This is a genomic window from Chryseobacterium tagetis, assembly GCF_016735585.2.
GTDB classification, from domain to species: domain Bacteria; phylum Bacteroidota; class Bacteroidia; order Flavobacteriales; family Weeksellaceae; genus Chryseobacterium; species Chryseobacterium tagetis.
Map to the genome: position 1 here is coordinate 576,715 of NZ_JAERSE020000004.1, position 42,505 is coordinate 619,219.

The window sequence follows — 42,505 nt, forward strand, 5'->3', positions numbered from 1 at the left end:
GTAATGCTTTGTAACCAAACAGCCGCTTTTTCCATATTTTGTTTTCTCAATTGCCAGAAAGCCAACAAAATATATTCGTTTTTAAAGAAAAGTAAAACAGGCGCAGCAGCAATAACAACCAAAACAATTCCCCACCCGATGTTTCTGTTCATCATCAGATAAACTGCTACTGCAAGAATAATTGCAGAGATTACAAACTTTATGTATTTATTCATTATTAAATTTTAGAAGTGCAAAGATAAAACATTTAAATATTAGATGCTAGAAGTAAGAAGCCAGAATTCTCACAACTATTCACTCTTAATTTTTTCGTAGGTCTGAAAACAAAAATCATATTGATTTTTTTCATCCTTCTCATGGCAAACCTCCCCTACTTTTTTCCAGACTTTTGGATCAATTTTCGGGAAATAGGTATCTGCTTTTAAATCTGCTTTTACTAAAGTTACTTCCAGCTTATCAACAACATCCATGGTCTGCTCATAAATATTTCCGCCACCGATAATGAAAACCTCTTCATCAATCTTTTTGGCAAATTTCACAGCTTCTTTAATACTTCCTACAATTAAAATTCCTTCCTCAAACCAGTCTTTTTTTCTGGATACAACAATATTCGTACGGTTAGGAAGAGGTTTTCCAATACTTTCGTATGTTTTTCTTCCCATGATAATCGGATGTCCCGAAGTCAGGTCTTTAAAATGTTTTAAATCTTTCGGAAGATGCCAAAGTAACTGGTTTTCAAAACCAATCTCGTTCTTCTCTCCCATTGCCACCACTATTGTTGTCATTCAAATTAATTTTCCACAAAATTAGCACATAATTTGTATATTTGGTTAGAACAAGAATTTAAAAAAATTAAACATGAAAAACAAGGGCTGTCTGAGCGCCGGAACTATCGGTATTGCTCTTCTAGTAATCGTTGCTATTCTTTTTTTCTGGGGTAAAAACGGATATAATAATTTCGTAGCTCAGGAGCAGGAAGTCATCACCAAATGGGCGAATGTAGAAACCGTTTATCAGAAAAGAGCGAATCTTATCCCGAATTTGGAAAGAACGGTAAAATCATATTCAAAATTTGAACAGGAAACCCTTACAAAAGTAGTTGAAGCCCGTTCAAAAGCGACATCTATTAATATCGATCCAAGCAATATGACAGAACAGGATCTGGCAAGATTCCAGGCTGCACAAGGAGAATTATCCGGATCTTTAAGCCGTTTAATGGCCGTTGTAGAACAATACCCGAATCTAAAAGCCGATCAGCAATACATTAACTTCCAGAGAGAATATACTGCTATAGAAAATAGTATCAGAACTGAAACGGTTTATTACAACCAGGCAGTACAGAAATACAATACTTCTATTAAGCAGTTCCCTAACAATATTCTGGCAAACTTTACCAATTTCAAAGAAAAGCCAGCATTCAAGGCTGAAGCAGGAGCAGAAAAAGCACCTGAAGCATTCTCAGAATAATGAAAAGTTTCCTTACAGATCAGCAAATAGCTTCCCTAGTGGAAGCTATTCAATCAGCAGAAGAACACTCTACGGGTGAGATCAGAGTGCATGTCGATTCGAATACTGAAAATGACAATGCTAAAACAGCGTTTAAGATTTTCGAAAAACTATGCCTCAATAAAACCACTGAGAAAAATGCTGTGCTTTTCCATGTAAATTTCGAACAAAAATACCTTACCATTATTGGTGACACGGGAATTCACGAGAAAGTACAGCAATCCTATTGGGATCGTCTGCATGATTATATTACCACTGAATTTGCCAAAGGAAATTATTATAAAGCATTAAAAAGTGCAATTCTGGAAACAGGGCTTGAACTTAAAAAACATTTTCCGGTAACAGGAGAAAACCCCAACCAATTACCCAATGAAATTACGTTCTCTTAAAATAGTATTTTCATTTTTATTGCTATGCTTTTACAATTTTGTATCAGCACAATACACGATTCCTGAAAAACCAGCGATCCTTTATCCTGTCTATGACAAAGCCAATTTATTAAGCCAACAGGAAAAAGACAAACTGAACGATAAACTCATCAAATTTGCAGATTCTACCTCAACAGAAATTGAAGTGATCATTATTCCCTCTACAAAAGGGGAAGATGTAAACTTCTTAGCCACCATGTTCGGTGAAAAATGGGGAATCGGAAAAAAAGACGTTGACAACGGAATTGTTTTTCTGATTGCAACAGAAGATCACACCATGGCGATTCAGCAAGGACGGGCTGTTGAACAATACTTAACCGCATCAGTGGCGGGGCAAATCTTAGATTATATTGTTACTCCTCATTTCAAAAAAGGGGAATGGTACGAAGGAATCAATAGAGGAACTTCAGCATTGATGGAAGCGGTTCAGGGAAAATTCAAACCTATCGCCAATCAGGAAAGCGGTGACGGAAGTGTTTTAAAAATACTGCTTATAGCTTTTGTTATCTTTATTGTTCTTGCCATCCTTTTCGGAAACAGAGGCGGCGGCGGAAATGGCGGAAATTCCGACGATGACGACGTACTTATTACAAGAAGAGGAAGAAGAAATTATCCTGGCGGATTTTTCCCTTTCCCAGGCAGCTTCGGCGGCGGTGGATTTGGTGGTGGCTCCGGTGGGGGTGGATTTGGAGGTTTTGGTGGCGGCGGAAGCTTTGGCGGCGGTGGTGCATCAGGAGGATGGTAATCTATTTGTAAACGAATCTCTTTTCCTGTGAAATTTTCTATATTCTCTATACTATTAAGCATATTCGTCTTGTTTTTTTCTATCAGAATTAATATGTTCATCTTGAATGATTATTTAAATGCTGATGGAAAAACACAAGCCTTTCATGCCTTTTTAGAATTAAAATATGTATATAAATACTATCTTATATTAATTCCACTTCTATCAGCATTCTTTTTATTTCTCGCCCACAAAAGAAATGAATCAAGATATTTTAAAATCATAGCATTACTTCTTTTATTATTAGGAATAACATCTGTATTTTTAGAAATATGGAAGTGGTTTATTTAATAATATCTAAAATAATCTTAAGCTCAAATTTTCAATCTTCAGAAATATAAGACAGAAAATTACTAATGTAGTATATCATAATTTTGATTTAAAACTCAAAATAGTTCTGTTTTTTTTACTTTTTTTAACATAAAATTCAATTTTTAATATTAAAAAATTAATAAAACCACCTAAAACCTGCCTTTAATTTATTTTTTTTTCATTAAATTTACTGAAAACAGGTTTATGAAGAAGACGTTGGTAGTATTTGCACATCCTTATCTGGAGCACTCAAACTCGAATGTAGAGCTCATTAATTTCTATGTGCGTCATCAGCATTTCACGCTCAGAGACCTTTACGAAGAATATCCTGATTTTCATATTGCCGCTTTTAGGGAAAGAAAAAGATTAAAGAATTATGACCGTTTTGTTTTTCAGTTTCCTTTGATCTGGTTCGGAATCCCTCCTTTGCTAAGACTTTGGATTGATGAAGTTTTTGACCGGGACTGGTTAAAAGAGGGAGAATACAATCCTTTAGAGAACAAAGAAGTTTATATTCTGGTAACAACCGGCGGGAAAGAGAGATCTTTCAGCAGACACGGCACTTATAAATATACTGTAGAAGAACTTATCAGCAGCCTTATTGTTTCACTGAATGTTTTTAAAGCCAATCTGAAAAATATAAAGATCGTTTACGAAGCTAATAAATTATCCAAAAAAGATATCATTTTACATAAACAGAAATTCACAGAACTTTTGAATCAATAATATATGGAATCCAGCTTAGCAATGAACACCCTTATTTTTTTAGGCGTTGCCATCATTATGGTTCCGCTGGTAAGAAAGTTTGGGTTAAGTTCTGTCATCGGATATCTTGGAGGAGGTATCATTATTGGTCCTTATGTTTTGAAACTCACAGGTAAAGATGTGAACGACATTATGCATGCCAGTGAATTCGGAGTGATTATGCTTTTGTTCCTGGTGGGATTAGAACTGGAACCCAGAAAGTTCTGGGAAATGCGGAAGAAAATCATCGGACTGGGTCTCACCCAAATGCTTTTGACCACTTCACTACTCTTTCTGGTATTTATTTGGGCTGACTGGAAAATCGACAAAGCTTTCGCCATTGCGATGTGTTTCGCCCTATCCTCTACTGCTATAGTTTTGCAGACTTTACAGGAAAAAAATAATTTAAAAACATTAGCCGGAGAAGCTTCATTCTCTACGCTTTTGTTTCAGGATATTGCAGTAATTCCTATTCTGGCGATTCTTCCGATTATTGCCAATTATAAAGCAAGACATAATGATAACGAAATTCAGGTGCTCATTCAGACTCTTCCGGAATGGATGCAGTTTGCCACGGTAATCTTAGGGGTTGTCATCTTAATTTTATTGGGAAGATATGTTTTTGTTCCTTTTTTAAGATATGTTTCAAAGTCGGGAATGACGGAACTTCTTACAGCCTCTTCCTTATTTCTTGTGATCGGTGTTTCGGAACTGATGGTTGCGATCGGACTGTCTCCTGCTTTAGGCGCTTTCCTTGCAGGTGTTATGCTCGCCAACAGTGAATTCCGTCATGAACTGGAAGCACAGATTGATCCTTTCAAAGGATTATTACTTGCCGTTTTTTTTGTAAGCGTAGGTTCTACGATGAATTTTGAGATTATTCAAAAAGATCCCGTTTTTATCTTCAGTACTGTTTTTGCTGTTTTAAGTATAAAGTTTATTGTTTTATTTAGCATCGGGAAATTTTTCAAAATAGACAATCCACAAAGCTTGTTCTATGCTTTTGCCCTTTCTCAGGTAGGAGAATTCGCTTTTGTATTGATCAATTATGCATCAAGTCTTTATTTAATAAGTCCGGAACTCAATGCACAAATGATGGCGGTAACAGCAATTACCATGTGCATTACCCCATTCCTTTTAATTATTAATGATAAGATCATCACTCCTAAATTCATCAAAGAAATCCCTGAGCAGGACAATGATTTTAATATTCTGGATAATACCGTTTCTCAGAAAAAAATTATAATTGTCGGGTTTGGACATTTTGGAAGCACAGTAGGACGATTACTTAAAGCCAATAAAATAACGGCAACCGTTTTGGACAGGGATTCGGATCGTGTCAAATTATTAAGAAGCTATGGCTTTAAAGTCTATTACGGAGATGCTACAAGAATCCCTATTCTGAGAGCAGCAGGAATTGAAGATGCAGAAATTTTAATCCTTTGTCTTGATGATCCTGATGACAACAAATTCATTGCAGAGCTTGTACGGGAACATTATCCCAACGTGAAAATCTTCGTCAGAGCAAAAAACAGAATTGATGCGTACAGTTATCTTAACAACGGAATTGAAAATATCTACCGTGAAACGCTGGGAACTGCCGTTGATATGGCTGTAGATGTTCTACACGAAACCGGAATGAGAAAATATGCAGCCAGAAGACTTGGGCAGAGATTCATGGCCATAGATAAAGCTTCGGTAAGAAAACTGGCTAAAATAAAAGAAGAAGGAGATGATCTTAATCTTTTTACCACCAAAGAAATCCTCCAGCGGGAAGAAGAATTATTAGCCTACGACAATCTTAGTTTTGATACACTGAATTGGGAAGATTCTTCATCAAACGAAGACGATGAAGATTAAATTTTCTTTTCTATAAGCTCTTATTAAGAGATCTAAAAGCAACCATTAAAAAAATTCATACCTTTGAAAAACAGTTACAGTTTTCAAAAATGAGTGTAAACAAAGGAGTTTTAGAGAAAAAATCAGATCAGGAATTAGTACAGTATATTCTACCCCAAAGCAAATTTGTAGACGATGCAAAAATGTATGCTTTTGATATACTGAAATCAAGAGGCTACGAATTTAGCCCCGAAGAAATTGAAAGAAATCAGAAACTGATAAATGCTAAGACAGAAAACAAAAATGTAATTGTTCATCCCAATTATAAAAGATCAGCAGAGCTTATTTACTTGTCTGCAGCATTAGGAATTGGAAATATAATTTGGAAGTACGAAACACTGGACAGCGTAATGAAAATATTCATTGTCTTTGTTTCTCTAGCTGTTATATTTGGTATTGGATATTTAGTCAGTAAAGGAAATGAGTGGATTAAGTATGTACTTTTGGTATTATTCGCTCTGGGACTTATCAGCATTATTTTTGTCATTGCTAATCTGGCAAAAGATCCTTTCACCGGCATTATAAATATTGTACAAACAATATTACAGATCTGGGCTTTGGTCTTATTATTTAAAGTTCCTAATAAAAAAGAGAGTCTATAGATTACATAATATAAAAATCCTTCGCTGAAATTAATAGCGAAGGATTTGTTTATCATAAAGAATAATTGTTCTTACTCAATAGTAACACTTCCACCACTGCTCTCATCTTTCGTTACAGAAGTTACATTTCCTTTCTTATACACATTCACACTTCCTCCTGAAGAAGCTTCAGCTTTAATAGATGAAGAAGCACTGATCTGTACGTTTGCCCCGCTTGATGCATCTGCTTTTACATGATCAGCGATAAGTTCCTTAGCAGAAACACTACTTCCAGAAGAAGAACTCACCTCAGCGTTTTTAGCTTTTCCCGAAATATCAAGACTTGCTCCTGAAGAAGCTTCAATATCCAGATCTACCGCCCATATTTTTCCGCTGAAATTACTGCTGCTGCCTACAGAAAGATTAAAATCATTTGCTTCAAGATTTCCGGAAATACTTCCTGCACTGGAAGTTTCCACATGCACCTTTTCCTGAACAAACTTATCTTTTACAGCAATACTCGCTGCCGAATTTGCATTAAGCTTTGAAAAATCCTTAGCATAAATTTTTGCAGAAACATTGTGAGAGTTCATCACTCTGATTCCTTTTTTATAATGAATATGCAGACTGCCGCCGTCGTTGTCTACCAAAACCTCATCAATAATACTTTGAGGCGCAGAAATCACCACTTTTTCTACATCAGATTTTATAATTTCAGCATCAATGGCCTGAGAAACTTCAATTTCGTCAAAATCGCCGGTGATTTCCCTTTGTTTCATTGGTCCGTTATCGGTGGTAACAACCTTTTCCACCCAGCTGCTTTTTTCGTTGTCTCCATTTCTTCGTTCATGCTTGTCGCAAGAAGCTAATAACAGGAAGGCCGAAAAAATAAAAATAGTTTGTGATTTCATGTTTGGTTCTTTTATAAATTTTAGTTTTAATATCTTTATACTTTTAATAACAACTAATTTATGAAAAATATTACATCGGTATTATTAATTTCTGCATTAGCATTTAACTACTCTTGTACTACAATGAAAAAAGCCGATACTCAACAGGAAATTCTTATTCCTGCCGCACTCGCATCAAACCCCTTCATGAAGAAAAGCAAACTTCAGTATGAAGCTCCTGAGTTTGATAAAATTAAGAATGAACATTTTAAACCCGCTTTTGATTTCGGACTCAAGCAACATGATTCTCAGATCTTAGGCATCGCCGATAATCCTGATGCTCCTACTTTTGAAAACACGATCGTGGCTTTAGAAAAAAGCGGCGAAATTTTAAAAAGAGCGGTCATTGTATTCTCAAACCTTACAAGCGCGAATACCAATCCTACTTTACAGGCTTTAGATGAAGAATATGCTCCTATTTTTGCGGCTCATTCGGATAAAATGTACCTGAATGAAAATCTTTACAAAAGAATCAAAGCGATTTCTGAAAATGGTTTAGATGCCGAAAGTAAAAAACTATTACAATATTATAAACAAAACTTTGAGATTGCTGGTGCAAACCTTTCTTCTGCCGACAAAGAGAAATTAAAGCAGATCAATCAAGAACTGGCTTCTCTTTCTACGCAATATTCTAATAAATTATTGGAAGCAAGAAAGCAGGGCGGTGTTTTCTTTACCGATGCCAAAGAACTGGACGGACTTTCTGCAGATGACATTGCCGCTGCTGCAAGTGATGCTAAAAATGCAGGAAAACCGGGTCAATATTTATTAGCTTTACAAAATACTACACAGCAACCTCTTTTGCAAAGTCTTAAAAACAGAGCTACCAGAGAAAAATTATTCAAAGCATCTTGGCTGAGAGCTGAAAAAGGAGACGGAAATGATACAAGAGAAACCATTGAAAAATTAGCCAACCTAAGACTTAAAAAAGCACAGGTATTGGGTAAAAAGAGCTTTGCAGACTGGAAATTGCAGGATCAGATGGCAAAAACACCTGAAGCAGCAACAAAATTAATGAATCAGATTGCAACTCCGGCTGTAGAAACAGCAAGACGTGAAGCTAAAGATATTCAGGATCTGATCGATCAGCAGAAAGGAGGGTTCAAAGTTGAACCTTGGGACTGGAATTTTTATGCAGAACAGGTAAGAAAAGCAAAATTCGATCTTGACGAAAGCGAAATAAAACCTTACTTTGAAATCACAACTGTTTTGGAAAAAGGAGTGTTCTTCGCTGCTGAAAAATTCTACGGACTGACTTTCAAAAAGAGAACAGACCTTCCTGTTTATCATCCAGATGTAGTTACTTACGAAGTTTTCGATCATGACGGAAAATCTATTGCGATCTATTATCTGGATTTCTATACAAGAGATTCTAAAAACGGAGGAGCTTGGATGAGCAATTTCGTGGAACAGTCTTATCTTTTAGGGACAAAACCTGTCATTGTAAACTGCTACAATTATCAGAAACCTGCTCCGGGAAAACCTTCATTAATCAGTTATGATGATGTTACAACAATTTTCCACGAATTCGGACACTCAATTCACGGAATGTTTGCAAGTCAGAAATATCCTTCACTTTCAGGTACCAATGTACCTAGAGACTTTGTAGAATTCCCTTCGCAAATCAACGAACACTGGGCGCTGGATCCTGTAGTTCTGAAAAACTATGCACTTCATTACCAGACTAAACAGCCGATTCCTCAGGCATTGGTTGATAAAATTAAAAAAGCAGCAACCTTCAATCAGGGATATATGACAACCGAATTGGTTTCTGCGGCCGAACTGGATATGGACTGGCATACGGTAACCAATGAAAGCGAATTAATTCCTGTTTTAGATTTTGAAAAACAATCGCTGGCAAAACACGGCTTCACTTTAGCGACCGTTCCACCGAGATATCACACCCCTTATTTTGCACATATCTGGGGAGGTGGTTATTCTGCAGGATACTACGCTTATTTATGGTCAGAAACATTGGATAACGACGCTTGGGAATGGATTTCTAAAAACGGAGGTTTAACAAGAGAAAACGGAGACCGTTTCAGAAAATATATTCTTTCCGTAGGAAATTCTGTTGATCTGAATCAGGCATTCAGAGATTTCACAGGACACGATCCGGATATTAAGCCTTTATTGAGAAACAGAGGATTTATTAAATAAATTTTTAAAAGCATTCATTTTTTTGGATGCTTTTTTTATTTAAATATTGATGACATGATATATCTTATTTCCCTCAGATCACACTAATTACACAGATTTTATAGGATCATATAAATTTTAAACACAAACATCTGCACGATCTGTGGGATAATATAAAACCCGAAACTTATTTCTCACAAATGATAAGACAAAATCTTTTGTCTCGCAGATCTCGCTAATTACACAGATTTAAAAGCATCCTATAAATTTTAAACACAAACATCTGCGCGATCTGCAAAATCTGCGGGATAATATAAAAACCAAAATTTCTGAAAAAATATTCGTGTAAATTTGCATTTTAAAATCCAGAAAAAATGAATTGTCCCTGCTGCTCAGGAAAATCCTACGAAGATTGCTGTAAACCTTATCATACCGGAGAAAAAAATGCTCCGACCGCAGAAGCATTAATGCGTTCGAGATTTTCCGCATTTGCTATTCCGAACGGAAAATATCTAATGGAAACCACTTCTCCCGGAAAAAGGCAATTTCACAATACCAAAGATTTACAGGAATGGGGAGAAATCAATGAGTGGACAAAACTGGAAATCGTGAGCAAGCCCTCGATGAATAAAGTAGAATTTAAAGCATTTTATACTGACGAAGACGGAAACCAACAGGTTCATCATGAGCTGTCGCAGTTCAAAATGATTCAGAACCGCTGGTATTATGTGAGTGGCGAACTTTTAGATTAATGTATTAACCATAAAAGTTACAAAAGATATGTAACCTGTATATTAAAGTGAATAATTTTCAAAATACAGGTTCACAACAAAATCTTTTTATGCCTTTTGTAGTAAAAATAATTTACAGTACAAAACAAAAAATGTCCGGCTTTTTCAGCCGGACATTATATTTATAAAAAGAATCTCTTAGTGAGCTTCGTTTCCGTCAATTCCGTGAGCGTGACCATGTGACAACTCTTCTTCAGTTGCAGGACGCGTGTTTAAAATTTCTACCTGGAAGTCCAAAGTCTTCCCTGCCATTGGGTGATTAAGATCCGCCACAACAGCTTCAGGAGTTACTTCTACTACAATTGCCTGAAAATTGTTCCCTTGGTTATCAGATAAAGGCAAAATAGCTCCTACTGGCGGAACACCTGCTTCATTGAACATATCAAGAGGCAATTGCGCAATTGAGTCAGCGTGTCTTTCTCCGTACGCTTCTTCCGGCTGAATTGCAAAAGCAGCTTTATCTCCTGCTTTCAAACCAAGAATATTCTCTTCAAATTTAGGAATCATCATTCCTACACCATACAAAAATGTAAGTGGATTTTCTTCTGTTGTTTCTTCTACAAGAATTTTGCTTCCGTCCTCTTCGATAGTGTGAAGTATGTACTTTACAGCTACAACATGATTGTTTTCGATTGTCATATTTTTTCTTTTTTTCGTGATCTGCTCACGATTAATTTTTGACAAATATAGTCTTTTTGAAATGATTGATTCTGATAAAATATTGTAAAAAAATCCAAGAAAATTTACTTCTATTTTAATTCCCTTTATCTCTTTCCTGTTTCTTTTTCTGTCTTAATACAAAGAGATATAAACTCTCCACTTTGGTTCTTGCCCAAGGTGTTTTTCTCAGAAACTTCAATGATGAACTGATGCTCGGATTATCTGTAAAGCATTTGATGTTGATCTGCTCACCCAGTTTTTCAAAACCCTGATAATATTCTACCAGTTCTTCAAGAATGGCATCCAGCCTTTTTCCGTGAAGCGGATCTTTAGACGGTTGTTGCATATTTTTTTAATAGTTATTTATTTTAAGAAATCTTATTAAAAGACTACTTTTCCGTTTCTTCGGATTTTGATTTTTCATCTTTGTTTTTAAGAATATTTTCCGCCATATTTTTAAAGTTTTCACTTTTCATAATTACAAGCTTGTTATTTGAATTCCATATGCTAACAAATTTTTTAGAAACTGTGGTATAAGTTCCCCAATCTGTAAATTTCTGATATAACATCAATGTACAAATATCGGTAGGAGTTATGGTTTGCCAGTTTTTAATGACATGACTATGAATTCCACTTATAGTTTTTCCTACTTTTTCATCATGAATATTTTGAGCAATCATACTATTATGAAGTTTTTCAACATTCTTCACCTCATCTTTGTTATCAAAAGTAATCAGATAATCATTTCCGAATATAACAACATTATTTACAGAAGGACCTGTAAGTACATACACTTTTTTTACTTTATTCTTAATAAGCGGAACAATATTAAGATTTGTATTTTTATATACTTTAAAAATTGTATCATTCTGAATTCTTTTTAAGGCATTCTGTCTGATCGTAAAATATTCTGTTTCTAATGGTGTAAAATTTCTTTCTTTTAAATCAAGACTAGCATCCTTTGGGTCATAATTTGTAGGAAACGAAATAGTGCCAATCACTTTTTGATCTTTTGAGAAAAAAATACACTTTGGAACATCATCAATGTATGAAAAATAACCTCCGATATTTTCCTTTTTCTCATAATTAGCAATAAAGAGGTCTGTTCCATACCAACTTGCCATTTCACTTCGGTACAAAGCAATTCCTTCATCATTAATTTCTTTCGAAAGTTTTTCCAGATTTTGAGCATTAAATAAAACTCCAAACAAAATAAAAAGTACGGCTAAATTTTTTTTCATAAAATTAGTTTTTTCCAAAAATAGCGAATAACATTTTCAATCGGAAATTTCACTTTGCCTTTTTAGTTTCTTACATTTACCCTGTGAAATCGATGAGGTTACATATTCTATTTTTACCATTCATCCAAAACCAGTTATAATGAGTAGAAACACAGATGCCAACAGAAAACAGCATAAAAAGAAAATCGACAATAAAAAACGTAAAATACAGAATGCGGAAGCTGAAAGAAAAGCACGTTTAAAACAGATTCGGGAAGACTTTAAAGCAAGAGAAGACAATAGCGCAGTATGAAAATCCTACACACCGCCGACTGGCATTTGGGGAAGCGTCTCGACCGTTTTTCAAGACTGGAAGAACAGGTTCTGATCATGAACGAAATTGCCGAAATTGCCGATGAGCACAACGTTGATCTGGTTCTGATTGCCGGAGACCTGTTTGATAATTTCAATCCTTCAACCGAAGCTGTTGAGCTTTTTTATAAAACATTAAAAAGACTTTCAAATAATGGGAAACGTCCTGTGATTGCTATTTCCGGAAATCATGATTCACCGAACTTTATTGATGCTCCAGATCCTCTGGCAAGGGAATGCGGAATTATCCTGATCGGTTATCCCAAAGCTAAAATTACTCCTTTTGCACTGGAAGATTTCAAAATTTCAAAATCTGCAGCAGGTTTTTTAGAACTGGAATTAAAAGGACACTCTTTTCCGGTACGTTTACTTCATACTCCTTATGCCAACGAAATCCGTCTCAAAGAATATTTCGGAGAGGATAAAGAAGCTGAGCTGAACAATATACTTGCCAACCACTGGAAAGAAACTGCGGATGAATTTTGTGATGAAAACGGGATCAATCTATTGATGACCCATTTGTATATGAATAAAAAAGGAGCGCCTCTTCTTGAAGAACCAGAAGGGGAAAAACCTATTAAAATAGGAAATGCCGATCTTGTTTTTTCGGATATCATTCCTGATCAGATTCAGTATACCGCTTTGGGGCATCTTCATGGTTTTAAAAATATCGGAACTGAGGAAAAACCTGTTGTTTATTCATCTTCTCCTTTGTGTTACAGTTTCAGTGAAGCCGGACAGTCGAAATATGTATCCATCATTAATGCTGAACCTAATCAGCCGGTTTCTTATGAAAGAATTGCTTTAAAAAACGGAAAACCACTGGTAAGAAAAACATTTCAAAGCGTGGAAACTGCCGTAGAATGGCTGAATGAAAATCAAAATTCTCTGGTAGAGCTTACTTTAGAAAGCGAAACGTATTTAAAAGCTGAAGAAAGAAAACTGCTCTATCAGTCTCATAACGGAATTATCTATCTGATCCCTAAAGTGAAAAATCAGGAAACGGATGAAAACAGTCTTGCAGATATCAATCTCAATCAGGATATCCAGACATTGTTCAGGGATTATTTTAAATCTAAAAATGGCGGACAGGATGCTAATGAAGACCTCATCAATTTGTTTAACGAAATCCTTAATCCGTAGAAAATGATTCCTATTCAACTTACTTTAGAAGGTCTTTATTCTTATCAGGAACGTCAGAAAATCGATTTCCAAAACCTTACGGAAGCGGGTCTTTTCGGGATCTTCGGTTCGGTGGGTTCCGGAAAATCCTCTATTCTGGAAGCGATTTCTTTTGCCTTGTACGGAGAAACAGAAAGGCTGAATGCAAGAGACAAGCGTACCTACAACATGATGAATTTAAAATCAAACAGGTCTTACATCGAGTTTGATTTTATTAATTATGAAAATAAAAAATACCGCGCCACAAGAGAATTCAGACGGAATTCTAAAAATTTTGAAGATGTAAAAACCTCGAATGTGGTATTTTATGAATGGAAAAACGAAAACTGGATTCCGTTGGAACATTCCAATTCGGAGGCACTGATCGGATTGAGTTATGCCAACTTTAAACGTACGATCATCATTCCGCAAGGTCAGTTCAAAGAATTTCTGGAACTCGGAGCTACGGAACGCACAAATATGATGAAGGAAATCTTCAGTCTTCAGCGCTTTGATCTTCAGAATAATGTTTCAACTTTAAATATTAAAAACAGATCGGAGTTGGATCAGCTGGAAGGTCAGCTTAAAGGCTTTGAGGAAGTAAATGAAGAACAGATTTCCGTTCAAAAAGAACTTTTAAAAGTAGAACAGCAAAAGTTTGAGGATACTCAAAAAGTCTTTAAAGAAACCGAAGAAAAATATTCAAAACTGAAAAACCTTAAAGATGAGGTTGAACTTTTACGTCAGAAGAAAATAAATTTTGAACAACTGACCCAACAGAAGGTAGAAATTGATCTTTTAGCTACCAAAACCGAAACTTACGACCGGACTTTCAGAATGTTCACCCCCCTAGTTTCTGAAAAGAACAAGGTTGAAAAAGAAATCTCGGATCAGCAGAACAATAAAGAAGATCAGTCTAAAATTTTACAGCAAACTGAAATTCAGTCTGAAAATATAAAGCATAAGCTTGTAGCCATTCAGCCTAAATATGATTCTTTATCTGAATCTAAAATTCAGGAGAACGATTTGAGTTTACTCCTTCAAATGATGAAATTCTCAGAAGAAATTGAGATATTGAAAGAACGGACTGAAAAAGGATCAAAGAAAGTAAAGGAAGTTGAAGCCCAGCAAAAATCAATTCAGCAAAATATTGAGGAACTTTCAAAAAACGCTGAACGATTAAAACCGAAAAAACTGGATTCCAATTTATTATTACATGTAGGAAACTGGTTTCTGGAAAGAAAAAAACTGGATGAAACGTTGAAACTGCAATTGGAAAAAGTAGCTTTAAAGAAAACCGAAACTGAAAAAATTTCAGAAGAATTACGACCTTTCAACATTAATCCTGAAACCTTCAGAAATGATTTTGAGGTTCAGGCAGAAGCTTTAGAACAGCAGAAAAAAGGGCTTTCAGAGAAAAGAAATCATCTTGAAGTTCAGCAAAAACTGGCTCATTTTGCCAATGAATTACATGACGGAGAATCTTGTCCGCTTTGTGGAGCTTTAGAACATCCTAATATTGTGGAATTTGATGATGTAAATTCAGAATTAAACGAAATTCAGAAACAGATCGGGCAAATTGAAATCCAGAAAGAAAACCTCCAAAAACAGTCTTTAGAAATTGAAAAAATTCTTGACAGGAAGAAGATCTTTGAGGAACAGCTGAAATCGGAAGAAGAAAGTTTACAACAGATTAAGAATACGGTTGAAGAACATATCAAAAGTTTTAGCTGGAAGGAATTCGATGCTGAAAACCCAGGTGATTTTGAAGAGAAACGCCAACAGTCTTTTTCAATTGAAAAACAGATGGATGAACTGAATCAGCAAATCGGTCTGGAACAAAAAAATCTTGATAAGGAAAGGGAAAACCTCGACAGTTATAATAAAGCTTTAGAGAAATTCAGGCTTGACGAAGCTAAAAAAGGAGAACAAATCAAAACGAACGAAGCCAATTTAAAGGCTTTACAATGGATTGATTATCAGAAAAAATCTATTATAGAAGTTGAAGAAATTTTCACTCAGCTTTCCCAATCCAACCTTGCAACTGAACAGAATTATCAACAGTTTATTAAAGAAGAAAAAGAGATTTCGCCAAAACTTGCAGAACAGAAAACGATGGTTTCTCAACTTGAAAAAAGAATTTCTGAACTTGAGAAAGAGATTGCTGATAATAAAGATCTAATTGAAAAGGCTTTGTCAGAACAGCAATTCAATACTTTGGATGAGGCTCGTCAGATTCTTGTACAGGAAATTAATGTTCAGGACACAAGAAATACTATTCAGCAGTTCAGAATTCAATTTGAAACAGTAAAGAACAGTATCCTTGAACTTGAAGGGAAACTACAAGATTTTTCTTTCAATGAAGAGGAATTTGCAACGGTTGAACAGCAATTCAGGTCTTATGAGAATGATTTAAAGGTGGTCAATAATTCAGTAGTAAAGATCTCTACAGAAATTGAACGGCTGGAAAAAGAGTTTAAGAAAAAAGAAGATCTTTTAAAAAATTTACTCCAGCTTCAGAAACGTGCAGAAAATTTAAAAACCATGACGAACCTCTTTAAAGGAGCAGGTTTTGTACAGTATGTTTCATCGATTTATCTGCGACAGTTATGCGATCACGCCAATGTGCGTTTCCACCGGATGACGAGAAATCAGCTGAGTCTGCAACTGAATGAAAATAATGATTTTGAAATTATCGATTACCTAAATGAAGGCAGAAGCCGAAGTGTAAAAACGCTTTCAGGAGGACAGGCTTTCCAGGTTTCTTTAAGTCTTGCATTGGCATTGGCAGAAAGTGTACAGAGTAATGCACAGTCAGCATCCAATTTCTTTTTCATTGATGAAGGTTTCGGAACCCAAGATCTGGAATCGGTGAATGTTGTCTTTGAAACCTTAATGAATCTGCAGAAGGAAAACAGAGTTGTGGGAATTATTTCGCACGTGGAAGAACTGAAAGAAAAAATTCCTGTTGCACTGAATATTCGAAAAGATGAAGAACGCGGAAGTTTAATTGAGCTGATGTAAGAGGTTTTCGGAAAGGGGTAAAAGTATAATCTAACCACAAAAGGCACAAAAGATTTATATAAACATTTAAAGTTTATGATTAAACCGAAAAAAGAACACGTCAGTCTTTAAAAATCTTTGATTTTTATTCTTTTGAGTGATTTTAGGATTTGTAGAAATAGCTTTTGTGTCTTTTGTGGTTAATTTTAATATTAGTTTAAAGGGATCTGCCATTTAAACTTCTTTTTTATACATTTGAATTATTAAAATCTACCATGCAAAATTTACCTATTATTTTAAGACCCGGAAAAATAAAAAATATCATCCTGATTCTCATCAGCATTGCATTTATCTGCATGGGAATTTCACTGATCGAAAAAAATATCTGGATTGCTATTCTTACTATTTTCCTGTTTGGGATCAGTTTCATTATTTTTTCTATTAATCTGATTCCCAATACGTCTTATCTGAAGGTCAGCGAACAAGGTCTTGAAATGAAAAGTCTTTTCAGAAAGACATTCATTCCGTGGCAGGTAGTAAGTGATTTTACGACAAAGCAGATTTTTTTGAACAAAATCGTTATGTTCAACATTGATGAAAATTTTCTAAGAATTTCTAAATTGAAATCTAAACAAGGGGCATTTCCCGATACTTACGGAATGTCTGCAAAAAAACTCGCAGCACTTTTAAACGATTATAAAAGTCAACTGAATAACCGTTAAAAATATTTTGTGAAAAAACTTTGGCCTCATATTATCCTGATCCCTTTACTGCTCACAATCCCGATTGTTTCTTCACCGGATTTTGACGGAACGTTATCGGTTTTTAAGGTATCTCCGTTTCAGAGAGAATTTATCCGTTTTGTATTGGTCATCATATTTTTTTATCTGAATCTTAATATTTTCCTGCCCAAGTTTTACAGCAAAAAGAAATATCTTCCATTTACCGTTTGTATCCTGATCTGTTTCGGGATTATGGTTTTTGTTCCTAATTATCTGAGCTCTGAACACATTCTTTCGGCTCAGCCTTCTCACATGGAGATGCGACCGCCACAAATGCATCCTCATGATAATTTTCCGCCACCTCCAATGGAAAGAAAACCTCCGTTTGAAAATTTCGGGCCGAGAAATGAAGCTTCTTACCGACAGATGATCTTTTCTTCTGTCCTCCCCTTTCTTTTCTCGTTTTTGTCTTCCCTTTTTATTTTCAGGAATAATGAGAAAAAGGAACTGGAACGTTCAAAAGCCAAAGCAGAATTATTAAACCTGAAATATCAGCTTCAGCCGCATTTCTTATTTAATATTTTAAACTCCATTTATTCTTTAGCCTTATTAAAATCCGACGATACCCCAAATGGAATTTTAAAGCTGTCGAATGTGATGCGCTATGTGGTTCAGGAAAGCAGTAAAGATTTTGTTGAGCTCGATAAAGAAATTGAATACCTGAAAGATTATATCGCCCTACAGCTGGTAAGAACGGACAGCAGTTTAGATTTTTCTTATACAGAGATCGGTGAAAAGAAAGATCTGCAGATTGCTCCTTTTATTTTGGTTAATTTTATTGAAAATGCTTTTAAATATGGCTTCAATGCAGAGAAAAATTCAAAAATATCCGTAAAGATCATTATCCAGGAAGAGATTTTAAATTTCCAGGTTTTTAATAATATTGTAAATCAAAATATTACGGATGAAAGCAGCTTAAAAATTGGGTTAAAAAATACCATCGAGCATTTACAGCAGGTTTATCCTGATAAACACAGTCTGAAAATGACCAATACCGGAGAAACTTTTGAAGTAAATTTAAAAATTAATTTAATATGATAAGAGCGATTGCTTTGGACGACGAAATTCTTGCGTTAAGAATTATTGAGAATTATGCCGAAAAAATTGAAAACCTTTCTCTTGAAAAAACGTTCAATATCCAGAGTGATGCCCAAAAATACCTCAACAAATTTCCTGTAGACCTCATCTTTTTAGATATAGAAATGCCTTCTAAAAACGGCATGGATTTCTACAAAAACATTTCACAGAATACAAAGGTAATTTTCACAACAGCTTATTCCGAATATGCTGTGGATGCGTTCAGTATTAATGCAATAGATTATCTGCTGAAACCTTTTTCTTTTGAAAGATTTAAAGCTGCCGTAGAAAAAGTAAAGATCAATACTGAAACCGATGAGGTAACCTATCTTTCAATTCGCGCCGATTATAAACTTCATAAAATTAATTTCAACGATATTCTTCTGATTGAAGGTTTGGATGATTATATTCAGATTCACCTGATCGATCATTCTAAAATCATCGCCCGTTCTTCCATGAAAAGTATTCTGGAAAAGCTTTCTGAAAAAGATTTTGTTCGTGTTCACCGTTCTTACATTGTTCCTGTCAACAATATCAAAACCATTGTCAACCGTAATATTCATATCGGAGAATTTATTATTCCCATCGGAGAAACCTATAAAGATACGGTGATGAAAATTCTGAACAGATAACAAAGAAAAACCGTCAGCGAAACCATTTAACCAACACTATTTTATAACGCTCTTATTTGTTAATTTCCTCCTAATTTTTCATTAAAAAAATCAAATTTACCGACACATTCACATCGTTTACCTCAAAAATTTCCGAAGACCGTTTTTTGAAAATACATTTGATACAGGAAATTCAAGCAGATGAATATTCATCCTGACTGAGTTTCAGTATTAACCTTAAAAACCCCGTATTATGAAAACGATGTCAAGAAAAGGATTTTTGAAAAATCTGGGTTTAGCAGGTGTGACAGCAGTTGCAGCCCCTATTTTAATCCATTGTGGAAGCGATGATGATATCCTGGATTCATCTACCACAGCTTCAGGATCAGGCACAAGTTCCGGGTCATCTTCAACAGGGTGTTCGGTGACCAATTCTGAAACTGAAGGTCCGTTTCCTACAAAATCACCTTCAAGCTTAGTTCAGAGCAACATTGTGAGTGACAGAACCGGAGTTGCTTTTACGATTGCAATCACGGTTCAGAATGTAAATGCCAGTTGTGCAAATTTACAAGGCGCTATTGTGGATATATGGCATTGTGACAAAGACGGGAATTATTCTGAATATGGAGGAACTTCAATGCAGTCCACCAATTATACATCAGTACATTTTCTGAGAGGAAGACAAACTACGGATGCCAACGGACAAGTGAACTTCACTTCTATTTTTCCGGGTTGGTACAGCGGCAGAGCAACTCATATTCATGTACATATTTATAATGCTTCCGGGCAATCACTTTTGGTAACACAGATTGCTTTTCCGGAAGGAACTGACAGTGCTGTCGCTCTTGTTGCAGCAAGTACAGGATATAAAGGGATGAGCGGTTATACTTATAATGCGAATGATAACGTGTTCAGTGACGGAACCTCCAATGAAATGTCCAGTATTTCAGGAAGCGTAAGCGGAGGTTTTGCACTGACCCACACTATAAAAGTTTCGGCTTAAGTTTAAAAAGAGAGGTTATTTAATATTAGTCGTTTCCACAAAAGCACAGGTTCATACGAGTAAAAGCTAAGAGTGAGTGTTAAATAAAAAGCAATGTATTGATCTGTGTGATGTGGGAATTTAAAACCCGGAAATTATGTTAGTTCAAAGCCCATCAAGAATTTTTAAATCTGATTTTTCAGTCTGGAAGGAAGAAAACTCATGTGCTGTAAATAATTTCTTTCTCGGTGAAGAGTCTCTGAAACTAAGAAAGGCTTTAGAAGTTGTTTTGCCGGAAAACGGAAGTTATGAGTTTGTTCATCAGGAAGAGACAAGTCTTCTGATCATTGTGCTGTATGGTGAGATTTTAATTAATGATTTTGAAAAAGCCATTTTATCTGAGCAGATCTTCACATTACAGTCTGTTGAAAATAACGTGGTAACGATTACCAATAATCTTCCGAACGAAAAAGCTGATGTTCTTATTTTAGAGTTTAAAAATAAAAATCCTGAGAACTCTTTTACTATTGAAGAGCTGGATATAAATGAAAAAAATGTTCTTCTTCCCATTACCAACCATCTGAAGATCCCCAATTTTATAGGGCTTTATGACGGAAGAAAAGAACAGGAATATGCTGTTCATATTCAGGGAAATTCCATTTTCGGAATGGTGATTAACGGTGCTTTTGAGTTTCAGAACAGACTTCTGGAAACCCGGGATGCCATTCTTCTTTCCGAAATTGATCGATTAGAATTTGAAGCATTGAGTGAAAATGCGCTTTTACTTTTCTTAGAAATTTAGTTACACAAAAACAAAAAATAATGGACAGAAAAAACTTTTTAAGAAACTCCTTAGGATTAGCAGGAGTTGCCGTTGCTGTTCCCAGCATCCTTCGATCGGAAATGTTTTCGGAAGAAAAACCTGTAATTAATGTATTAAAAAATACGTTAAGCTGTTCAGTAACCAATTCTGAAACAGAAGGCCCTTTTCCTACTCACACTCCTTCGAGTCTTGTACAGAGTAATATTGTCAGCGACAGAACGGGAGTAGCTTTTACCATGAATATTTATATCAAGAATACCAACGGAAACTGTGCGGCTTATCAGGGAGTTTTGGTAGATGTATGGCATTGTGATAAAGACGGAAATTATTCTGAATACGGAGGAACTTCTATGCAGTCTGCCAATTATACGAATTATCATTTTCTTCGTGGCAGACAAACTACAGATGCCAATGGTCTTGTAACTTTTACCAGTATTTTTCCGGGATGGTACCAAAGCAGGGCAACGCATATTCATGTTCATGTCTATAAAGCTGACGGAACTTCTCTTTTGGTGACTCAGATCGCATTTCCGGAAGGAACAAGCAGTGCTGTGTATGATGTAAATGTAAACGGTACTTCTTACGGATATACAAAAGGTATGACCGGATATACGTATAACAGTACCGACAATGTATTTTCTGACGGAACCAGCAATGAAATGAGCACTGTAACAGGTTCTTTATCGGCTGGTTATATATTAACCCATACGATATATGTTGCAGGAGCATTTCTTGGAACACAGGAAACTTCAAATCCCAAAAATTTTCAAGTGGAACAAAATTATCCCAACCCTTTCCGTGAAGAAACGGTCTTCCCTATCAATCTTGATGAGAGATCGACAGTAAGTATAGATTTATTTGATGCTAGTGGAAGAAAGGTTTTAGATGTGATAGATCATCAACAACTTACCGCTGGAAAACAGGAAATAAAAATGAGCAGAAATCAGCTAAAATCAGGAATGTATGTAGCAAAAATTACTATTGACAATTCAAAAGGAACATTCATAGAGAATCTTAAGGTTCTCGTTCATTAATACTTTTTTAGTATTAAATAATTCATATCATTTTGTTTAAGAGTCAGGGTAGGATGAAAAAACTGCCCTGTTTATTTAAAATTCTATCTTATGAAGGCGAAAATAAAACTGGCATTTCGAATCGTGATCGATCAGAATTCCACTATGGTTTGGGACAAATATGTTTTTGAAGATACTTTCTTTGAATATAAAGTTCAGCATCAGGTTTTTGATGATAAAGAAAATCCGGTAAAAAATTATTGGGAGCTTTTGGCAAAAAATTCACATGCGGAAAGGATTCCGTTTTTGCTGAGCGCTTCGGCAACGAATTATATTTCTCAATTGAATGGAGAGATCAAAAGCCTACCCGATGTTTTAGGAGATACATTTTTTCCTATTGAAAGTTTTAAACTCGACCTCATCAGTTCCAACATAGAAGATCCTTCAAAACATAAAATAGGACTTACCTTCTACACGCCGCAATTGTTGCTGATCGATATTATTGATAACAAATACCTTTTAAGCAAAAATATTTCAGGTGAAAATTTTGAAACGTTTATGTTTGCTTTTCACCCGCAAGTTGCGATTGCGACTTACGAAACCATTTGAAATTTTTTCATTTTATAAATACTATTGAGTTTTTTTAGAGAGAACCGCCGCTGAAAGTTTCAGCGGCGGTTTATTTTTATAAGTTTTTAATGAGTGGTTTCACATCATTACCAAACAATTCGATAGATTTCATCATGATATCGTGTGAAGGATCTCCCACATCCATATGACCGATAAATCTCGTAATCCCGAAGATTTCTTTCATATAAGCGATTTTATCGGCTACTTCTGCTGCACTTCCGATAAATAATGCTCCATCTCTGCTTTTTCCTCCGTCATACTGCATTTTTGTGTAAGGCGCCCAACCTCTGGAAGCTCCAATTCTGTCCATCTGAGATTTATAATTATGGAAATATCCGTCCACCACTTTTTGGTCATCACTTACAAAAGTATGTGAGTGAATGGCAATCTGCATTTTATCTGCATCATGGCCTGCTTTTATATATTCCTGCTTATAAAATTCAATTAAATTTTTAAACTGGATCGGCATTCCGCCAATAATCGCAACCACCAAAGGCATCCCCAATTGTGCTGCACTCAAAACGGATTGTGGAGTTCCTCCGACAGCTCTCCAAATCGATATTTTACCGTCATTTTTTGCTCTAGGATAAACCGTTTGATTTTGCATCGGTGCGCGTAATTTTCCTGACCATGAAACATTTTCTTCTGAATTTATCTTTAGCAATAATTCTAATTTCTCATCAAAAAGCTGTTCATAATCATTCAGAGAATATCCATATAAAGGAAAAGATTCTATAAAACTTCCTCTTCCCACAAAGATCTCTGCACGACCGTCAGAAATCAAATCTAAAGTCGAAAAGTCTTCATATACTTTCACAGGTTCGGATGAACTTAAAACAGTAACACCACTTGCCAGTTTTATATTTTTCGTAATGCTTGCTGCTGCTGCCAACACAATTTCAGGTGACGAAACCGCATAGTCGGGACGGTGATGTTCTCCCATTGCGAAAACATCGATTCCCACCTCATCCATGAATTTTACCTGTTCAAGGATTTCATGAATCTTTACTCCTGCATCTCTGTATTTTCCGGTTGTCTGATCTAGTGAAAGATCTCCAAACATTCCTATTCCTAATTCCATATTGTTGATTTTAGTTATACAAAAGTAGGCTTCTTATCACTCAGGTGCATTGATCTTTGATAAGAACGGAGATTGATTTTCTTAGTTTTTAAATTTACAGGTTTTCTGTCATTCCGTAGGAATCTAAACTTAGTTTTGAAATACTTTGCTCAGATTCCTACGGAATGACAAATTTCAAGATCAAGATTCTTTTCAACAAAAAATCCAGCCTTATCGACTGGATTTTGAATATTTATTTCTTTAAGTTCTGATCAAAATAATCGGTGATCTTCTGCATCAAATGTACTCTGTCTTTTCCGATCACATTATGTGGATGTCCCGGATATACAAAATAATCTAACTGAACCCCATTGTCTACTGCAGCTTTAATGAATTTAACTGAATGCTGCCAAACTACCACATCATCCTGTGCTCCGTGAATCATTAACAATTTTCCTTTTAAGTTCTGAACTTTATCCAAAAGATTGGCCGCAGCATATCCTTGCGGATTCTCCTGTGGAGTATCCATATATCTTTCTCCGTACATGATTTCGTACATGCTCCAGTCGATTACTGGTCCTCCTGCAACTCCTACTTTAAATACATCCGGTTTACGAAGCATAAAACTTGTCGTCATAAATCCTCCAAAGCTCCAACCGTGAATTCCCATTTTCTCTGAATCTACATAAGGAAGTGACTGTAAATATTCCACTCCTTTCATCTGGTCATTCATTTCCGTTGTTCCTAAGTTTCTGAATACCGCCTGCTCAAACTTCAATCCTCGGTTGGCAGAACCTCTTCCGTCCATTGTGAAAATGATATATCCGTTTTGAGCCATATATTCATACCAAAGGTTTCCGGAAGCCGGGAATGTATTGGTAATTAACTGCAAATGCGGCCCGTTGTATAGATAAACAATTGCCGGATATTTTTTATTCGCATCAAAATCTGTAGGAAGAATCATTTTTCCATACAGGATCGTACCGTCATCCGCTTTGAAGTTTACACTTTTGATCTCTGGTCTCTGATAATTTTTTAATGTATTTTCAGCAGTAAGAAGATTCGTTGATTTTAATGTATTTGTATTAATAACATTTACAACTCTTGGTGTAGTTGCATTGCTGTAAGAGTCGTACAAATAATTTCCGTCGCTGCTTAAAATTCCTGCGTGAACTCCATCTGCATTATCCATTCGCTGCATTTTGAAGTTCGTCCAGTTAATTCTGTATAAATGTTTTTCTAAAGGAGTTTCTTTCGTAGAAGTGAAATAAATTTCCTTTTTATTTTCATTAAATCCTAAAATATCTGTTACCAACCAATCCCCTTTTGTGATCTGAGCAACTAATCCTTTTTCTAAACTATAATGGAATAAGTGATTGTACCCTGTTCTCTGACTCTGCCAGATAAAATCTGTATTGGAATTTGGGAAGAACGTTAACGGATGTTGTGGCTCAACATATTTATCGTTGGTTTCTTCAAATAAAGTTTTCACTAAATTTCCGGTCTCCGCATCATACTGGTTCATTTTCATATGATTCTGACCTCTGTTCAATACGGCAACAAAGATATATTTTGAATCAGGGCTCCATGTAACTGCCGTTAAATACTGATCTTTTTCTCCTTCAATATTTAAGAACGTTGTTGACTGGGTTTTGATGTTGAAAACTCCTAACGTTACCTGATGCGAAGTCCGTCCTGCCATCGGATATTTAATGTTATGATTCACAGCTGGAGTTACCGACCAGTCGATGATCGGATAATCAGCAACCATCGTCTGATCCATTCTGTAGAATGCTACACTTTCTGAATTGGGAGCAGGGAAAATTCCGGTATCAATTCCGAATTCGTTTCTGTGAACATTGGAAGCACCGTTCAGAATGTTTTCATTAGCATCATTTGTTACAGCGATTGTTTTTCCGTCCTTATTAATAAATAAGTTGTTCTTTACCGTAAATGCAAAAGTTTTGTTATCTCCAAAGATTTTGATATTGGAAGCATCTTTATCTACTGTGGCAGAGTTTTTCACTTTCCAGTCATTTCCTGATTTCTCAACCCAGATCATCTGATCATTAGAATTGAAATATCCGTTAGAATTGCTGACAAATTTAATTTGTGGAATTGCCTTTAGCTTATTATTCTCCAGATTTTTGTTCAGTTGAGACAAAGACACCAAAGTATCCTGTTTGTTTGTTTTTAAATCTGTGATCAGATATCCGCCTTTCACTGCCTGAATGTATGATTTCCCGTCATTCGACCACGAAAACTGAGAAATATTTTTCACGGCAAGATTGCTTCTTAAACCATTAACAGCCTCCGCCATCGTAAATTTTTGGGTCTGCGCAAATGCCGAACTTCCCAAAACCAGCATCAATAAAGAAAACTTATGTAATTTCATTGTAAAAAATTGAATCCACCAAAAATAAGAAATAAAACTCACACGTTAAGAAACGTTAAAATAAAAGATTGTAAAAGTATAATAACAAAATGATTAGGATTAATTTCTTACCTTAATAGTAAGTTTTTAATAAAAAATAAAACAGAAATCATTTCTTATCCTATATCAATGATTTGTACCTGTCTCTTGATATAAATTTGCATTATAAATAACAAAATAAAAACAGTATTACAATGGCAACAAAATGGAACCTAGACCCAGCGCATAGTGAAATTACTTTCAAAGTAAAACACATGATGATTTCTAATATCAAAGGAAACTTCACCAACTTCAACGCAGAAATCGAAGCTGATGATGATACTTTCGAAAATGCAAAAACAACAGCAACAATTCAGACGGCTTCTATCTCAACACATAATACAGACAGAGATAATCACCTGAAATCTGCAGAATTCTTCAATGCTGAAGCAAATCCTACAATTTCTTTTGATGCTCAGGCTTTGAACGGAAACGTTACAGGAAACCTTACGATCAACGGAATTACAAAACCTGTAAGCCTTGATGTAGATTTCAACGGAATCAATGTTGACCCATGGGGAAATACAAAAGCAGGATTCTCTTTTGAAGGAAAAATCAACAGAAAAGATTTCGGACTGAACTGGAATGCTGCTCTTGAAGCAGGAGGTGTAATGGTAAGTGATGAAGTAAAATTGGCAGGTGAACTACAGTTCGTAAAACAAGCATAATTTTTAACAAATATCTTAAAAGGTTCGGGGATTTTTCTAAAGCCTTGAACCTTTTGTCTTTCTATACAATCAATAAAAATGAACCTAAACGATTTACAAAACATAAGCGAAAACTTTGGTAATACCCAGAGAATGCCTGTTCTTTTTCTTGGGCACGGCTCACCGATGAACGCGATTGAAGAAAATCAGTTTGTACAAGGTTTCAGAAAAGCAGCCACTGAAATTCCGAAACCGAATGCAATTTTGTGTATTTCTGCACACTGGTTTACACAGGGAACGAAAGTAACTGCGATGGATATGCCAAGAACAATTCATGATTTTGGTGGTTTTCCGCAGGCCTTGTTTGATGTTCAGTATCCTGCTCCCGGAGATCCTGAATTGGCAAAAGAAACGGCAGAATTATTGGCTCCTGTCATGGCAGAAGAAGATCACAATTGGGGATTGGATCACGGAGCATGGTCGGTCATTAAACACATGTATCCGAATGCAGATATTCCGGTGATTCAGATGAGTATTGATTATACGAAACCTTCACAGTATCATTTTGATCTGGCTAAAAGATTAAATAAGCTTCGTGAAAAAGGAATTCTAATTATAGGAAGCGGAAATATTGTTCATAACCTTCGACTGATCGACTGGAGAAACATCAATACAGTTGGAGCAGGCTGGGATTGGGCGATTGAAGCTCGCGAAAAAACCAACAACTGGCTGTTGGACGGAAACTTCCAGAATATCATTGATTATCAAAAGCAGGGAACTTCATTGCAATATGCAGTTCCTACACCTGATCACTATTTTCCTTTGATCTATACATTAGGACTGAAAGATAAATCTGAAAACTTAACTTTATTTAATGATGAATTAATCGGAGGTTCTTTAAGCATGACGAGTGTGAGAATTGGATAACAACTTGTTATTCACTATTTTTTTATCACTAAAAATTTAGTAATATTGTTTACCATGAAAAAAACAGTATTACTTTTTTTATTTCTGCTTCCGTTTTCCTTATCCATTGCTCAAATGATACAAGGAACCGTAGTGAATGATGTGGAACAAAAAATCCCTAATGTTTCTATTTATATTGATGGAACAAAAATCGGAACAACTTCTAAAGAAGACGGAAGCTTCAGCCTGAACTTGCCTTCTAAAAATATCGGGAATATTATTTTTCAGAAAGAGGATTATGAAACTTTTGCAACACCTATTTCGGAAGTTTTAAATAAAAAATTAAAAGTTGTCTTACTGAAAACCAATACGATTGAAGAAGTAAGAATTATTCCTTATACCGAAGAAGCATATAAAAATTACATCGGTTATTTTCTTAACAGCTTTATCGGCAATGATCAGGAAAATGTAAAAATTAAAAATCAGAAATCTTTAAAATTTGCCTACGATAAAAAGAATAAAACGCTAAAGGTAAAAGCCCCGAAAACTTTAATTATAGAAAATAAAAATCTGGGGTACGAGATAGAATATAACCTCATGAGCTTTTCTACCGATTTCAACTCCAATATGGTGAATTACACAGGGACAAGCTTTTTTAAAGAAACTAAAAATTCAGATAAAGTAAAGCTCAATAGAATGAACGCTTATGATGGAAGTTCGCTTCATTTTTTCAGAAGTATTTACAATAATACTATTTCAGAAGATAAATTTGTGGTTAATCATGTTGTACAGGTTCCGAATCCGAAATATCCTACAGAAGAAGAGCTGAATATCCTGAAGAACTTTATGGAAGTTTCCAGAGCTTCGAAAACACTGTTTAAAATTCCGGAGGAAATTAGTGATATCTCACACAGGAAAACCAGCCAAAAACCTTATGCTTTGGCGATTACCAAAACCATGATCCCGGATTCTGATTATGTGAAAAGAGACGGAAAGAAAGTTTTTTTCAGTTTCAAAGATATGCTACAGGTGAATTATTCTAAGTACTACTATGAACTGAAAGGAAAGCAGTTTATAAAAAGTACAATTCCTGTTGTGATATCATCCTATCTACATCCTGAAGGTGAAACTTTTGAAGTATCAAAAGACGGAAACATTTCTAATCCTGATCTGCTGATTACCGAAGGGGAATTCTCAAAAAACAAAATTGAAAATATGCTTCCTTTAGATTACCAGCTTGGAGATTAATCTGAAATATTTCCGCCTTCTTAAAATATTTTTTAGTTTACTATTTTATTGTACAGCCTGTAAAACATTAATATTTCCGTATCCGTAATCTGAGTTCGGAGTTGGATAATAGGTTGCCGACTGTCTCATTTTATTCAGAACCTGATCTCTTGTCCATGATGGATTTTTAGCCCAGACCAAAGCTGCGATTCCTGCTGTAGATGCTGTTGCCACAGAAGAACCGCCTACATAATCGGTTTGTCCGTTGTAATAACTCAGCACCGGAATACTGTTTCCTGAAGCTCTTTCCATCTGATAGGTAAAATCAATTTCCGCTCCTGAGTGGCATACGTCACATCTTTGGTTGGAAGTATTTTCTTTTACTCCGGTGATTGCTTGTGTTTCAGGCATCCATGCCGGGAAAATTACCCCCACAAAATTCGTAAAGCTTGTGGAAGTTCCTCCTGCACAGAAAATCAATTTTCCTTTTGAATACGCGTATTTTACTCCATCTTCAATTTTTCCTACTGAGAAAATATGTCCCATCGACATTGAAATGATTTTGACACTGGTATTATTTCCTAATTCTGTAAAGGCAATCTTTACTCCGTTTTGTTCGTGATATCCATCCAGCACAACGTTTGAAGCCGCTCTGTACGTTACCAAATTCGCATTATAAGCAACCCCAACCGGTTGTCCTTGATTATTTCTCGGAGAAGCCACCGCCGAAGCCATACTCGTCCCGTGACCGCATTGATCCGCAGAACCATCGTAACCTGTACTCCATGGCCAGATTGAATCTACATAAACTCCATTTTTACTGATGGTTCTTCCTGATGAAAGTCCGTTATTGAAACTGCTTCCCAATAAAGTTTGTTCAGGAGAAACACCGCTGTCAATCACACCAATGGTCACTCCTGCTCCTGTGCTGTAGCTCCATGCGTTAATGATATTGTGTTTGGTGAAAGACCAAGGCGCTTTTGCATTAGGGGTCACCGTTGTATAATCTGATGTACTTAAAGCTGTTGATTCAAATCCGCATCCTGATGAACCACTTGATTTTGAAGTAGCTCCATATTTTTGTTCATTTTCAAAATAGCGGTAATCTGCAGGCTCCAGATAACGGATATTTTTCATTTTTCTAAGAGCAATTACCGTTTCCTGTTTTTCTATCGTAACATCAATTTGATTTAAATATTGATCTGAAGATAACAGGGTTCTTTCTGTTTTTCCTTCGTATTGCTCAATTACCTTTAAAATTTCGGCCTCAATTGCTTTATTATCCGGTGTCAAACTTCTGTCAAAAGAAGAACCGAATCCGATAGAAGCAATTTTATTTCCCTGAAAAACGGCACTCCACACAAAATGATCAGAAGATTCGTTCCAGGAAAATCTTCCTTTCGTTTTAATGGTTTCATTAATTTTTTCATTGATTTGTTTAGCCGTCAAAGGATCTTTCTGGGCAACTTCAATGTTTTCTGAATTGTTTTGAAGATCTTCTCTGCTACAGGCAGTGAAAACAAAAAACAATAAGAGTAGATAAAAGACATTCTTTTTCATATAAAATAATATTTGATTGGTATCACCAAGATATCACTTTACATTGAATTAGAAATATTTAGAATTTAATTTACTGTTAATTTTACTATGCTAGAAATAGTATTAACTTCATGAATTACAGCTCCTTTTTATAACAGACACTATTCTCAATATCAATATATTGTCCGTAATTAGGGATCAAATTGTATCCATTTTTCTTATATAACGCAATTGCTTCCGGCTGTTTAAGTCCTGTTTCCAAAACACCATATTGAAAACCTTCATTTTTTGCCCAGATTTCAAGTTCTGCAAGTACTTTGGATGCGTAACCGTTTCCTCTATATTCAGGCAGTACAAACATCCTTTTGATTTCTACAGTATCATTCTCAAATTTTTTAAATGCTCCGCAAGCAACAGGTTTTTCATTTTCATAGAAAAGAACACAGTTTTTCAACTGGTCAATCAAATTAAACTGATGATAAAATGCATGTTCATCCCCATCACGAACGGCTAAATCCTGATCTAAGAATTGTACTAAATATTGAAAATCCGGGTTGGACGAATCTGTTCTTTTTATGGCCATTACACTCGTATTACACAACAAATTTAATTATTTAAGATGATTTTCTCTTCTCTTTATATTATTTAATGTATTAAAAAAGCTCCCATTTCTGGAAGCTTTGATATTTTTTATTTTATTTACGCATAGGAGGTTCCGGACCTGATTCCATAGGAGGTGGCGATTGTAAATACCCCATTTTTTCTAAATCCCCATCAATTGTCTCAGTAACTTTCTGAGCCCAATTACTAGTTGCAGTCTGAATTTCAGTCATAATGCTCGGTGTATTTTGAATCACTTTCTTTCCAAAATCTGATTTATAAAAAATAAGCAATTGATCAATTTCTTTTTCAGTAAACTTATTTCCGTAAATCCCTACTACTTCATTGATAAGATCGTCAATATTCACTTTCATTTCAATAGGTTCCCAAGCAGAATCTGGAACAGTATTATATTTTTTTTTGTAATTAGCGATTAAATTCTTTTCTGCCTGTTTAGTAACCGGAAAAGCACCACTTAAAGAAAGCAATTCTTTTACTTTATCCTGTTTTGCCTGAGAATAAGAAAATACTCCAAATCCAATCATTGCTATGCAAAAAACTTTTTTCATCCTGATTGACAGTTAGTTTACTACAAATTTTCTTTCATTAATCAGCTCTGCAATCGCCAACATATCTTCTCCGATCAATCGGTCATCTTCAAGCTTAGCAACTTTCGAACGAAGAATCGCATAGTTTTCTTCAATGATTTTTGAACATTTTGAAGGTCTTCTGAATTCTAATCCCTGTGCAGCAAACATTAATTCAACCGATAATATATTAACCAGGTTTCCTAAAACCTGATTGAATTTTCTTCCGGAAATGCTTCCCATAGAAACGTGGTCTTCCTGTCCTAAACTTGTAGGAATAGAATCTGCCGAAGCAGGGAAACACAATGTTTTATTTTCTGTTACTAACGCCGCAGAAGTATATTGAGGAATCATAAATCCTGAATTTAAACCAGAGCTTTCTGTTAGCAATCTTGGTAAGCCATATTTTCCTTCCAATAATAAATAACTTCTTCTGTCAGAAATATTTCCTAATTCAGCAGCAGCCAACGTTGCATAATCTAACGGTAAAGCCATCAACTGACCATGGAAGTTTCCTCCTGAAATCGATTCTTCAGCACTTAAAACAATTGGATTGTCTGTTACAGAATTCAATTCCGTTTCTGCCATCATTTTCAGATGTTCAAAAGCATTTCTACTCGCCCCGTGAACCTGTGGAACACATCTCATGGAATACGGATCCTGAACTCTCTCACAGTCTTCGTGAGCTTTCATATTTTCTGAACCTTTCAGGAATTTCAGCATTCTTGCAGCCACTTTTTTACTTCCTTCAAATGGTCTGATCTCGTGCAGTTCTTTTTTAAACGGACTTGCCGATCCTCTGTATGCTTCAAGACTCATTGCAGCCGTCATATCAGCAAGATCTAATAAATATTCAAATTTTTCTAAGCCTTTTATTGCATGAGCCAAAATAAATTGAGTGCCGTTAATTAATCCCAAGCCTTCTTTTGGTCCTAAAGTCAATGGTTTAAGATCATTTTTTTCTAATACTTCAGTCGTTTCAAAAATCTCGTTTCCAACCCAAACTTTTCCAAGTCCTAAAAGAGGCAAAACAAGGTGTGACAAAGGCGCTAAATCTCCTGAAGCTCCCACCGAACCTTGCTCAGGAACAACCGGAATAATATCTTTTTCTAACATGAGAATCATTCTCTCGATCACTTCTAAAGAAACTCCCGAAAATCCTTTTGACAAAGCATGAACTTTAGCAATGATCATAATTTTTGAAAGTTCTTTATCTATCGGTTTTCCCACCCCTACTGCGTGAGAAATGATCAGATTATATTGTAACTGCGCTGTTTCATCAGCAGAAATTTTTGTATCACAAAGAGGCCCGAATCCTGTATTTATTCCATACACACAACGATCTGAATCTACAATCTTCTGAACATTCTTCTGCGATTTTAAGATTTGGTCTTTCGCAGCTTTGTTCAGTTTCGCTTTATTTGGAGCTTTACAGATTTCCAAAACATCATGGAAACTGAAAACATCTACACCGTATATCATTCTCTAAATTTTGTCTTAAAATTACACATTTAACAATAATTGGAAAAACTAATTTTTCAACGTCAGATTTTTCTCAGAATAAGCCATTTAATTTGCTATTTTTACCGCCGTAAATAAAAAAATAATAACCTTATGAAACTTAAATCTATGCTGCTTGCATTGTTTCTTGTAAGCACTGCATCTTTCGCTCAGAAAGTAAAATACTCTAAAGAAGAGATCAAAAAGATGGAACAATACCTTTTTAATGAAGGGTTCAATTCCCCATCTCCAAAAAAAACATCAACTGTTACTTTAAAGGACGGTACAATCGTAAAAGGGTTCTGCAATAAAATTGATACTAAAAAAGGTCAGATTTTTGAAGTATCCATTAAAGACAGTATTACTAAAAAACCTAGTGTTTTGGAGGCTGATAACATCAGTGAAATGTATGTATTCCCCAACGAGGCTGAGAAATTTATGAAAGTTGCAAAATATATGGGTAACATCAGAAATTATCAGACAAAAAAATTAAAGAATACAACAACAAATGGTCGTATTCACTTTGTAAACCAAACGGTTTCTTTAAAAAATAAAAAGGATGACAAAGAATTTCTGATGCAGGTTATTAATCCTGAATTTGATGATATTATCTCTGTTTATCATGATCCGAGAGCTAAAGAAACGACAGGTTTTTCAGTGATGGGTTCTCCCCAATTAGGTGGTGGTGTTATCAAATCTTATTATGTAAAGAAAGGAGATAAAGTAATGTGGCTTCACAAAGATGATTTTGAAGATAATTATGATTTTCTTTTCGGAGACAATGCCGAATTCATGAAAAAGTATCCTAAAAACTCTGTGGAATGGGACTATTTCAGCTTCTTGGTGTATCAGTACACTGAAATGAGCAACGGATAAAATTGAATATTAACATATATTATAAAGCTGTAGAGATTCTGCAGCTTTTTTTGTGGTTTTAAATTCCTTAATTTTGTTATATGAATCCTTCTTTAGAACTGCAGCTTAAAACTTTACCTTCCGAACCCGGTGTTTATCGTTACTATGATAAAAACGAACAGCTTTTATATGTAGGAAAGGCTAAAAATTTAAAGAAAAGGGTTCTTTCTTATTTCAACAAAAACCTTTCTGGATACCGTATCAAAATTATGGTCGGGAAAATCCAACGCTTGGAAACCACCATTGTAAACAGTGAATATGATGCACTTTTATTAGAAAATAACCTGATCAAAGAACATCAGCCGTTTTACAATGTGATGCTGAAAGATGACAAAACCTATCCATGGATTTGTATCAAAAATGAAGATTTTCCACGAATTTTTCTGACAAGAAATGTGATCAAAGATGGCTCTGAATATTATGGTCCTTACGCAAAAGTACGTCCTGCCAAAATTCTTTTAGATACAATCAAACATATTTACAAACTCAGAACCTGTAATCTTAATCTTGCTCCTAATAAAATCGATGATGGAAAATATAAGGTCTGTCTTGAGTATCACATTAAAAATTGTGAAGGACCTTGTGAAGGACTTGAAAGCAAAGAAGATTACGACGAAAAAATTGATGCTATCCGGGGAATCATTAAAGGAGATTTCCGAAAAGCAAAAGAATATCTGGTTCATCAGATGATGAAGTATGCAGAAAATTTGCAGTTTGAACAGGCCCAATTAATTAAGGAAAGACTTGACATCCTTGAAGATTATCAGGCTAAAAACACGGTTGTGAACCCGAATATCGATGATGTAGATGTATTTGGCATGACCAGTGATGAGACCGCAGCTTATGTGAATTTCTTTAAGATCAGAAATGGAAATATTATTCAGAGTTTTACCACCGAAATTAAAAAGATTCTTGAAGAATCTGATGAAGACATTATGGAAGAAGCTTTAATTGAAATCAGACAAAAGTTTAGTTCAGATTCAAAAGAAGTACTTCTCCCTTTCCATTTATCTGTTGAAATTCCGAATGTGAAACTGATCGTTCCGAAAGTAGGTGATAAAAAACGTATCGTAGAACTTTCTGAAAAAAATGCGAAAGAATACCGTTTAGAAAAATTAAAACAGGTTCAGATCATCGATCCGGAAAGACATACCAACAGAATCATGGCAGAAATGCAGAAATTGCTGAGAATGCCTGTTGAACCACGACATATCGAAGGTTTTGATAACTCGAATATTCAGGGAACAAATCCTGTTTCTGCCTGTGTCGTTTTTAAAGATGGAAAACCAAGCAAAGCTGATTACAGAATTTTTCATCCAAAAACAGTAGAAGGACCGAATGATTTTGCCACTATGGAAGAGGTAATCTATCGTCGTTATAAAAGAATGTTGGATGAAGGAGAAAACCTTCCTCAATTGATTTTGATTGACGGAGGAAAAGGACAATTATCTTCGGCTGTAAAAAGTTTGCGTTTACTGGGATTATACGGTAAAATTACCATCGTCGGAATCGCAAAAAGGCTGGAAGAAATTTTCTTTCCTGAAGATCCTATTCCTTTGTATCTGGATAAAAAATCGGAAACCTTAAAAATTCTTCAACGAGTAAGAGATGAAGCCCACCGCTTCGGAGTAAAGCATCACAGAACAAGAAGAAAAAATTCTACCATAAAATCTGAACTGGAGGAAATTCCGGGAGTTGGAGAAAAAACAATTGAATTATTGCTTTCAAAATTAAAATCTGTGAAACGCATAAAAGAATCCAATCTGGAAACTTTAGAAGAGATATTGGGGAAAAGTAAAGCGAAAGTAATTCATGATTTTTTTAATAAATAATTTAAACAAAAACAATTACTTTTAATTTTTAATACATAATATTTCATAATTAATGTTTTTTTAATAATTTAGCTTAAACATTTAATTACCAAATATTATATTTTATGAAAAAGAACTACTTTTTAGCAAAGTTATTTGCAGGAATCATTACGTTTACACTTACCAATTTTTTTAACGCACAAACATATTGCAATCCTAGTTATTCCAGTGGATGTACAAGCTGGAGAATTACCCAAGTGACAATTCCTTCCGCAAGTTTTGATAATTCATTTGCATCCGGCACCTGTACAACTGGAAGAGATCGTACTGCTGTAACAGTAAACTTGAGCCCAGGAACTTCTTATGCCATCAATATAACAACTATGGGATGGATTTCTTGTGGAATGGCAATAGACTTCAATAAAGACGGAGACTTTGATGATGCAGGGGAAGCTCTATTTTTACCAAGTTATATTGCAAGTGACACGCAAACTTATTCCGGAAATTTCACCATTCCATCTTCCGTAACTGCAGGAAATTACAGAATGAGAGTGTGGAATCGATTAGCCAATTCAGCAAATGGTACGCCTGCAGATTCTCCGTGTGGAACGTACAACTACGGAACCTGGACAGATTATACAGCAACTATCGGAACATTGGCTACTTCTGAAGTTTCAAAAGTTTCAGCAAAGGTTTATCCTAACCCTGTTTCTGATTTTTTAAATATAGAAGCTAAAAATACAATTGAGTCAGTTGAGATTTATGATATGAACGGGAAATTAATTAAAACCGTTTCATCAAAAAGTGATGCGGTTTCAGTTAAATTATCTGATCTCGCTCCTGGGACTTATTTTGCGAAATTGAATGATCGTAAAACCAATCAAACAATTAAATTTATAAAGAAATAAGTTATTGACTGTTAATCATAAAAAAGCCCTCAAAATTGAGGGCTTTAGGTTTTATTTTTTTGAAAATACTTCTTTAGTATATTCTCCATTCGTTTGTGGAATTTCAATTACTATATTTCCATTTTCAAAATATCCAAGTGTAGATTCTCCATTTTGTAACTTTACTCTGAAAACATCATTCTTGGTTGTTGTTTTAAAAGTAGCAAAAGGTGATGAGCTGTTTGGGTTCGCCAGAATGAATTGGCTTCTATCAATCTGAATTTTCTGAAGATCAATTTTACCATTGCTAAAATTCTGTGCAGAATTATTTTCTGATACCAAACTGTTATTGCTTGTAATTTTCTCTTCTGTAGCATTAACTGTTTTCGTTACAATCTGATTATGATCAATAGATTTCGTTGGAGAAATTAATGAATACGTTTGCTTCAAAGCATCCTGATATCCTTCTTTATATTCTTTAATGTTAGAAGTACCTTTTATCGATTGTATTTCTTTATCATTACAGTCCTTGAATGTTACTACTATCTTATTTCTTAAAAAACTGCTATCATTAATAATATCTGCCAATAAAACATTACAGGGATTATCTTTTGCTTCTGATGGCCATTGTAATTTATCAGTAGGAACAATAATATAATTTTTGTTTTTTAATGTTTTTGCTAACAATTCGCCCAAACCAAAGTCTTCTTTAAAACTTGTAAATTTAGCCGGAAGTGAAATATATCTATAATCAGAAGTTTTTTGCCCGAACATGAACATAGAACTAACTGTTAATACAACAAGTGAAAGCTTTTTCATTTTCATTAAATTTTAATCATTTCTAAATTCTCCCATATCCAGTTTCAATGAGAAGAAATTCGAGTAAAAATTGGATCCTCCAATTCCTGAGTTGCTAATTGCATAATCAAGGGTAAGACCTCTGTATCTGATCCCTATACCTGCACTTGGCTGAAAAGAAACCTTTCTTTTCAAATCTTCAATATCTGTAATGGATTGAAATCTGTTAACCCCCAATCGTACAAAGATCATTTTCTGATATCCTAATTCCGCTCCCGCATAAGGAGTAATACTTGCAATATCAGAAGAAATAAGAGCCGCCGTTTTAGCGAAGTCTACATTGATACCAGCTTCAGGTAAAACATATACGCTGCTGTTGATTTCAAATACTTTACTTGCTCCCAAATTCAATTTAGGCATAGTAAGCTCCATTTTATCTGAAGGAGCAGGGTTGAATTCCTCTCCATTTACAACTGTTGATAATTCCTTTTGATTAATACTCCAAAAGTTGACTGTTGTTGTCGCATCACGAAGCATCCCACCAAACTTCCATCCGTTATCTCCTTTATAGATCGCTCCTACATCAAAACCAAAACCATAACCATTTGCAAATTTTCCGACATTTCTATAAACGATTTTAGCATTTACCCCCACATCTAATCTAGGATTTCCTCCTGGGTGAAAAGCATAAGAAAGTAATGCTGCATAATCGGATTGAGAAAACTTAGTAATTTTATCATAATCAATGTTCCCTTCTGCATCGATCATTTGAGTCGTATTCAATATATTATCAACCCCCAATCTTACAATGGAAACTCCAAAAACACCTTCTTCCAGTACTTTAGCATATGCTAAATAATCATATTTGGCAATAGATTCAAAGTATTCTGCGTGCATGGCTGCTCCCTGCCAATCTTTTTCAATAGATAAGAGACCTGCCGGGTTCCACATCGGGGAATATACATCATCCTGATTAGAGATTACTGCTCCTCCCATAGCCAATCCTCTTGCTCCTGCACCAATATTTAAAAATTCGTTGGAATATTTTCTGATAATCTGAGACTGGGAAAGTCCAAAAGCCAGGGAAAATACTACTAAAAGGTATTTTTTCATCATAATCTAGGCGATGCTTAATTAAGTTTTTTTTGTTTTCTTGCTTTTATTAAACCATTAATAATAATTGCCAATATCATTATAAATGATGCTACATAAAAAATAGGGCTCATATGCTCCGATTCTCCAAAGATAAAAAAAGCTAATATAATTCCGTAAACTGGTTCTAAATTAACTGTTAAAATTAAAGTAAAGGGTGAAATATATTTCATCAGCTTTACAGATTCTAACATGGGAAAAGCAGTAAAGACACTGCCCAACAAGCATATTAACGCAATATCTCTATAACTTATTTCATTCATATGAAAAATTTGTCCTGAGAACAAATAAATCACCATCAGCATAAACCATCCACAAAAAATCTCGTAAAAAATAATATTTCCGGAACTTGTTTTTCCAAACATTTTCCCATTAAAAACCGAAAATATGGTTCCAAATACAGCGCATAATATTCCGTAAAAAATTCCTTCTTTATACTGGAACTCGGTTTTAAATATTAATAATATACAGGCTACGATCACCAATCCCATTACTACTTCAGAAACATCCACCTTCCTTTTAAAGATGATAGGCTCCAAAATGGAAGCAAATAATGTAGACAGTGAAAGGCAGCTCAAGGCTATTGAAACATTCGACACTTTAATCGAATAAAAAAAACAATACCAGTGAAGCGCCATGGCAAAACCAATTGCAGCCAGCTGAAAAAATATTTTTTTCGAAACCTTTATACTTTCTTTCTTATAAATTCTGATAAAGGCATACAGAAAAACCGCTGCGAACAGCATTCTGTAAAAAACCAGAATCTGTGCATTTGCATGAATAAGTTTTCCCAAAATTGCCGTAAATCCCCATAAAAAAACAATTAAATGCAATCTAAACAGTGCCAACTTATGCATACCCTACTTCTTTTTAATTTTAATAGGCAAATTTACAAATCGCTTTAACATATCGGGCAGATTTATTCATTTTTTACAAAAAAAACCCTGAAAATTTATTCAACTTTCAGGGCTTTCAAATAATAAACTATTAAAAAAATAAACTAGGAACTTAGAGTATTTTTCAGAGAATATACCTCCAATACTCTTATGTAAAGTTAAAAAAAATCTCAATAATATAAAAATATTCCGATGTTAAAAATTTCACAATTTTCTGAAAACCAATATTTTAAACACTTGTTTTAATTCAGTTTAAATTCCTTTGAAAAATAGTATCTTTAGCACTATATAAAATGAATTTATTTTTATGGACCTTGAATTCAACAAAAGAGAAGATCAAAACAGATTAAAATTATCAGAGATCAATCGCCTGCTTGCCGAAATAAAAAAAGGGGGTGGTGAAAAAAGACTTCAAAAACTTCGTGATGAAGGAAAAATGACAGCAAGAGAAAGAATTGAATATCTTCTCGATAAAAATACGGATTCAATAGAAGTGGGTGCATTTGCCGGATTTGAAATGTACGAGGAACATGGAGGATGCCCAAGTGGAGGTGTTGTAGTAGTCATAGGATATGTTTCCGGAAGACAATGTATTGTTGTTGCCAATGATGCTTCTGTAAAAGCCGGAGCTTGGTTTCCAATCACCGGAAAGAAAAATCTTAGAGCACAGGAAATTGCTATGGAGAATAAACTTCCTATCATCTATCTAGTAGATTCTGCCGGTGTTTATTTACCAATGCAAGACGAAATTTTCCCGGATAAAGAACATTTCGGAAGAATTTTCAGAAACAATGCGAAAATGAGTTCTATGGGAATTATACAGATCTCAGCAGTAATGGGAAGTTGTGTTGCAGGTGGAGCATATTTACCGATCATGAGTGACGAAGCAATGATTGTTGATAAAACCGGTTCTATTTTTCTTGCAGGAAGCTATCTTGTAAAAGCTGCAATTGGGGAAAGTATTGATAATGAAACTTTAGGCGGAGCAACTACACACTGCTCTATTTCCGGTGTTACTGATTATAAAGCTAAAGACGATAAAGATGCTTTAGATAGAATCAAAAACATTATGAAATCTATCGGAAGTACTGAAAAAGCAGGTTTTGACAGAATTGAAAGTTTTCCACCAAAAGAAAATCCTGATAACATTTTTGGAATTATGCCTGTTTCAAGAGCAGAGCAATATGATACTTATGAGATCATAAAATGTTTAGTTGATAATTCTGAATATGAAGAATACAAACCTGACTATGGTAAAACTATTGTTTGTGCCACAGCAAGAATCGATGGCTGGTCTGTAGGAATTGTTGCCAACCAAAGAAAACTGGTGAAAAGCGGTAAAGGAGAAATGCAATTTGGTGGAGTTATCTATTCTGATTCTGCTGATAAAGCAACAAGATTTATTGCCAACTGTAATCAAAGAAAAATTCCTTTGATCTTCTTACAGGACGTTACAGGTTTCATGGTAGGTTCAAAATCAGAACATGGAGGGATCATTAAAGACGGAGCAAAAATGGTGAATGCAGTTTCTAATTCTGTTGTCCCTAAATTTACCATTATCACAGGAAACTCTTACGGAGCTGGTAATTATGCCATGTGTGGCAAGGCTTATGACCCGAGATTAATTGTTGCTTGGCCATGGGCTGATTTAGCGGTAATGGGAGGAGCTCAAGCTGCAAAAGTATTGGCACAAATTCAGGAATCTACATTGAAAAAACAAGGAAAAGAAATTTCTGAAGAAGAGCATAATGAAATTTTAGAGACCATCTCAAAAAAATATCAAAAACAAACTGAAGCAACTTATGCTGCTTCCAGACTTTGGACAGATGCTATCATTAATCCCACTGATACAAGAAAATGGATTTCTATGGGCATTGAAGCTGCTAATAATGCTCCTATTACTGAAAAATTCAATTTAGGAGTTATTCAAGTATAATTTTATAAAAACATAATTATGAAAAAACAATTATTAATTCTATTGGGTATTTTAGCTTACGGTTCGTTGTTCTCACAATGTACCATAAATGGAAAATCAATATTAAAAGTACAGGATGAAGAAACTTACAGCCTCTCTCCTGAAATAGGGCAATGTAAAGACTGTCATTTGTGGTCTAATTACGGAAAAAATGCTACAATAATTGGTGATAATAAACTTAGCAGTATTAAGTTAAAAGCAAATGAAATAGGTCGTCAATTAATTTCAATTTCAGCTCTTACTACACAAGGAATGGTTCAGTGTAGTAAAACAATTGAAATATTGGATGGTAAAAACTATGAGGAAGTAATCAATGGAACATCAACTGATATAAAGCAAAATACTAACACAAGTAAAAATTGTGATATTGAAGTAACAGATTTTAAGCAAGGTAAATTTGGTGACGGAATTGTCAACTTCTTCCCCAATGTTTCTAATAATGAATATAAATATGGATGGACAGTCACTTATTCTGACGGCAGCGTCATGAAATCTGCAGATAAGACTCCTCAATTTCCATATACTAAGGAAAAAGGTATTAGTGTCGTAAAACTTCAGATCTTCTCTAAAAACTGTATTAAAGACCTTTCCAGATCTTACGAACCTATTTTCTGGGAACATTTTTAGATATAATCTTTATATTAAATAAAAAACTCCGAAGAAAATTCTTCGGAGTCTTTATTGTTATCCTATTTAAATCCTATATTAATTACAATAAATTTCACTATAAAACTCTTATTTATTACAGCATTATCCTTTTATATATAAATATGCACTCAGCAATTCAATATTTGGATTTGCTATTAATTCGATTTGCTCTTAATAGCAACCTCCCTCCTTCAGGTAAATGAATACGGTTTGTATTGTGGGATTTGTTTTTAGGGTGTATTTCTTTTGGATTTAGTTTGATTTGGAATAGGAATATGTTAATATAGGTATATACCAAAAAAAGTCTCATAGAACTTAATCTATGAGACTTTAAAATAAAAACTGGCGGCGACCTACTCTCCCGCTTTCGCAGTACCATCGGCGCTGGTGGGCTTAACTTCTGTGTTCGGAATGGG

At 34.9% G+C, this 42,505-nt stretch carries 41 protein-coding genes and 1 rRNA gene (1 of these 42 cut by a window edge); 26 read left to right on the forward strand and 16 right to left on the reverse strand.

The genetic code is table 11. From position 1 onward, the window contains the following. Both JI747_RS16620 and JI747_RS16625 read right to left on the reverse strand, forming a co-directional pair. A protein-coding gene (locus JI747_RS16620) for a DUF2892 domain-containing protein (RefSeq protein ID WP_225689990.1) crosses the window boundary here: on the reverse strand, positions 1–215 show its beginning. The gene continues 352 nt to the left of window position 1, outside the view; 215 of the gene's 567 nt are visible here — the first part of the coding sequence; the start codon lies at positions 213–215; its stop codon lies off the left edge, out of view. 75 nt (positions 216–290) lie between these two features. Next, entirely contained in the window at positions 291–785 is a 495-nt protein-coding gene (locus JI747_RS16625; RefSeq protein WP_225689991.1) for a dihydrofolate reductase, read from the reverse strand. Positions 786–858: 73 nt separating this feature from the next. Between JI747_RS16625 and JI747_RS16630 the strand changes: the two genes are divergently transcribed. From JI747_RS16630 to JI747_RS16655, 6 genes are all read left to right on the forward strand, one after another. Further along, entirely contained in the window at positions 859–1,467 is a 609-nt protein-coding gene (locus JI747_RS16630) for a LemA family protein (protein WP_225689992.1), read from the forward strand. Then, the gene (locus tag JI747_RS16635) at positions 1,467–1,895 is read left to right on the forward strand and encodes a TPM domain-containing protein (protein ID WP_225689993.1); all 429 of its coding nucleotides are present in this window, start codon (positions 1,467–1,469) and stop codon (positions 1,893–1,895) included. Before JI747_RS16630 ends, JI747_RS16635 begins: the two co-directional genes overlap by 1 nt. Then, positions 1,876–2,679, forward strand: a complete 804-nt coding sequence (locus tag JI747_RS16640; protein WP_225689994.1) for a TPM domain-containing protein — start codon at positions 1,876–1,878, stop codon at positions 2,677–2,679. The genes JI747_RS16635 and JI747_RS16640 overlap by 20 nt, the downstream gene beginning before the upstream one ends. A 555-nt stretch (positions 2,680–3,234) precedes the next feature. Then, on the forward strand, positions 3,235–3,756 hold the full coding sequence (locus JI747_RS16645; RefSeq protein ID WP_225689995.1) for an NAD(P)H-dependent oxidoreductase: 522 nt from the start codon (positions 3,235–3,237) through the stop codon (positions 3,754–3,756). A 3-nt stretch (positions 3,757–3,759) separates the two neighbouring features. Continuing rightward, positions 3,760–5,634 carry a monovalent cation:proton antiporter-2 (CPA2) family protein gene (locus JI747_RS16650; protein ID WP_225689996.1) on the forward strand — a complete coding sequence of 625 codons (1,875 nt, stop codon included), beginning with the start codon at positions 3,760–3,762 and terminating at the stop codon, positions 5,632–5,634. Positions 5,635–5,723: 89 nt separating this feature from the next. Then, the gene (locus JI747_RS16655) at positions 5,724–6,275 is read left to right on the forward strand and encodes a hypothetical protein (protein ID WP_225689997.1); all 552 of its coding nucleotides are present in this window, start codon (positions 5,724–5,726) and stop codon (positions 6,273–6,275) included. 71 nt (positions 6,276–6,346) lie between these two features. Here JI747_RS16655 and JI747_RS16660 read toward each other — a convergent pair whose 3' ends face one another. Further along, positions 6,347–7,165, reverse strand: a complete 819-nt coding sequence (locus JI747_RS16660) for a head GIN domain-containing protein (protein WP_225689998.1) — start codon at positions 7,163–7,165, stop codon at positions 6,347–6,349. Positions 7,166–7,225: 60 nt separating this feature from the next. On the opposite strand from JI747_RS16660, the gene JI747_RS16665 reads away from it, so the two are divergent. Both JI747_RS16665 and JI747_RS16670 read left to right on the forward strand, forming a co-directional pair. Further along, on the forward strand, positions 7,226–9,364 hold the full coding sequence (locus JI747_RS16665) for a M3 family metallopeptidase (RefSeq protein WP_225689999.1): 2,139 nt from the start codon (positions 7,226–7,228) through the stop codon (positions 9,362–9,364). A gap of 353 nt (positions 9,365–9,717) precedes the next feature. Continuing rightward, on the forward strand, positions 9,718–10,095 hold the full coding sequence (locus JI747_RS16670) for a YchJ family protein (RefSeq protein WP_225690000.1): 378 nt from the start codon (positions 9,718–9,720) through the stop codon (positions 10,093–10,095). Between the two features lie 177 nt (positions 10,096–10,272). Here the strand turns inward: JI747_RS16670 and JI747_RS16675 are convergent, their stop codons facing one another. From JI747_RS16675 to JI747_RS16685, 3 genes are all read right to left on the reverse strand, one after another. Beyond that, positions 10,273–10,818: an FKBP-type peptidyl-prolyl cis-trans isomerase gene (locus JI747_RS16675; protein WP_225690001.1), complete on the reverse strand. Its 546-nt coding sequence runs from the start codon at positions 10,816–10,818 to the stop codon at positions 10,273–10,275. 70 nt (positions 10,819–10,888) lie between these two features. Then, positions 10,889–11,140, reverse strand: a complete 252-nt coding sequence (locus tag JI747_RS16680) for a VF530 family protein (protein WP_225690002.1) — start codon at positions 11,138–11,140, stop codon at positions 10,889–10,891. A 43-nt stretch (positions 11,141–11,183) separates the two neighbouring features. Next, positions 11,184–12,035 carry a hypothetical protein gene (locus tag JI747_RS16685; RefSeq protein ID WP_225690003.1) on the reverse strand — a complete coding sequence of 284 codons (852 nt, stop codon included), beginning with the start codon at positions 12,033–12,035 and terminating at the stop codon, positions 11,184–11,186. Positions 12,036–12,174: 139 nt separating this feature from the next. Between JI747_RS16685 and JI747_RS16690 the strand changes: the two genes are divergently transcribed. From JI747_RS16690 to JI747_RS16735, 10 genes are all read left to right on the forward strand, one after another. Continuing rightward, the gene (locus JI747_RS16690; RefSeq protein WP_225690004.1) at positions 12,175–12,327 is read left to right on the forward strand and encodes a hypothetical protein; all 153 of its coding nucleotides are present in this window, start codon (positions 12,175–12,177) and stop codon (positions 12,325–12,327) included. Further along, positions 12,324–13,529, forward strand: coding sequence for a metallophosphoesterase family protein (locus tag JI747_RS16695; protein WP_225690005.1), 1,206 nt, complete (start codon positions 12,324–12,326; stop codon positions 13,527–13,529). Before JI747_RS16690 ends, JI747_RS16695 begins: the two co-directional genes overlap by 4 nt. A 3-nt stretch (positions 13,530–13,532) precedes the next feature. Next, positions 13,533–16,571: an AAA family ATPase gene (locus JI747_RS16700; protein WP_225690006.1), complete on the forward strand. Its 3,039-nt coding sequence runs from the start codon at positions 13,533–13,535 to the stop codon at positions 16,569–16,571. Between the two features lie 254 nt (positions 16,572–16,825). After that, positions 16,826–17,272 carry a hypothetical protein gene (locus JI747_RS16705; RefSeq protein WP_225690007.1) on the forward strand — a complete coding sequence of 149 codons (447 nt, stop codon included), beginning with the start codon at positions 16,826–16,828 and terminating at the stop codon, positions 17,270–17,272. Between the two features lie 9 nt (positions 17,273–17,281). Then, positions 17,282–18,370, forward strand: a complete 1,089-nt coding sequence (locus tag JI747_RS20435) for a sensor histidine kinase (RefSeq protein WP_225690008.1) — start codon at positions 17,282–17,284, stop codon at positions 18,368–18,370. Next, entirely contained in the window at positions 18,367–19,041 is a 675-nt protein-coding gene (locus JI747_RS16715) for a LytR/AlgR family response regulator transcription factor (protein ID WP_225690009.1), read from the forward strand. The genes JI747_RS20435 and JI747_RS16715 overlap by 4 nt, the downstream gene beginning before the upstream one ends. A 232-nt stretch (positions 19,042–19,273) precedes the next feature. Then, positions 19,274–20,023, forward strand: a complete 750-nt coding sequence (locus JI747_RS16720; protein ID WP_225690010.1) for a dioxygenase family protein — start codon at positions 19,274–19,276, stop codon at positions 20,021–20,023. 136 nt (positions 20,024–20,159) lie between these two features. Then, the gene (locus JI747_RS16725) at positions 20,160–20,804 is read left to right on the forward strand and encodes a pirin family protein (RefSeq protein WP_225690011.1); all 645 of its coding nucleotides are present in this window, start codon (positions 20,160–20,162) and stop codon (positions 20,802–20,804) included. A 20-nt stretch (positions 20,805–20,824) separates the two neighbouring features. Then, positions 20,825–21,859 (forward strand): T9SS type A sorting domain-containing protein, encoded by a 1,035-nt coding sequence (locus JI747_RS16730; protein ID WP_225690012.1) that lies wholly within the window; start codon positions 20,825–20,827, stop codon positions 21,857–21,859. Positions 21,860–21,949: 90 nt separating this feature from the next. Further along, a complete protein-coding gene (locus JI747_RS16735) occupies positions 21,950–22,447 on the forward strand; it encodes a hypothetical protein (RefSeq protein ID WP_225690013.1) in 498 nt (165 codons plus the stop codon). A 76-nt stretch (positions 22,448–22,523) separates the two neighbouring features. On the opposite strand, the gene JI747_RS16740 is transcribed toward JI747_RS16735, so the two are convergent. After that, positions 22,524–23,549: an LLM class flavin-dependent oxidoreductase gene (locus JI747_RS16740; protein ID WP_225690014.1), complete on the reverse strand. Its 1,026-nt coding sequence runs from the start codon at positions 23,547–23,549 to the stop codon at positions 22,524–22,526. Positions 23,550–23,781: 232 nt separating this feature from the next. Then, positions 23,782–25,923 (reverse strand): S9 family peptidase, encoded by a 2,142-nt coding sequence (locus JI747_RS16745; protein ID WP_225690015.1) that lies wholly within the window; start codon positions 25,921–25,923, stop codon positions 23,782–23,784. Positions 25,924–26,156: 233 nt separating this feature from the next. Here JI747_RS16745 and JI747_RS16750 point away from each other — a divergent pair, with 233 nt between their 5' ends. From JI747_RS16750 to JI747_RS16760, 3 genes are all read left to right on the forward strand, one after another. Next, complete coding sequence (locus tag JI747_RS16750; protein ID WP_225690016.1) at positions 26,157–26,669, forward strand: YceI family protein; 513 nt, start codon at positions 26,157–26,159, stop codon at positions 26,667–26,669. A 78-nt stretch (positions 26,670–26,747) separates the two neighbouring features. Then, entirely contained in the window at positions 26,748–27,575 is an 828-nt protein-coding gene (ygiD, locus tag JI747_RS16755) for a 4,5-DOPA-extradiol-dioxygenase (RefSeq protein WP_225690017.1), read from the forward strand. A gap of 54 nt (positions 27,576–27,629) precedes the next feature. Continuing rightward, on the forward strand, positions 27,630–28,802 hold the full coding sequence (locus JI747_RS16760) for a carboxypeptidase-like regulatory domain-containing protein (RefSeq protein WP_225690018.1): 1,173 nt from the start codon (positions 27,630–27,632) through the stop codon (positions 28,800–28,802). A 45-nt stretch (positions 28,803–28,847) separates the two neighbouring features. Here JI747_RS16760 and JI747_RS16765 read toward each other — a convergent pair whose 3' ends face one another. The 4 genes from JI747_RS16765 to hutH all read right to left on the reverse strand — a co-directional run bounded on the left by JI747_RS16765 (position 28,848) and on the right by hutH (position 32,989). Beyond that, entirely contained in the window at positions 28,848–30,341 is a 1,494-nt protein-coding gene (locus tag JI747_RS16765; RefSeq protein ID WP_225690019.1) for a S8 family peptidase, read from the reverse strand. Between the two features lie 115 nt (positions 30,342–30,456). Further along, positions 30,457–30,903, reverse strand: a complete 447-nt coding sequence (locus tag JI747_RS16770; protein ID WP_225690020.1) for a GNAT family N-acetyltransferase — start codon at positions 30,901–30,903, stop codon at positions 30,457–30,459. A 112-nt stretch (positions 30,904–31,015) separates the two neighbouring features. Further along, the gene (locus JI747_RS16775; RefSeq protein WP_225690021.1) at positions 31,016–31,489 is read right to left on the reverse strand and encodes a DUF2059 domain-containing protein; all 474 of its coding nucleotides are present in this window, start codon (positions 31,487–31,489) and stop codon (positions 31,016–31,018) included. 12 nt (positions 31,490–31,501) lie between these two features. Further along, positions 31,502–32,989, reverse strand: a complete 1,488-nt coding sequence (gene hutH / locus JI747_RS16780) for a histidine ammonia-lyase (RefSeq protein WP_225690022.1) — start codon at positions 32,987–32,989, stop codon at positions 31,502–31,504. 132 nt (positions 32,990–33,121) lie between these two features. Here hutH and JI747_RS16785 point away from each other — a divergent pair, with 132 nt between their 5' ends. The 3 genes from JI747_RS16785 (at position 33,122) to JI747_RS16795 (ending at position 36,641) form a co-directional block, all read left to right on the forward strand. Beyond that, positions 33,122–33,883, forward strand: a complete 762-nt coding sequence (locus JI747_RS16785; protein WP_225690023.1) for a hypothetical protein — start codon at positions 33,122–33,124, stop codon at positions 33,881–33,883. A gap of 80 nt (positions 33,884–33,963) precedes the next feature. Further along, positions 33,964–35,754: an excinuclease ABC subunit UvrC gene (gene uvrC / locus JI747_RS16790; protein ID WP_225690024.1), complete on the forward strand. Its 1,791-nt coding sequence runs from the start codon at positions 33,964–33,966 to the stop codon at positions 35,752–35,754. Between the two features lie 104 nt (positions 35,755–35,858). After that, a complete protein-coding gene (locus tag JI747_RS16795) occupies positions 35,859–36,641 on the forward strand; it encodes a T9SS type A sorting domain-containing protein (protein WP_225690025.1) in 783 nt (260 codons plus the stop codon). 51 nt (positions 36,642–36,692) lie between these two features. Here JI747_RS16795 and JI747_RS16800 read toward each other — a convergent pair whose 3' ends face one another. Genes JI747_RS16800 through JI747_RS16810 form a run of 3 tightly spaced genes read right to left on the reverse strand, consistent with a single transcriptional unit; the run spans position 36,693 to position 39,427 of the window. After that, complete coding sequence (locus tag JI747_RS16800; protein ID WP_225690026.1) at positions 36,693–37,439, reverse strand: hypothetical protein; 747 nt, start codon at positions 37,437–37,439, stop codon at positions 36,693–36,695. A gap of 12 nt (positions 37,440–37,451) precedes the next feature. Then, positions 37,452–38,534 carry a putative type IX sorting system protein PorV2 gene (locus JI747_RS16805; protein WP_394371158.1) on the reverse strand — a complete coding sequence of 361 codons (1,083 nt, stop codon included), beginning with the start codon at positions 38,532–38,534 and terminating at the stop codon, positions 37,452–37,454. Between the two features lie 14 nt (positions 38,535–38,548). Beyond that, the gene (locus JI747_RS16810) at positions 38,549–39,427 is read right to left on the reverse strand and encodes a DMT family transporter (RefSeq protein WP_225690027.1); all 879 of its coding nucleotides are present in this window, start codon (positions 39,425–39,427) and stop codon (positions 38,549–38,551) included. Positions 39,428–39,773: 346 nt separating this feature from the next. On the opposite strand from JI747_RS16810, the gene JI747_RS16815 reads away from it, so the two are divergent. After that, entirely contained in the window at positions 39,774–41,402 is a 1,629-nt protein-coding gene (locus tag JI747_RS16815; protein WP_225690028.1) for an acyl-CoA carboxylase subunit beta, read from the forward strand. Positions 41,403–41,420: 18 nt separating this feature from the next. Beyond that, positions 41,421–42,068, forward strand: a complete 648-nt coding sequence (locus JI747_RS16820) for a hypothetical protein (RefSeq protein ID WP_225690029.1) — start codon at positions 41,421–41,423, stop codon at positions 42,066–42,068. A 361-nt stretch (positions 42,069–42,429) separates the two neighbouring features. Here the strand turns inward: JI747_RS16820 and rrf are convergent. Continuing rightward, positions 42,430–42,505: ribosomal RNA gene (gene rrf / locus JI747_RS16825) — 5S ribosomal RNA — on the reverse strand; the annotation flags it as partial.

Coding starts and splice junctions, on each gene's coding strand:
- JI747_RS16625 (WP_225689991.1), bottom strand. CDS start 785: ATGACAACAATAGTGGTGGCAATGGGAGAGAAGAACGAGATTGGTTTT.
- JI747_RS16630 (WP_225689992.1), top strand. CDS start 859: ATGAAAAACAAGGGCTGTCTGAGCGCCGGAACTATCGGTATTGCTCTT.
- JI747_RS16635 (WP_225689993.1), top strand. CDS start 1,467: ATGAAAAGTTTCCTTACAGATCAGCAAATAGCTTCCCTAGTGGAAGCT.
- JI747_RS16640 (WP_225689994.1), top strand. CDS start 1,876: ATGAAATTACGTTCTCTTAAAATAGTATTTTCATTTTTATTGCTATGC.
- JI747_RS16645 (WP_225689995.1), top strand. CDS start 3,235: ATGAAGAAGACGTTGGTAGTATTTGCACATCCTTATCTGGAGCACTCA.
- JI747_RS16650 (WP_225689996.1), top strand. CDS start 3,760: ATGGAATCCAGCTTAGCAATGAACACCCTTATTTTTTTAGGCGTTGCC.
- JI747_RS16655 (WP_225689997.1), top strand. CDS start 5,724: ATGAGTGTAAACAAAGGAGTTTTAGAGAAAAAATCAGATCAGGAATTA.
- JI747_RS16660 (WP_225689998.1), bottom strand. CDS start 7,165: ATGAAATCACAAACTATTTTTATTTTTTCGGCCTTCCTGTTATTAGCT.
- JI747_RS16665 (WP_225689999.1), top strand. CDS start 7,226: ATGAAAAATATTACATCGGTATTATTAATTTCTGCATTAGCATTTAAC.
- JI747_RS16670 (WP_225690000.1), top strand. CDS start 9,718: ATGAATTGTCCCTGCTGCTCAGGAAAATCCTACGAAGATTGCTGTAAA.
- JI747_RS16680 (WP_225690002.1), bottom strand. CDS start 11,140: ATGCAACAACCGTCTAAAGATCCGCTTCACGGAAAAAGGCTGGATGCC.
- JI747_RS16685 (WP_225690003.1), bottom strand. CDS start 12,035: ATGAAAAAAAATTTAGCCGTACTTTTTATTTTGTTTGGAGTTTTATTT.
- JI747_RS16690 (WP_225690004.1), top strand. CDS start 12,175: ATGAGTAGAAACACAGATGCCAACAGAAAACAGCATAAAAAGAAAATC.
- JI747_RS16695 (WP_225690005.1), top strand. CDS start 12,324: ATGAAAATCCTACACACCGCCGACTGGCATTTGGGGAAGCGTCTCGAC.
- JI747_RS16700 (WP_225690006.1), top strand. CDS start 13,533: ATGATTCCTATTCAACTTACTTTAGAAGGTCTTTATTCTTATCAGGAA.
- JI747_RS16705 (WP_225690007.1), top strand. CDS start 16,826: ATGCAAAATTTACCTATTATTTTAAGACCCGGAAAAATAAAAAATATC.
- JI747_RS16715 (WP_225690009.1), top strand. CDS start 18,367: ATGATAAGAGCGATTGCTTTGGACGACGAAATTCTTGCGTTAAGAATT.
- JI747_RS16720 (WP_225690010.1), top strand. CDS start 19,274: ATGAAAACGATGTCAAGAAAAGGATTTTTGAAAAATCTGGGTTTAGCA.
- JI747_RS16725 (WP_225690011.1), top strand. CDS start 20,160: ATGTTAGTTCAAAGCCCATCAAGAATTTTTAAATCTGATTTTTCAGTC.
- JI747_RS16730 (WP_225690012.1), top strand. CDS start 20,825: ATGGACAGAAAAAACTTTTTAAGAAACTCCTTAGGATTAGCAGGAGTT.
- JI747_RS16735 (WP_225690013.1), top strand. CDS start 21,950: ATGAAGGCGAAAATAAAACTGGCATTTCGAATCGTGATCGATCAGAAT.
- JI747_RS16740 (WP_225690014.1), bottom strand. CDS start 23,549: ATGGAATTAGGAATAGGAATGTTTGGAGATCTTTCACTAGATCAGACA.
- JI747_RS16745 (WP_225690015.1), bottom strand. CDS start 25,923: ATGAAATTACATAAGTTTTCTTTATTGATGCTGGTTTTGGGAAGTTCG.
- JI747_RS16750 (WP_225690016.1), top strand. CDS start 26,157: ATGGCAACAAAATGGAACCTAGACCCAGCGCATAGTGAAATTACTTTC.
- ygiD (WP_225690017.1), top strand. CDS start 26,748: ATGAACCTAAACGATTTACAAAACATAAGCGAAAACTTTGGTAATACC.
- JI747_RS16760 (WP_225690018.1), top strand. CDS start 27,630: ATGAAAAAAACAGTATTACTTTTTTTATTTCTGCTTCCGTTTTCCTTA.
- JI747_RS16765 (WP_225690019.1), bottom strand. CDS start 30,341: ATGAAAAAGAATGTCTTTTATCTACTCTTATTGTTTTTTGTTTTCACT.
- JI747_RS16770 (WP_225690020.1), bottom strand. CDS start 30,903: ATGGCCATAAAAAGAACAGATTCGTCCAACCCGGATTTTCAATATTTA.
- JI747_RS16775 (WP_225690021.1), bottom strand. CDS start 31,489: ATGAAAAAAGTTTTTTGCATAGCAATGATTGGATTTGGAGTATTTTCT.
- hutH (WP_225690022.1), bottom strand. CDS start 32,989: ATGATATACGGTGTAGATGTTTTCAGTTTCCATGATGTTTTGGAAATC.
- JI747_RS16785 (WP_225690023.1), top strand. CDS start 33,122: ATGAAACTTAAATCTATGCTGCTTGCATTGTTTCTTGTAAGCACTGCA.
- uvrC (WP_225690024.1), top strand. CDS start 33,964: ATGAATCCTTCTTTAGAACTGCAGCTTAAAACTTTACCTTCCGAACCC.
- JI747_RS16795 (WP_225690025.1), top strand. CDS start 35,859: ATGAAAAAGAACTACTTTTTAGCAAAGTTATTTGCAGGAATCATTACG.
- JI747_RS16800 (WP_225690026.1), bottom strand. CDS start 37,439: ATGAAAAAGCTTTCACTTGTTGTATTAACAGTTAGTTCTATGTTCATG.
- JI747_RS16805 (WP_394371158.1), bottom strand. CDS start 38,534: ATGATGAAAAAATACCTTTTAGTAGTATTTTCCCTGGCTTTTGGACTT.
- JI747_RS16810 (WP_225690027.1), bottom strand. CDS start 39,427: ATGCATAAGTTGGCACTGTTTAGATTGCATTTAATTGTTTTTTTATGG.
- JI747_RS16815 (WP_225690028.1), top strand. CDS start 39,774: ATGGACCTTGAATTCAACAAAAGAGAAGATCAAAACAGATTAAAATTA.
- JI747_RS16820 (WP_225690029.1), top strand. CDS start 41,421: ATGAAAAAACAATTATTAATTCTATTGGGTATTTTAGCTTACGGTTCG.